At 41.9% G+C, this 57,671-nt stretch carries 54 protein-coding genes and 1 pseudogene (2 of these 55 only partly in view); 21 read left to right on the forward strand and 34 right to left on the reverse strand.

What is annotated here, in order from left to right; all coding sequences use genetic code 11:
- The 10 genes from NQ488_01355 to NQ488_01400 form a co-directional block, all read right to left on the reverse strand.
- Positions 1 to 175, reverse strand: partial view of a SpoVG family protein gene (locus NQ488_01355; GenBank protein UWN95986.1) — the 5' portion only. 509 nt of this gene lie to the left of the window's left edge; only the first 175 of its 684 coding nucleotides appear in the window; the start codon lies at positions 173 to 175; the stop codon falls past the left edge of the window.
- An 18-nt stretch (positions 176 to 193) separates the two neighbouring features.
- Positions 194 to 583 carry a hypothetical protein gene (locus NQ488_01360; GenBank protein ID UWN95987.1) on the reverse strand — a complete coding sequence of 130 codons (390 nt, stop codon included), beginning with the start codon at positions 581 to 583 and terminating at the stop codon, positions 194 to 196.
- A gap of 11 nt (positions 584 to 594) precedes the next feature.
- The gene (locus NQ488_01365; protein UWN95988.1) at positions 595 to 936 is read right to left on the reverse strand and encodes a sortase; all 342 of its coding nucleotides are present in this window, start codon (positions 934 to 936) and stop codon (positions 595 to 597) included.
- Positions 937 to 948: 12 nt separating this feature from the next.
- The gene (locus NQ488_01370; protein UWN95989.1) at positions 949 to 7,326 is read right to left on the reverse strand and encodes a helicase-related protein; all 6,378 of its coding nucleotides are present in this window, start codon (positions 7,324 to 7,326) and stop codon (positions 949 to 951) included.
- Positions 7,251 to 7,610, reverse strand: a complete 360-nt coding sequence (locus NQ488_01375; protein ID UWN95990.1) for a TnpV protein — start codon at positions 7,608 to 7,610, stop codon at positions 7,251 to 7,253. The genes NQ488_01370 and NQ488_01375 overlap by 76 nt, the downstream gene beginning before the upstream one ends.
- A 798-nt stretch (positions 7,611 to 8,408) precedes the next feature.
- The gene (locus NQ488_01380; protein ID UWN95991.1) at positions 8,409 to 8,777 is read right to left on the reverse strand and encodes a hypothetical protein; all 369 of its coding nucleotides are present in this window, start codon (positions 8,775 to 8,777) and stop codon (positions 8,409 to 8,411) included.
- Complete coding sequence (locus NQ488_01385; protein UWN95992.1) at positions 8,774 to 8,992, reverse strand: DpnD/PcfM family protein; 219 nt, start codon at positions 8,990 to 8,992, stop codon at positions 8,774 to 8,776. Before NQ488_01385 ends, NQ488_01380 begins: the two co-directional genes overlap by 4 nt.
- Before the next feature lie 29 nt (positions 8,993 to 9,021).
- A complete protein-coding gene (locus NQ488_01390) occupies positions 9,022 to 9,912 on the reverse strand; it encodes a hypothetical protein (protein UWN95993.1) in 891 nt (296 codons plus the stop codon).
- A gap of 47 nt (positions 9,913 to 9,959) precedes the next feature.
- Complete coding sequence (locus NQ488_01395) at positions 9,960 to 11,867, reverse strand: C40 family peptidase (protein ID UWN97076.1); 1,908 nt, start codon at positions 11,865 to 11,867, stop codon at positions 9,960 to 9,962.
- Positions 11,868 to 11,981: 114 nt separating this feature from the next.
- Positions 11,982 to 14,360, reverse strand: coding sequence for a DUF87 domain-containing protein (locus NQ488_01400; protein UWN95994.1), 2,379 nt, complete (start codon positions 14,358 to 14,360; stop codon positions 11,982 to 11,984).
- A gap of 185 nt (positions 14,361 to 14,545) precedes the next feature.
- Here NQ488_01400 and NQ488_01405 point away from each other — a divergent pair, with 185 nt between their 5' ends.
- Entirely contained in the window at positions 14,546 to 14,809 is a 264-nt protein-coding gene (locus NQ488_01405) for a type II toxin-antitoxin system Phd/YefM family antitoxin (GenBank protein UWN95995.1), read from the forward strand.
- Positions 14,806 to 15,138 carry a type II toxin-antitoxin system RelE/ParE family toxin gene (locus NQ488_01410; protein UWN95996.1) on the forward strand — a complete coding sequence of 111 codons (333 nt, stop codon included), beginning with the start codon at positions 14,806 to 14,808 and terminating at the stop codon, positions 15,136 to 15,138. Before NQ488_01405 ends, NQ488_01410 begins: the two co-directional genes overlap by 4 nt.
- Before the next feature lie 27 nt (positions 15,139 to 15,165).
- Here the strand turns inward: NQ488_01410 and NQ488_01415 are convergent, their stop codons facing one another.
- The 20 genes and pseudogenes from NQ488_01415 to NQ488_01510 form a co-directional block, all read right to left on the reverse strand.
- Positions 15,166 to 15,678, reverse strand: a complete 513-nt coding sequence (locus tag NQ488_01415) for a PrgI family protein (protein UWN95997.1) — start codon at positions 15,676 to 15,678, stop codon at positions 15,166 to 15,168.
- Between the two features lie 13 nt (positions 15,679 to 15,691).
- Positions 15,692 to 16,102, reverse strand: coding sequence for a DUF4313 domain-containing protein (locus NQ488_01420; protein ID UWN95998.1), 411 nt, complete (start codon positions 16,100 to 16,102; stop codon positions 15,692 to 15,694).
- A 12-nt stretch (positions 16,103 to 16,114) separates the two neighbouring features.
- Entirely contained in the window at positions 16,115 to 16,957 is an 843-nt protein-coding gene (locus NQ488_01425) for a hypothetical protein (protein ID UWN95999.1), read from the reverse strand.
- Positions 16,958 to 17,010: 53 nt separating this feature from the next.
- Positions 17,011 to 17,388, reverse strand: a complete 378-nt coding sequence (locus NQ488_01430) for an electron transporter RnfA (GenBank protein UWN96000.1) — start codon at positions 17,386 to 17,388, stop codon at positions 17,011 to 17,013.
- Between the two features lie 241 nt (positions 17,389 to 17,629).
- Positions 17,630 to 18,151, reverse strand: a complete 522-nt coding sequence (locus NQ488_01435; GenBank protein ID UWN96001.1) for a hypothetical protein — start codon at positions 18,149 to 18,151, stop codon at positions 17,630 to 17,632.
- A 90-nt stretch (positions 18,152 to 18,241) separates the two neighbouring features.
- A complete protein-coding gene (locus tag NQ488_01440; GenBank protein ID UWN96002.1) occupies positions 18,242 to 20,419 on the reverse strand; it encodes a type IV secretory system conjugative DNA transfer family protein in 2,178 nt (725 codons plus the stop codon).
- Between the two features lie 6 nt (positions 20,420 to 20,425).
- Entirely contained in the window at positions 20,426 to 21,544 is a 1,119-nt protein-coding gene (locus NQ488_01445) for a PcfB family protein (GenBank protein ID UWN96003.1), read from the reverse strand.
- The gene (locus NQ488_01450; protein ID UWN96004.1) at positions 21,544 to 21,948 is read right to left on the reverse strand and encodes a hypothetical protein; all 405 of its coding nucleotides are present in this window, start codon (positions 21,946 to 21,948) and stop codon (positions 21,544 to 21,546) included. Before NQ488_01450 ends, NQ488_01445 begins: the two co-directional genes overlap by 1 nt.
- Before the next feature lie 9 nt (positions 21,949 to 21,957).
- Entirely contained in the window at positions 21,958 to 23,151 is a 1,194-nt protein-coding gene (locus NQ488_01455) for a hypothetical protein (protein ID UWN96005.1), read from the reverse strand.
- Positions 23,152 to 23,181: 30 nt separating this feature from the next.
- On the reverse strand, positions 23,182 to 24,630 hold the full coding sequence (locus NQ488_01460) for a relaxase/mobilization nuclease domain-containing protein (protein ID UWN96006.1): 1,449 nt from the start codon (positions 24,628 to 24,630) through the stop codon (positions 23,182 to 23,184).
- On the reverse strand, positions 24,617 to 24,949 hold the full coding sequence (locus NQ488_01465; protein ID UWN96007.1) for a MobC family plasmid mobilization relaxosome protein: 333 nt from the start codon (positions 24,947 to 24,949) through the stop codon (positions 24,617 to 24,619). Before NQ488_01465 ends, NQ488_01460 begins: the two co-directional genes overlap by 14 nt.
- A 4-nt stretch (positions 24,950 to 24,953) precedes the next feature.
- Complete coding sequence (locus NQ488_01470; GenBank protein ID UWN96008.1) at positions 24,954 to 25,484, reverse strand: multidrug transporter; 531 nt, start codon at positions 25,482 to 25,484, stop codon at positions 24,954 to 24,956.
- Positions 25,485 to 25,854: 370 nt separating this feature from the next.
- On the reverse strand, positions 25,855 to 26,838 hold the full coding sequence (locus NQ488_01475; GenBank protein ID UWN96009.1) for a DUF3991 and toprim domain-containing protein: 984 nt from the start codon (positions 26,836 to 26,838) through the stop codon (positions 25,855 to 25,857).
- Positions 26,839 to 26,842: 4 nt separating this feature from the next.
- Positions 26,843 to 27,382, reverse strand: a complete 540-nt coding sequence (locus NQ488_01480; GenBank protein ID UWN96010.1) for a JAB domain-containing protein — start codon at positions 27,380 to 27,382, stop codon at positions 26,843 to 26,845.
- Positions 27,354 to 27,482: a hypothetical protein gene (locus NQ488_01485; GenBank protein UWN96011.1), complete on the reverse strand. Its 129-nt coding sequence runs from the start codon at positions 27,480 to 27,482 to the stop codon at positions 27,354 to 27,356. Before NQ488_01485 ends, NQ488_01480 begins: the two co-directional genes overlap by 29 nt.
- A gap of 9 nt (positions 27,483 to 27,491) precedes the next feature.
- Positions 27,492 to 28,490 carry a DUF5688 family protein gene (locus NQ488_01490; GenBank protein ID UWN96012.1) on the reverse strand — a complete coding sequence of 333 codons (999 nt, stop codon included), beginning with the start codon at positions 28,488 to 28,490 and terminating at the stop codon, positions 27,492 to 27,494.
- A gap of 247 nt (positions 28,491 to 28,737) precedes the next feature.
- A complete protein-coding gene (locus NQ488_01495) occupies positions 28,738 to 28,911 on the reverse strand; it encodes a hypothetical protein (GenBank protein ID UWN96013.1) in 174 nt (57 codons plus the stop codon).
- 5 nt (positions 28,912 to 28,916) lie between these two features.
- Positions 28,917 to 29,357 carry an ATP-binding protein gene (locus NQ488_01500; GenBank protein UWN96014.1) on the reverse strand — a complete coding sequence of 147 codons (441 nt, stop codon included), beginning with the start codon at positions 29,355 to 29,357 and terminating at the stop codon, positions 28,917 to 28,919.
- A gap of 11 nt (positions 29,358 to 29,368) precedes the next feature.
- Positions 29,369 to 30,289 (reverse strand): ParM/StbA family protein, encoded by a 921-nt coding sequence (locus tag NQ488_01505; GenBank protein UWN96015.1) that lies wholly within the window; start codon positions 30,287 to 30,289, stop codon positions 29,369 to 29,371.
- A 515-nt stretch (positions 30,290 to 30,804) separates the two neighbouring features.
- Positions 30,805 to 31,050: pseudogene (locus NQ488_01510) on the reverse strand (flavodoxin).
- 273 nt (positions 31,051 to 31,323) lie between these two features.
- On the opposite strand from NQ488_01510, the gene NQ488_01515 reads away from it, so the two are divergent.
- The 14 genes from NQ488_01515 to NQ488_01580 all read left to right on the forward strand — a co-directional run bounded on the left by NQ488_01515 (position 31,324) and on the right by NQ488_01580 (position 45,256).
- Entirely contained in the window at positions 31,324 to 31,803 is a 480-nt protein-coding gene (locus NQ488_01515; protein ID UWN96016.1) for a hypothetical protein, read from the forward strand.
- Between the two features lie 116 nt (positions 31,804 to 31,919).
- Positions 31,920 to 32,408 (forward strand): hypothetical protein, encoded by a 489-nt coding sequence (locus NQ488_01520; protein UWN96017.1) that lies wholly within the window; start codon positions 31,920 to 31,922, stop codon positions 32,406 to 32,408.
- 28 nt (positions 32,409 to 32,436) lie between these two features.
- The gene (locus NQ488_01525; protein UWN96018.1) at positions 32,437 to 32,931 is read left to right on the forward strand and encodes a hypothetical protein; all 495 of its coding nucleotides are present in this window, start codon (positions 32,437 to 32,439) and stop codon (positions 32,929 to 32,931) included.
- 69 nt (positions 32,932 to 33,000) lie between these two features.
- Positions 33,001 to 33,165, forward strand: a complete 165-nt coding sequence (locus NQ488_01530; GenBank protein UWN96019.1) for a hypothetical protein — start codon at positions 33,001 to 33,003, stop codon at positions 33,163 to 33,165.
- 18 nt (positions 33,166 to 33,183) lie between these two features.
- A complete protein-coding gene (locus tag NQ488_01535; GenBank protein ID UWN96020.1) occupies positions 33,184 to 33,894 on the forward strand; it encodes a LytTR family DNA-binding domain-containing protein in 711 nt (236 codons plus the stop codon).
- Positions 33,895 to 33,920: 26 nt separating this feature from the next.
- The gene (locus tag NQ488_01540; GenBank protein UWN96021.1) at positions 33,921 to 35,213 is read left to right on the forward strand and encodes a GHKL domain-containing protein; all 1,293 of its coding nucleotides are present in this window, start codon (positions 33,921 to 33,923) and stop codon (positions 35,211 to 35,213) included.
- Positions 35,214 to 35,405: 192 nt separating this feature from the next.
- A complete protein-coding gene (locus tag NQ488_01545; protein ID UWN96022.1) occupies positions 35,406 to 36,119 on the forward strand; it encodes a GntR family transcriptional regulator in 714 nt (237 codons plus the stop codon).
- A 33-nt stretch (positions 36,120 to 36,152) separates the two neighbouring features.
- Positions 36,153 to 37,217: an ABC transporter substrate-binding protein gene (locus NQ488_01550; GenBank protein ID UWN96023.1), complete on the forward strand. Its 1,065-nt coding sequence runs from the start codon at positions 36,153 to 36,155 to the stop codon at positions 37,215 to 37,217.
- 27 nt (positions 37,218 to 37,244) lie between these two features.
- Positions 37,245 to 38,894, forward strand: a complete 1,650-nt coding sequence (locus tag NQ488_01555) for an iron ABC transporter permease (GenBank protein UWN96024.1) — start codon at positions 37,245 to 37,247, stop codon at positions 38,892 to 38,894.
- Positions 38,895 to 38,901: 7 nt separating this feature from the next.
- Positions 38,902 to 39,954 (forward strand): ABC transporter ATP-binding protein, encoded by a 1,053-nt coding sequence (locus NQ488_01560; protein UWN96025.1) that lies wholly within the window; start codon positions 38,902 to 38,904, stop codon positions 39,952 to 39,954.
- Positions 39,914 to 40,612 carry a PHP domain-containing protein gene (locus tag NQ488_01565; protein UWN96026.1) on the forward strand — a complete coding sequence of 233 codons (699 nt, stop codon included), beginning with the start codon at positions 39,914 to 39,916 and terminating at the stop codon, positions 40,610 to 40,612. Before NQ488_01560 ends, NQ488_01565 begins: the two co-directional genes overlap by 41 nt.
- Complete coding sequence (locus NQ488_01570) at positions 40,609 to 41,439, forward strand: MBL fold metallo-hydrolase (protein UWN96027.1); 831 nt, start codon at positions 40,609 to 40,611, stop codon at positions 41,437 to 41,439. Before NQ488_01565 ends, NQ488_01570 begins: the two co-directional genes overlap by 4 nt.
- A 139-nt stretch (positions 41,440 to 41,578) precedes the next feature.
- Positions 41,579 to 42,295, forward strand: coding sequence for an ABC transporter ATP-binding protein (locus NQ488_01575; protein UWN96028.1), 717 nt, complete (start codon positions 41,579 to 41,581; stop codon positions 42,293 to 42,295).
- Between the two features lie 12 nt (positions 42,296 to 42,307).
- Complete coding sequence (locus tag NQ488_01580; protein UWN96029.1) at positions 42,308 to 45,256, forward strand: ABC transporter permease; 2,949 nt, start codon at positions 42,308 to 42,310, stop codon at positions 45,254 to 45,256.
- Positions 45,257 to 45,258: 2 nt separating this feature from the next.
- Here the strand turns inward: NQ488_01580 and NQ488_01585 are convergent, their stop codons facing one another.
- Entirely contained in the window at positions 45,259 to 45,783 is a 525-nt protein-coding gene (locus NQ488_01585; protein UWN96030.1) for a cysteine hydrolase, read from the reverse strand.
- A gap of 42 nt (positions 45,784 to 45,825) precedes the next feature.
- The gene (locus NQ488_01590; GenBank protein UWN96031.1) at positions 45,826 to 46,794 is read right to left on the reverse strand and encodes a phospho-N-acetylmuramoyl-pentapeptide-transferase; all 969 of its coding nucleotides are present in this window, start codon (positions 46,792 to 46,794) and stop codon (positions 45,826 to 45,828) included.
- Between the two features lie 341 nt (positions 46,795 to 47,135).
- Between NQ488_01590 and glgB the strand changes: the two genes are divergently transcribed.
- The 4 genes from glgB (at position 47,136) to NQ488_01610 (ending at position 54,516) form a co-directional block, all read left to right on the forward strand.
- Positions 47,136 to 49,040, forward strand: a complete 1,905-nt coding sequence (gene glgB, locus NQ488_01595) for a 1,4-alpha-glucan branching protein GlgB (protein UWN97077.1) — start codon at positions 47,136 to 47,138, stop codon at positions 49,038 to 49,040.
- A 154-nt stretch (positions 49,041 to 49,194) separates the two neighbouring features.
- Positions 49,195 to 52,305, forward strand: coding sequence for a DUF6240 domain-containing protein (locus NQ488_01600; protein UWN96032.1), 3,111 nt, complete (start codon positions 49,195 to 49,197; stop codon positions 52,303 to 52,305).
- A 127-nt stretch (positions 52,306 to 52,432) separates the two neighbouring features.
- Entirely contained in the window at positions 52,433 to 54,007 is a 1,575-nt protein-coding gene (locus tag NQ488_01605; protein ID UWN96033.1) for a flagellin, read from the forward strand.
- 26 nt (positions 54,008 to 54,033) lie between these two features.
- Positions 54,034 to 54,516: a flagellar protein FliS gene (locus NQ488_01610; protein UWN96034.1), complete on the forward strand. Its 483-nt coding sequence runs from the start codon at positions 54,034 to 54,036 to the stop codon at positions 54,514 to 54,516.
- A gap of 127 nt (positions 54,517 to 54,643) precedes the next feature.
- Here NQ488_01610 and NQ488_01615 read toward each other — a convergent pair whose 3' ends face one another.
- Both NQ488_01615 and NQ488_01620 read right to left on the reverse strand, forming a co-directional pair.
- Positions 54,644 to 55,732 (reverse strand): hypothetical protein, encoded by a 1,089-nt coding sequence (locus NQ488_01615; GenBank protein ID UWN96035.1) that lies wholly within the window; start codon positions 55,730 to 55,732, stop codon positions 54,644 to 54,646.
- Between the two features lie 58 nt (positions 55,733 to 55,790).
- Entirely contained in the window at positions 55,791 to 56,165 is a 375-nt protein-coding gene (locus NQ488_01620) for a metal-dependent transcriptional regulator (protein ID UWN96036.1), read from the reverse strand.
- Between the two features lie 214 nt (positions 56,166 to 56,379).
- Between NQ488_01620 and NQ488_01625 the strand changes: the two genes are divergently transcribed.
- Positions 56,380 to 57,671, forward strand: the 5' portion of a protein-coding gene (locus NQ488_01625; protein UWN96037.1) for a YhgE/Pip domain-containing protein. 850 nt of this gene lie beyond the right edge of the window; the window shows 1,292 of its 2,142 coding nt (coding positions 1-1,292); its start codon is at positions 56,380 to 56,382; its stop codon lies beyond the right edge, outside the window.

Raw genomic sequence — 57,671 nt, forward strand, 5'->3', positions numbered from 1 at the left:
CACGCTCATTTGAACGGTATCTTGGCATTGATACAAAAAGCTCTCCCTTTTCCTTATTTTCAAGGATTGCGATATTGGTAATCTTGAATGAATCACCAAATACCACGGTCGCAAAACCCTTGATATTGCTGCCATCTTTTGCTCTTACCTCGTTTACCTTAATTGAATACTTCATACGCTGTTCCTCTCTTTCTTATACTTCTGAATTATCATTGTTTTCTGGTATGATAAGCTCACACCAAAGCTGTTCTATCTGTTCACAAGACAATCTGCCATTTAACCAGTTGCCAAGTGTAACAACCATTCCGTCCTGCTCATAGTAGAGCCATTCCTGTGTTTCGATGTTTCCCTCATACACGATAGTCACATCAAAATCAGGCATAAATAATCCTGCCTCCGTATCCCAGATACAGGCAACTCCCTGTCTGAGTGTCAGATTCAGCCTTTCGACATACACAGACCAGCCGCTTACGACAATCTGAAAGTCATCATCAATCTCTGCAATATCATCCTGAGTGTCGATCAGCTCCTCCATTTCCGATACTGCTTCTTCTATCTCCCCCAGTCGGTATCTCTTATTCATCTGCCGCCTCCTTATATCTGCACCTGACAATAAAACGCATTGTTCCCTGTCCCGGCATTCAGCATTTCACTTCCGGTTTCTTCCATTACCGGGTATCTGATATCTATTCCCGGTATCTCAATAATGCCGATGATACTGCCTTCTTTAAGAATGGCTTTCTCCTCTTTACTAACGGTGGTTTGCTCTTTCTCAACCTCTGACCTTTCATCCTGCTTCTCCTCCAATGTCTGCTCAAATTCATTTATGAGCTGGTTCGTGTTTCTCTCTCCGGTTGTACACCAGAAAAAAGAGACTGCCATAATGGCAATCCCTGCTGTAATCAGTAGTCCTGCGACCACTTTCCTTATGCTCATAGAGTTTCACTCCTATCTTTTCCTGTTTCTGTCTGGCATATAGATTCCCTTATCCTCTGCAACAATACCCGCATTTTCTATTCTGTCCTCAGACTTTTCTTCGTCCGGTCCGCCAAGATCTGCATCCATAGCCTTTGCGTTCTCAAGGTCAAGCTGGGCATTTAATTCATACTGCCTTGCAAGTTTTTCTTCCAGTTCTGCACTATATGCAAACGGCTTATCATACTCCGCCTTTGAAGCCTCAAGGTCATTCTGGTACTGTTCAATCTTCTTTTCCAGAAAATCAACATTTTCATGAAGTCCGTTGAACAGGTTCTCCAGCTTTACCATACTTCCCACCGGACTTGTGGAAAGTTCTGCCTTGTATTCCGTCTTTCCACGAAGCACCATATAGTTGATACTGAGGAAATTCTTTTCCACCAAAAGCTCAAAGCCGTGGAACTTACCGACTGGAGTGGTTTCGCCTGTCTTACATTTGCTGATTGCTTCAAGCATTACGGTTCCACCATCCACTCGCTCTGTATAAGTTGCATTGCCTATGGTAATGGCAAAGTCCGGGTTATCAATCAATTCCTTATCCCTTGCCTTTATATCCTCCCTTACATTGGCAAGTTTTTCTGTCGCAGTTTTGATGAGTTTTGGATATTTGATCATAAAATTATCCTGCAATCCGTATCTCTGATTATCATACGACGCTTTTAAGAGCTTTAATCTCTGGACATCATTGTCAACCTCCATCTTTTCCCTGATTAAAGGGTTGCCTGTCGCAACCGCCTTAATCTCCGCATAAGAAAGTGTTGCCTCATCAATGTCCTCACAGCTTCGGCTCACTGCCTTGCTTGTCATAACCTGACTGATGAAACGCTGCTTGTTTTCCACAAGTGACCAGTTGTATGCATCAAAGGTTTGTTTTGTAACATATCGGTAGATTGCCACCTCATCGTTTTTATTTCCCTGTCGGATACCTCTGCCTTCCCTCTGTTCAATGGAAGAAGGCTTCCACGGGCAATCGACATGGTGCATTGCAACAAGGTGTGTCTGTACATTAACTCCGGTTCCGCACTTATCTGTCGAACCGATAAGGACTTTTTTCTTACCTGTCCTCATTTCCTTAAAGAGTGCATCCCTCTGTGCGTCTGTTTTTGCATCGTGAATAAATGCTATCTCCTCCGCAGGGATACCATATTGGATAAGTGACTCCTTCAGATAATCATAAATCGTAAAGTCCTTGTCCGGTCCCGGTGTTCCAATATCCGAAAAAATAAGCTGACAGCCTATATGACCATCAGCATTTCCTTTTACATATTCTTTCCAGACATTTTCCGCTACCTTATTGAGCTTTCCGTCCGGGTTGTTCGGTGCGTCCTTATCAATCAGTCTTGCGTCTGTTCCAAGAAGTCTTGCTTCGTGCGTAATCTTTAAGAAGTTGTCAACACTTGGATCAACACCCCCGCCCCTTATCCTTTCTGCCCTTACAACAAATTCTTCCATTACCTGCTTCACATACCAGTCCGGCTCCGACTCCACGATGATAGGCTTGCCGCCACGCAGAGCTGGCACATCAAGGTCAAGCATATCCGCTGTCTGCACATCGGCAACCTCACGGAAGATGTTCATAAGCTCCGGCAGATTGGTAAACTTATTGAACCTGCTCTTGAAACGGAAACCACTGCCCTCAACCGTAAGCTCCAGTGCCGTTGTTACTTCTCCAAAGTTAGCCGCCCACGAGTCGAAATGATGAATTCCCATCTCCTCAAGTGCCGATTTCTGCAAATAAAGCTGCATAACATACATCTCACACATTGTGTTGCTTATCGGTGTACCTGTTGCAAATACAATTCCCCTGCCATCATTTATCTCTGATAAATACTGGCATTTAAGCTGCATATCCGTTGACTTTTTAGCCCCACTACTGCTGATTCCCGACACATTATTCATCTTTGAAAATGTGGCGAGGTTCTTAAAATTGTGTGCTTCGTCTACCATAATAGAGTCAACACCCAGCTCCTCAAAGGTAATGAGGTCATCTTTCCTGCTCTCATCGGTCAGGGATTTAAGCTGTTCCTCCAGCTTTTTCTTCTGGCTTTCCATCTGCTTTACGGTCCAGCGTTCCCCGTTCCGCTCCTTCATATCATCAATCGCATAGGTGATCTCATTTATCTGTTCATTAAGCATTCGCTCCTTTCTCTCTGCCGAAATTGGAATTTTTTCAAATTGCGAGTGCGACATAATGATGCAGTCATAATCGCCTGTCGCAATCCTTGACACAAACTGCTTTCTTCGGCTCTTTTCAAAATCACGCTCCGTTGCAACCAAGATGTTTGCTGACGGGTAAAGCCTTAAAAATTCACTTGCCGTCTGCCCGATAAGCGGCTTTGGCACTACCATAATTGTCTTATTGGAAAGTCCGAGTCTTTTCTGTTCCATACACGCAGCCATCATTTCAAACGACTTTCCGGCTCCGACGCAGTGGGCAAGCAGGGTATTTCCTCCCATAAGGATTCGTGCCACCGCATTTTTCTGGTGCGGTTTTAATTCAATCTCAGGGTTCATTCCTGGAAATTGCAAATGGCTTCCGTCATACTCACGCAGGCGGATATTATTGAAGGTTTCATTATAATATTCCACATACTTCTGTCGGCGTTCCGGTTCTGCAAACAGCCATTCCTTGAACTTCTCCTTGATCATATTCTGCTTTTCCCTTGCAAGCATTGTCTCATTCTTATTGACTTCATAATGGTACTTGCCATCACCGTCATCAATCCTGTCCCTGACAGTGACTGTTTTTAAGTTCAGGGTATCCTCAAAAATAGAATAAGCGTCCATTCTGCTTGTACCATAAGTTTTCGTTGCAGCCACGGAATGTTTATCCATACTTTTATTTTCAATGAACCATTCCATACTCATTTTATTCAAGTGTACCTGAATACCGGAATTATAATACTCTGTTCTGATTGCCCTTGCCCTCTTTGGTGTATTAAGCAGCTCATAGATAAACTGCTCATAATCAAGCGGCTCAATCCAAGTTGTACCAATCTTTACATCAATATCCGAGGCTTCAATCCATTCCGGCTGAACTTCCTCTAGGGCTGCGGCATTGGCGGCAAATCTTTCTGCCTGCGGATTATCGGTATCCGCCGCCATTGCCTTTGCAACACGCAGCTTATCCCTTACATTTCCCGACAGATATTCGTCTGCTGTCTCCCAGCCTGCGTCCGGGTTATTTTCATTGTAACGGTCAGGATTAAGAAATATAATTCCATCAAGTTCCTTTATGAGAGTATCCCTGTCTGCTTCATAAATGGAGAGCATATAAGGGATATTTACATATCCAAACTCATTGACCGATACATTAAGAGCCTCTACCGCAGTTTCTACCCTGTCCACCACGGACTTTGCCTTAATCGTCTGCTTATAAAACATATCAGCCTTCTTCACCTCCCCGTCCTCATTTACTTCTTCAAGACTGCAAAGAAGCGGATAATCGCTGTCATCCCTGAACGCTGTACGGTTTGCTTTGGAAGTGATTGCTCCATACTTTCCAACGAATTTATCATATTTTACATTCAAAAGCTGCTGTTTGTCTGCAAGCTCCTCATCACTACAGCCCTCCATCTGGATATCAATCAGCTCTCTTGTTATCTGTCTGATTTCATCAAGGCTCTTGATACGCTCCTCTGCTGTCGGTGATACTTTCTGCCTTACCATCTCTGAATTTTCCCTGTAATAAAGTTTTCCTTCAAAGAATGTGTAAGTATAATTTCTGACATCCGGATCAGCGGGAATGACTTCCTCTGTCTGTTCCTCATTATCTGCCAGTCTCTCAAAATCTGTCATCTGTGCTCTGATGTTACAGATTGCCTTATTGAGTGCTTCATACAGATTGAAGTTCTCATCATTATTCACACAGACGGTATATCTGCTGTCCTGTCCGAACATCCTTGTGTCATACTGCATTGTACCAAGCATCATCTCCGGGTGCTCTGCAAAATAGGAATTGACTGCTATGCCATCACCTGTGACACCAAGATGTACCCAGTCAGGCTCTATATCAATTTTTCGCTCTCTTTTCTGTAAAAAAAGAATGTCCGCAGTCACCTCAGTTCCTGCATTATCCTTAAATGCAGTATTCGGAAGTCGGATTGCTCCCACAAGTTCTGCCCTCTCAGCCAGATACTTTCGTATAGTCGGATTGCTCTTATCCAGTGTTCCCTTTGTGGTAATCACTGCAACCATGCCGCCCGGTCTTGCCTGATCGAGTGCTTTTGCCAGAAAATAATCGTGAATACGGAAGTTATACTTGTTGTACTTTGGATCGAATATCTTATAATCTCCAAATGGCACATTTCCCATAACAACATCAAAAAAGTTATCCGGATATGTGGTGTTTTCAAATCCCGTAATACTGATATTGGCATTCTGGTAAAGCTGTTTTGCAATCCTTCCTGATATGCTGTCCAGCTCCACTCCATACAGCTTACTTTGCTGCATTGGTGCTGGCATACTTCCGAAGAAATTGCCGATACCCATAGAAGGCTCCAAGACATTGCCGCCTTTAAAGCCAAACTGCACAAGTGCTGAGTTAATACACATTGCAATCTCAGGTGAAGTATAAAAGGCATTATTTACGGTTGCTCTTGCGGCACTGTATTCCTCATCGGAAAGAAGTTCTTTCAGTTCTGCATATTCTCTGGTCCACCCTGCATTATTCTCATCAAATGCCTGTGACAACCCGCCCCAGCCGACAAACTTTGATAAAACCGTCTGCTCCTCCTGTGTTGCAAGTCTGTTTTCTGCTTCAATCTGCTTTAGTGTACAGATTGCATCAATGTTCCACTGGTATCTGGTCTTTACACCGCCCTTTTCTGTTTCCCACAGGTTATAATGGAAATTGAGTTTTGTCTGGTCTTGTGTTTTTTCTTTTCCACGCAGACCTTCCGCTGGCGGTAATACTTCCTGTGCAGGTGTTTCAGGGGCAGCCTCCTGTGGTTCGGTATCATTCTGCGAAATATCTGCCGATACATTCTTATCCTCATCAGAAATTATACGACCATCCGTGTCAATCTTGGTATTCAAGCCATATGCAATCGCCCGTTCTCTGGTTTTAAGACGGCTTTCTCTCACACTGTCCTCAATATCAAAGAACTTGCGGTAAACAGGATTCATCTTTTCCCTGTCAATCTTATTTTTTATGGTCTGATAGATTGCCTTCTGGTCCTCTCCACAGTAAAATGGCTGTTTTACCATATAGGATAAGATTTCATATACCTCACGCCATGATACGGTATCCCCTGCCCTCTCTCCATTTCTGTTTTTGTAGCTTACTTTCACATCTGCACTGCTTAAAGTGTATTCTGTGAGTCCATACTGATTATTGCAATATGCCTTTCTCTCACCCTGAACATTTCCCATCGCTATCTCACAGATCAGTTCCAGCTTATTCGGCATAAATGCAAAATCCGACTGCACCACATCCATAAGGAAAGCACGGAATGGTGTGTAACAGCTACATTCTGACACAAGTATCTCAATGGCATCTCTTAAATCTTCATCCATTGCAGCTACACGGTCAGCATAATCAATCGGTTTGATATACCGTAACTCAGCCGCCTTTCTGTTTACAGCATAACTGTCAGGCTCATCAGGAATAGCATAATCATCAATTTCTGATTTCTCCTCCTGCGTATCAACTTCACGGTACTCTGCGTCAATGACTTCATCATCTTCACGAAGTCCGTCCATTGCAAGCTCATCAATACGAGGTGTCTCCGACTGGTATTCTCCGGTAAGGATAAGTACACCGATTTCCTTTTCGACATTCTTCCACGAAACGTATCCTTCTACTTCTCCATCTTCATCTTTCCATTGGATACGAAGTCCCGAACCGTGAAATGTATCATACCCGTGCAAGCCCAGACCGTCAAGCGGCCAGCTTGCACCACCCTGACCATATTCTGCCTTGATACGCTTTGCTCTGGTTCCTGCGTCTATCTCTGTCTGATAGATTTCACACACCCTGCCTTTTCCACCGACAAAGCCAGTTCCTTTCATAAGTATCTCTTTTACATACTCACTTGGTACACTCTCTGCTTTCTTTGGATTAAGGTAATTATATTTTCCGGCAAGGGCAGCCTTTTTATCCTCCTCGAACTGACGCATAAATTCATTGTGTCTGGTTTCCTCCGGCTGCTTCACACCAAAACTTGCCTGCCCGTTTTGGTCGAAAAAAAAGGAAGCCTGTGTATATTCGGCTTCCTTACTGACACCCAATGAGTTAATCTCATCAAGCTCTCTATTTAATTCTTCCTGTGTTTCTAATGAAACTTCATCACAATCTGGTGGAGCACTACTTCCTCTGCCTGCATCTTCGCCTGCTCTCTTATCTTCCACATCTCCATTGTCGATGACGGATTCTGTGGCTTGTGCTTCATTAGATACTGTTCCTCCAACTGATCGTAAAGCTGGTTTGCTTCCTCCTCTACTGCCGACATCTTCTCGTACATCTTCCCAAATCTCATCAGTGTCTTGTACCTTGCCGGTTCGTTCTCCAGAAGATACTTCATTGCCATTCTCCCGTATCTGCCCAGCTTCGTTAAATCCTCTGTCTCGTCCGGCATTGTCAGCTCCGGATACAGCAGTCCGTCCACTTCCTTGTAAGTCATTGCTTCTAACATATGATATTCTCCTTTCGCTCTCAATCGTTTGTAAATTCCTACTAAATTCTCTAAGAACACTACAGGAGACATCGCATACAAGGGAACCAAGACGGTAAACTATCTCATCATCTTTGATGTTTACAATCTGACTGAAATCCTGTTCTTGCACAGATAAGTCAAATCCACATCTCGTCCCTACAGCATACATAACACTGGAATATACTAACTGCTCCATATCGCTATCCTGCTGTAAGCCCTTGCGTTTTTCGTTGAATTCCTTTATCACACTACCTGATAGCTGCATTAGTTCGGACATTCTATCCCCGAACTCCTCTTTTATTATATTCCAAACATTTGTTCCTGTAAACTGTTTTAGCGTATTTTTTAGTGATTCCTTGTCATCGCTTTTATACCGCTCCATCTGTCCTTCCGATACCAGAAAGTCTGCATAACTTTTCAAGTTTTCCCCCTCCAGATTCCAAGTCAGCTTCACATTCTTTCCGCCTGTATCACTGATATCGAAAATATATCTCATACGGGGATTAAGTGCCCTTGAGGGGAAGATAGCACAGCCCTTTGCTCCACGCTTTACATATCTTCCCACTTTCTTCCAAGTGTCATAATCTGCCATAAGGGTACTTTTCTCCGGTGATCTCTGAGCTGTTACCATAACGATATTATCAAATTCATAGCGATATAACTGACCAGCAACTTTTAATACATCTTTCCAGTTCTTTTCAGAACGGGTGATGTTGCTGATTTCTGAATCATATATCGCTTTGACCTTCATATCAACACTCATGTGTCACCCTCCTTTTACTTCAGTAATTCTGCAAACATTTCCTTAAAGAGCTTTGACTCCTCCCCGTCAAGCTCAATCACAAATTCTGCATCAACCGCCTGTCTATCACATTTGCCCTTTCCTTTTACAATCTTTCGCATAATCCTGAGAAGCACATAACACTGCTTTGACTTGGCTATGCTCTGCTTAAAGGCAAGTCCGTCGCTGTCAGCCGACTGCTGTGTCTCATAGACAATCACATTCAGCTTTCTGCTGATTTCCTCAACTTTCTCATATGGAATACTGACAAACGATTTTACCTCTCCCGGTCTTTCCCATTCCTTATGAAGTTCGTTTAATAAAAATTCCATATCCTTAATAACTGCTGTCTGCTCATTTTTCATCGTGTCTTTCCTCCATTTTCCTTTAATGAAGAAGGGAGCTGTTCTTCGCTGTATGGCGAAAAATCAACTCCCTTCATATCCTCCGCATCAAGGACTATCTGTTCTGAATAATACATATCCATTGCCTTGTTTATGGCATCGTCAAGTGACTCTGCCTTTACTGTCTCTACCCTTGAGAGAACTTCTTTTATCTCAATATCAAATTCTTTTTCCATTCGATATCAGCCTCCAATTCCATTTTTCCTCATCGGCTCTTTTTTTCTTTTACCTGTCTTTCCTTAAAACCTTCATCATACTTTCCATCTTCAAGCCTGTCATAAAAATATTCCTCCTCTATCGTTCCAAATTCCTTATACATCTGGTGCAGGAAATCATTCTGCATATTTTTTGGAATATCATCATCCTTTGACAAATCCTGATAAAAATAAAACTTCTGCTTGAGTTTCGCCCTGTAATCATAAACATCTTTTATCTTTTCAGGTGTCCCGTATTCTCTTTTATATGCCTTAAAGTTGGTCTGCGAAAGTGTGGACCCAAGATAAATCCCGTGCTCCCACGATACCCCGATCGTTGTGTTATCCTTTGTTGGCTCCTCGTCTTTCGGATATCGCTTATACTCTGTTGCTCCGAGAGCAATCGTGAGAGAGCCGCTTTTCATATCCATTACCACAAGATTGCGTGGAGATAATGCTTCAAGTACCATATAATCGTGGTCATTAAAATTATGAAATGTCTGCCCTCTTTCAAATGTCCTGTCGCATTTTTCATAATGCAGGATAAAGTCATCTATCCAGCCTCTATCCGTCATTCCAATCTCATCCATCTTTGTAATACATTCTGGGGAACTTGTTGCCTTATCAAAGTAAAATTTCTTTGAATCATTATAATATCCTTGCAAAAAGCGTCCCAGTTCCACATCATCTCTACAGAATTTTGCAAAAACTGTAACATTTGCTGCCCTGTAATACTCTGTAAAACCTTCCGCAAGCGTTCTTCCAAGAAGCAGCATCTGATCTGCAAGCTCTGACATATCATCAATGGCAACGAACTTCTTATAATCTTCCAAAGTCATAAGCATATTTCTTTCTGTTCCCTTATAATTCTCCATTACAAGAATCATATCTTTTAAATCCATTCTTACCTCCTGTTCCAGAGAGGACTTTCGCCCTCTCTGCCAATTTTCTATGGTCTGCCAATTACTACAATTTTTCCGACACTTGCCACATCACGGTAAACTACGCCAACTCTTTCATTCAGGGCTTCTACCACCTTGCCATTGCCGACATATACTGCCACATGGCTGATATTCTTATATCTTCCGTTGTTTGTGAAACTGTAAAAGATAAGATCACCAGGCTGCATTTCATCATAAGATACGGTCTTTCCTGCTTCATCAAGTCCCTGTGCTTCTGCCGCTGCTGTAGTTGCTCCTCCATGACTGATATTCACACCTGCATCCTTCCATGAATAATACGCAAGTGAACTGCAATCATAATAATTGCCACTATCTCTTAATTCCTGACTGTAAGGATAACCCACTCTGTGAAGGGCATAAGAGCAGACTGCTTTCTGCCTGCTATCTGTAATACCACTGAGGATTGCATTTATTTCATCCTCTGTCATGGAACTTACTCCGGGGCTTCCACCGCCTCCACCGCTTCCACTTCCAGCATATCCAAGCTGTCCCATAAACTCAGGACTCATGATCTGCTCAAGCATTTCTACCTGATCAGAATTAAATCCATAAACGGAAATCATATCTCTGTATGATTTGAGCGTAACATTTACATACAGTACCGACTTCGTAACAGTTGTTACATTGCCATCTGCGTCTGTTTCCTCCACATCTTTTGTTCCACTACTTGTAGTATAAGAACACATATCATTTACTACAGTCTGCAACCACCCCTTTGATATATCATTCATAATTGTTGCAGTATCGCCTACACCATACTTAACCATGTAGACCGCCATAATGTCGTAGTAGTTACTTGGATTTTCATCCATTCCCTCATAATCTACATACACCAGTTCGCCAAAGTCATATCCGGTATGTTCATTCACTTTGGTATTCACATCACGGTTAAATTCAGACACATAAGCACTTGTAACTGTCTGCACTGTATCTCCTGACTCCAGCGGCGGTAAAAATAAGGCAAATGGTGAATTATAAAGAATCGCTATCACAGCAATAACCGGAACTGCAACGATTACCACTAAAAGAACCAACAGCAAAAGTACAAGTCCGATAATCGGAGCTGCCGCCTTTATCCAAAGAACTGCCTTTTTTACAATCAGATCTTTTACCAGTTTTATAACACTGTCCGTCTGATTTTCCTGTTCTTTCATCTTATCCAGAAAAAATTTAATCTTTCTGCTACGGTTCGCTGCTTTCACATCCTTCGCCTCAATAGATACACCTGTGGCATAGCCTGCCGCCATGCCGACTGCTGTACCTGCTCCCGGTGCAACCGCTGTACCTGCCGCTGTGGTTGCCACTTTTGCCGTAGTTTTGGCAGTTTCTTTCGCAGTGTTCTTAGCAGTTTCTTTCGCTGCTGTCTTTGTCGTGTCACCGGCAACCTTTTTTGCCGTATCACTGGCAGCTTTCTTTCCCATCTTTTTTGCCAGCTTCTTTCCTGTTTCTACCTTCTTGATACGCCTCTTTGCTTCGGCTGCCGCTTTTTTTCTGAAAAATGACGCTCCCCTTGAAGCAGTTCCCGTAACCGGACGGCTTGCTTCATATGCAAGATAAGCTGCCTGTGACACTTCCTGCCCGCCTTCCACCTGCTCTGTAACTGCTCCAGCCGCAAATGCTCCCGTTCTTCCTGCTATATGAAGATTGTTATTCTTCGTCTTGATAGAAGTATTGGACTCCCGTATATTTCTCTTAAATTTTGAAAGTTCCTTTTCTTTCTTCTCTGCCTGATGAATGGTACTCTTACGATAAGACTTCTTTTTACCTGTATCATTTATCTTTGCACTGGCAATTTTCGGACCACGCTGTACGGTGTAAATGTTACTGCCCTTAATTTTAGCTTTCTTCGGTTCATGCATATGAATCTTAGCTTTTTTCTTAGTGTGAATGACCATAGGCTTGTCATCCACTTTTTTTATCTTCAATGTTCCCACCTTCTTTCTGTATCCTTAAAAAGGGTAAAAAGTAGCCATCCGGAACTTAGTCCAAATGGCTGATACATTGCAATTCTAATCAGCAAATTTTGCCTCCCTTTTCTTCTGCTCCGCAATCTTCTCATGGATATTGGTGTTATACAGTCTGTAAAGGTCAGTGTCCTTGCTGATCTGGTTATCAAACGGAATTACCACGGAACCACACTTGATAAGTCCCATTCCCGATGCAGTATTGGTTACGAAACGAAGCTGTGCCTCTGATACACCGATAACCTCTGCCATCTTGGAACTGTCTGTATTCGCCTGCTTTAAGAGTGCAACAAACTCAGAGTTTGCAAGCATTGTAGTGGCGGTGTAGTTCTGTAAAAGGTCCACGACGTTCTGGGTGATACCCGTGCACAGTCCACCTTGTTTCCTCACCTTCTTCCAGAGCTGCTGTAAATATTTTGCAGAATACTCCGAATTAAGCAGGACATGGAACTCATCAATATAGAGCCAGGTTGCCTTGCCCTTCTGCCCGTTTTCTACAATTCTGTTCTGAATGGACTCCATCATAACAAGCATTGTGATAGGACTAAGCTCCGTGCCTAAGTCCCTGATACCATATACTGTGAATCGGTTATCTACATCAACATTTGTCTGGTGGTTAAAGATATTGAGGGAACCATTTACAAAAAGTTCCAAAGACAATGCGATATCCTTTGCTTCGTCCTCCGGCTGTTCCATAAGGATATCGTAGAAGTCACTCATTACCGGAATATACTTTTCCCTGCCCCTTGCGATGTCGATATACATCTTTCTCACACAGCGGTCAATGATTGATTTCTGTCTGGAATTTAAGCTGTCCCCGATACACTGCTCACAAAGACCAAGCATAAATTCCCCTTTTTCCCTTATCATTCCCTTTGAATCATTCGGATCAAGACTCCACACATCCATCTCAAGCGGATTTACATAGTTGTCCGTGTATGTGGACATATTTACCACGGTTCCACCATAAGTCTGTGCAATATCAAAATATTCGTTCATCGGATCAATGACGATAATCTCATCATCTCCCGACAAGAATACGCTGCCCATTTCCATCTTACAGAAGAATGATTTGCCGGAACCCGGCACTCCGAATACAAAGCCATTTCCGTTGATGAGCTTCTTTCTGTTACCGATATTTACATTCTTACTGATCTGGTTGATACCGTAATAATTACCTGTGCTGTCATTCAGTTCCTGCACATTAAACGGCATAAGCACCGCAAGCGACTGGGTAAGAAGGGTACGCATTGTTTCCACCTGTCTTACACCAATCGGAAGTGCCGTGTTGAGTGCTTCCCTCTGCTTTAAGTAGTGTGTATCAATCGTACAACTGTTACGCTTTCCGATTGTTTCTACTGTTTCGCAGACACTCTCAAGCTCCTTCTTACTTTCTGCCATAAGGATAATGGTAACTCCTACAAAGAAAAGACACTGGTCATTCTCACGGACATCATCCATAATTGCCTCAATCTCTTTTTTCTCCGTTCTCTTTGCATAAGAGATTTCTGTGGAGAAGTCATTGTTCTTATTACGGACTCTCTGCTGCTTGATAATATCCGACTCAATACCAAGATATTTCTTCTGAAGCACCTTTGTGGTCAAATCCTTTGGCACAGGCACTACATCAATACTGGTAATGGAGTGTACCGGAAGGGAAGTAATCTCATTGATAAATCTGTCAGATAAACTGCTGGGATACTTCTTAATGAAAAGTGCCTTGCAGTATTTACTCTCGTCCTCAAAATGGTCTGGGAAATATTTCACCATACCATTACATAAATCATTCTTAAAATCTGCTCCGACCTTCTTTGCCTTTTTGATATCAAAATCAAAACTGCCCTCATCGCCAAGATGGTAATAGTCATAGAGCACTTTCAGCCTTTCATTGCCGTTAAGCGGCACAATCTCTGCACCCAGCTCAATGAAAGCCTTGTGTATCGTTGCCTCAAGTGTGGCAAACTGTGCCTTTGCCTCCTCGAAGTTCTTTCTCTCAATCGTGATTGTCAGGTATCTTTCCTGTTCAATCCCCTGTCTGCCCTCAATAATCTTCTCCTCAATAATGTCATTGTAGATTCTTCGGTAATTATTGAAGCCATCGTTTTTTTCTGTAATAAGAACCTTATCACGGAGATCCTCCATATTTTTGTTCTTATTGTTAATCGTAATCTTATAATTACAGTCCAGCGAATTTAAGAATTTGCAGTATCTTTCAAAAATGCCGATCTGCTCATCCTCCGTTGCCGTTGTGTAATTGATGTCCTGAAAGCGGTAACACTTGGAATACTTATTCCTGCTTACTTCAAAAATACCGTTTTCAGCCACCGCCATAATCTCTATGGTTTCCTGAATGGATTTCGGTGTCTTATACAAAGGCTCACTTGCCTTTTTCAAGAGCTTAAATCCGTCCGTAAATAAACCCATTGTCTCTAACCTCGCTTTCTTATCTGTGAAAGCCCGCCGGGAACATCACCCAACGGGCTTGTTCCCGACCTCACGGTCAGATACATATGAATAGTTGTGTTTATCCTGCTAACACTAATGGTATATCCATTGACTTCATAACAAAATTTGTGTATAATTTTGTTATCAAACAAGGAGGTGTTTTTATGCCAGCAATCAAATCAAGTGCTGATTTAAGGAACAATTACAATGAAATTTCTACATTTTGTCATAATTATCCTGAACCAGTTTTCATTACGAAGAATGGAAAAGGCGATCTTGCTGTTATGAGCATTGAAGCCTACGAAGAACTGACCAGCCGCTTTGAACTTTACAGCCAGATTAAAGAAGGAATGGACGATATTGCCACAGGCAATACAAGACCATTTTCCGAAGCTATGGCTGATATCAGGAGCCGCCGCAGTCGATGAGCTATCAGGTTCATATCACTTCCACCGCAGAACACGATATTATGCGTGCTGCGGATTACATCGAATTTACCCTCAAAAATCCGGATGCCGCAGATAATCTGTTAGATGCTGCGACTGAGCAGATAGGCTCACTAGCCGACCTGCCACAGAAGTTCCGTCTGGTAGATGATCCGGTACTGGCAAGCTGGGGCATTCGTTTTGTGATAATCAATAATTACCTTGCCTTTTATACGATTGATGAAGAAAAGCAGACTGTAATCATAGTCCGATTTCTCTATCAGAAAAGTAACTGGACTTCCATTCTTCGACAGGGATTTTCCCTCATTTAAGGAATCTGTTTTTATGCAGGTTCCTTTTTAGTGCATTGCTTTATAAGCAGCCACACCCGCTACCGCCAGCACAAACACGGCTGCCAGTCCAAACATCATATTTCTTGTCTTTTTCTTCATTTCTTCAAATTCCTCCTGTTTCTTTACTGCCGACTCAGATGTTGTAATCTCTGATTGAGTTTTTTTGCCTTTCTTCTTTACCTGTCCGTTCTGCTCCATTTCAAAAGCCTTGATAATCGGCTCTCCCTCAGTAGATACATAGGTAAGAGCCTTATTTCCAAACATAAAATGCAGTTTCTTTCCCATATACTCGTAAAAATTCATTCCATTAAAAGAATAAAATCCTCCAAGTGCTATCGGAGCTACACACGGAATCGCCACATAAGCAGAACCTGTAAGACCAATATATCTATAAAGAAGTAATACGATACCGCCACCGACTATCACACTGGCAATAGAAAATACAAGCTGTTTTGCTGTAAGTCCCATTGCCACCGATTCCTGATAACGGTCAATGTCTTTGTTTATTTCAATAACCATTGTCCTCTGCCCCCTATCTTGCTAACTCCTTTGTCTCCGGCTTTCTTGCCATACCGATATTTGCCTCATACATATCCATTCCGTCCGGACACAGTTCTCTCAGCTTATCAACATTGAACAGATAAAGAGGATATTCACAATAACCACTCCTCTGTGTAAATCCTGTAAACTCCCCAAGCTCATTTTCTGTGATGAATTTCTCAATATCCGGCATATCATTCACATTCAGATATCCGCAGTAATTCGGTGCAGCAACAGACAAATTTACGGTCACATCACCAAACGGCTCATCGTATCCATCTTCATTACACATAAGCCCGATATACATTGCCTTGTTATTCATATACTGCTGAATATCGAGTGTTACCTGTGTCTCCCCGGAAAAACTGGAATTATAAGTCACCTGTTTCTTTTCATTATCCATAAATGCCTCCTTCTATAATCCGAATGCCTTACTTGTAAGTGTCTGTGCTCCCTTCACACTTCCAACCGTCATTGCTATGGTAAATGTCATTTCACACAGATAAATAAGTGTCTGTGCCCAGTCTGCATAACTTCCCGTAAAGGAAGGCAGCCCTGCATTGATAAATGCATTGCATACCACAATCGCAAGTGCCATTGTTACCGCCTCAAACACACAGGATAAGAAATACTTACAGTAAGTTGACATCGTATGACTTACCATTCTGTTTCCTGCCATTGTAGAGCAGGCGATTGCTCCAAGCGGCACAATGATCAATATTTTTAAGAATCTGAAATACACGGTGTAAATGATAAAGAAACCACAGATAATAATGATGATTGCAAGCAGTGCCGTAAGGATCAGCATTACCAGACTTTCACCAAATCCAAGTCCCTTAATAACATCTGCCTGTGCACTGTCAATGGCAAGCTGTGTTGTTGTTCCTGCCGAAATAAGCCCTACCAGATTTCCGATGGAAGTAAAAAATGCTTTCATAATCGTGACATTATTGGCAACAAACCATTCTGCAAGTCCTAATCGGATAAGCATACGCAGGATTGATTCAAACCTCATTTCATCTTTCACATCTATACTTTCCGAACAGAAACCGATAACAAAGAACAGTACCACAAGGGAAGAACCAACCGCTACAAAGATTGGCTCTATTCCCTCGATGACTGCCCACGGACCACCGCCCTTAAAACTGACGGGCGATTGTCCAAGCATTGCAAAAACCAAAGATATCTGATTATTCCAAAATCCAAACATAGCTTCAAGGAGAGCAAGTATTTTGTCTCCCAGCTTAAAAATATCCATACCTGTTATTCACCTCTTTTCTTCTATTGCAACAGGGATTATTTTTCCCTATCTTAGAAGCCTAAGAAGGTGAGTACAGTAGAAATACCTGCCATGATAATACCTGCCACAACCCCCTTTAAAGCTGAGTTCATAGTAGATGAATCCTGCTGCTGATATGCTTGTGCGAACTCCATGACATTCTTTGCAAGAATGATGACACCGACCGCACCAATGACTGCAATGATAAGTGTCTTTAAATTCTCAAGCGGCTGTGTTACTGCGGAAGTACCTGTACCTGCTGCAAAACAGGTAGTGCTCATAAGCATTACTCCCATAAGTGCTCCGGATAATGCCGGAACGAATCTCTTCTTAAAGTGAATGAATCTGCTCTTCATGCCTTTCTCCTCCATCTGATTGTTGTTAGTTGTAATAATCTGTTCTTTTCTCATGTTGTCTCTCTCCTTTTTGTTAAAAAAATAAGCCCGCAGGGATAATCCCTAACTGGCTGTTAAAAGTTACTCTATATGATCAGGCAATGCCTGTTGTAATGATTAAATCGGGCTTTCCCCGATGTGTTTAGCTGTAACCACCTCCTTTCAAGGCGCAAAAAAAGCACCTTAACCATAATTGGCTAAAGTGCTGTGTGAATTAAATATTAAGTCATTTACAAGAATGACAAAGCTATAATTATCATATATTGCTTTTTCTTAATAATGATTCAAGTTGACTATTAATGGCATTTTTTAATAATTTCGAGAACTCTTGTCCACTTGCAAAATATTTTTCTCTTATGATTGGAAAATCCTTTGTATGTGTACCATCTGGTGCCTCAGCTTCAACTAAATTATTTAGTAAATTTTCACATTCTATTTTTTTGTTTTCCAATTCTTCAGTATAGCCCGCATCGAGTAACGGTTTTGCAATTTCATAACGCCCCAAATCGTCCATAAATTGATTAAGCAATCTATAAAATGCTATTTCACTGTCTGTTTCTCCTTTGATTTCAGAATCATATTTATGCCAATTTATTAGTATTTCATGCAACCTACTATATCGATATTTATCAATTTCATTTAACTTTTTTTGTTCTTCAATATGTTTTAATCTATAACTATTTATCAAAGAAATTATTATATTCGCTATCGATGTTATAAGAGCTGCAAATACTGTTGTTGTTAGAATCACTGTATACAAAAAATCTTTCTTTTCCATTAAAGTACCACCATACAATTCCCAATTTACGAAACTCTTTCATTCCGCATAGGCACATTATACCACAGTTCCTGTGCCTATGCGACGCCTTTACTGATTCTTCCGATATGAACTCATCTTCTCCACTGTCACTTCTGGATAGAAATAAGTAAGAATCGTTGCTTTCGGAACACCTGCCGCAAGTGCTTTCTTCACTTCCTCTTTCTGCTCTGCGGTGTATGACCAGTGCATCATTCGGTTTGTGATCGTATCCTCCCACTTCGGCTTCTCCCTCTCAGGATTTCTTACCGGCTGTTCTCCTCCACTGTTGTCTGAGTCCTCCTCTTTCTGCGATTCATCGGCATATTCAAGCTCATTTGCCTGCTCCCTGTCAATTTTTGCTTTTTGCTCTGCCTCATCCTGCATTGAAAATCTTCTGTTCAGTTCCGCATCTCCAAGCATCATAAACTGCTCATAGGTCAGTGTATCAATATACACATTCTCTCCCTTATCCTTCATTTTTTCATAATGCTTAACGGCTTTTTCCGATAAAATCTCAAATGGTGGTCCGATGATACGGTCTGCTCCCTGTGTATTATGAACATACGCTTTTCCTTTTCCGTCCGCTGTCTGATTAAACATCGGGTGTCGGAATGGAATATACTTATTGTCCATTATCGGATCAAAACCACGGATAAAAATAATACATTTCTTATTATCCAGCTTTCTGACCTCATCGGGTGTAAACAGTTCCCTGCCTAAAACATCATAATTTCTTGATGAGCTTCCCTGTCTGCCCTTTGTCTCACCGCTTGATTTTTTATCAATTGTCCCCTTGCCCAAAAGCTCCGAGACATACTTGTGTGTACTCTGCTCATTGCCTCCAAGATAGATGAAAGTATCGCAGTTGCCGGGGATTGTTTCCCAAGTATCTTTGAAAAGTGCCTTTAGCTGGGCGAAATTCTGAATGATGATAATACTTGAAATCTCCCTGCTTCGCATTGTCGATAACAACGAACAGAAGTCATCTGGCAATGCGACATTCGCAAATTCGTCTAACATAAAGGTTACATGGATCGGCAGTCTGCCACCACAGTTAAAGTCTGCCTGATAGTACAATTCCTGAAATATCTGTGTGTATAACATACCGATAATGAAGTTATAGGATTTATCACTATCCGGGATTACACAAAACAGTGCTGTCTTTGTCTCCCCATCTCCATTTACTCCAATACCGATATCAGACAAATTTAACTCATCTTTGGAGAGCAGTCGTAAAACCTGCTTATTTTCAAGAAATGCAAGTCTTGAGTTTGCACTGATAATAATAGAACGAACTGTATCGCCCGCACCTCTCATACATTTGTTGTACTGTTTGACCGCAGGGTGATTTGCTCCAAGCGGCGAACTCTCCTCCAGAAACTTCATACGGACATCCAGCTTTGAAGCCTTTCCCGGTTCCTTAACCTCTGCTTCTCCAAGCAGCTTCAAAACTGTCTCAAAGTTTCGCTTTGCAGGCTGCACCTCCAGCCACACATAATAGAAAATTGCCTGTAAAAACAAGCCTTCTGCTTTCTCCCAGAACGGATCACTCGGCGTTGAGCCTTTTGGTGTGGTATTACTGATAAGATTGGTAATCAGCTTCACCACATCAGTTTCCTCTCTGATATAGGAAAATGGATTGTAACAGTCTGATTTATCCATCTCCAAAAGATTGATGACTTTTACATTGTACCCATTATCCTTTAACATCTGCCCGCAGCTTCTTAATATCTCTCCTTTCGGATCAGTACAGATAAACGAACAGCTATGTGGCATCTGCATAAGATTCGGTTTTACTTCATAAAATGTCTTTCCTGCACCGGAACCTCCACAGATAAGAATATTTCCATTGAGCTTCAGCCTTCGGAAATCCAGCGACATTTTCACATTCTGGCTGAGTATCCGGTTGAAATTCTCATCTTTATCCGCCAGTATCTTATTGACCTGCTTCGGATTTTCAAATCTTGCTGTACCATATTCTTTGCCGGGCATATAGTTTCTCTGGCTGGTGTAATACATAATAATAGCCATTGCATAGATACATAATGCAATGGCTACTGCGTTTACTGTATTTGAATTGTAATAATTGGCAAAAGGAACTGCACACACTTCATTGAACCTGTTCATAAAGTCATTAAAGGCAATCCCTTCTGTCCATGCACCATTTATCAGATAACCAAGATACCCGGATAACACTGCACCCACTAAAATAAATATCAGTGACGGTTTTTTCTTCGTTGTCTGCATAGGCTCCTACCTCTCTTTTCTGGTAGTAACCGTTTTCTTCTTTGTGGTCTTTTTCTGCTCTTTCTGAACCTTTTCATATCGCTCCCTGACAGATGATTCTACCTTATCATAATGCGTATAAAGTTCGTCTCCCTTTTTCGTAGTTACCACACGGTTCTGCTCATCATAGAGTTTGTAATCTTTTCTGGTATCAAGGAATGTGAGCATTGTCTTTCCATTATGGATATCCATAACGTTATCCTTATGCAGCCACACATATCTGACATCTTTTCCCCATGTTCCCGGAACTCTGGTCTTTACTGCATGGTCGTTTTCTTCTGCAATAAGTTTCTTACTGATCGTAACATCTGACAGGTTCGTATTTTTTGAGGCAGATATTGCCCTCATTCTGTCCGCAAGGCTCTGATACCATCTGATCCTGTTAGTGAAAGCCTCCTTATCCATCATTACCTTGTGTGTACCATCCTCACTCCTGCCGCCAAGCACCCCGATTGTCTCAAGCTGTTTTATTACATTTTCTGCCTGCTCCCCATTGATGCTGAAATTCTCCTTGACCTGATCCACACTGATAGCCTGTTTTTCCATAGCAAACATTCCCACTTTTTCAATGAGTCCGTCTATGGCAGAATTTACCTTATCCCCTTCTACCGTGTGGCTTTTCTCGTTTCCCTGCTGTTTTCTCAAAAAATCCATCAGCTTGCCGAGGGACTTTTCATCTCCATTCTTCAGATAGTCATCAAAGGTGGCAATCCTGCCAAATTTCAGCTTCTGTATCATCATATTCACACGGGGAACTGCCTCTGTATGAAAGATGACCTCACTCATACCGTCTGTCTTGTTACAGTCTGGAAGAACCGAATACAGGATTCCGTATTTCTTTGCCATTCTCTCAACCTTTCTCATATCTTCCGTTTTAAACTGCAATACCTGCAAATCCCCGCCCTTTAAGAGCAGCTTTCTCATAGATGTTTTTCCCAACGACTTTTCATAATCAAGCATCCCCTTTAAAAAGTCGATTGCCTTCTGCATGGCGGCAATACCGCCACTGCCTACTTTCATAGCAATCTCTATCCCGTCATATGCGACACGGATAATCTGTACCGCTTCCTGAATTTCCTCTGCCATTATCGCACCTCCGCTTTCTCTCTTATTGTTGTCCTTATTTCTTCCGCCTTTGTACTGCGGATTTCCTCTGCTGAAACATCAATGCCATATGCTGTTAAAATATCAGACAGATGACTGATTGCTTTTTCCTCCTCTATCCGGTACATCTCAAGTGCCACAAGCAGGTTTTCGACCTGTTCCACCCACGCAGGCTTTATATCGTACTTTGACCTGTATGTGACCATAATCTCCTCGGACTGTACCTTATCCGTGGAATGTGCCAGAGCTTCGATCAGGGAAATCGTATCTTCCTTACTGCCGCTTCGGAAAGCAAACTGCACCACAAAGTTTTTTTCTTCTTCCGTGAACTCGTGTTCCACACCGTTCATCCCTGTTACCGCCTCATTGACTACTGCTAAATTCATAAGTACCTCCTAACCTGCCATACTGTTTTCAAGCACGGCAATCTCAATAATCTCTTTCATCTTTTCCGCTGAGACATTATTATTGATAAGTTCCACAAGCTGCCCTTCTGTCAGTCCCTTTTCTATGGCACTTTTTATCTGGACAAGCTGTGCAGGCACAAGATCACCGCTTGCAACCAGCTTTACAATGTCAGCTCTTGACTTCTTTTTGAATGAAAATCTGGCAAAAAGTGCCGCAATGCCGCCATTTGATTTTCTTTCTGTACGCTCAACTGGAAGATGCTGGATTACACGCCCGGCAGAGTCCGTAACAGGTATCTGATAATACACGGGTATTCCATTGTACATAGGTGGCACTGCCTGTGAATCTGCAAGTGTTTTCACTGTTTCCTTATTATCAGTAGCTGCCAAAACCTCTGACGGTCCAGCCTTTTCCTCTTTTTCCGCAACCTTCTGATCATCAGATGCCGCACTCATAATCTTATCCTCAAGAGATTCTATCCTGTCTCTCATACGCTCCATCTCCTTGTCCTTATGCTCAATGCTATCTCTTAATCTTGCAATCGTGCTGCTTGCCTTATTAAGTTCATCCTGCTGATGGCTGATAATTCCATCCTTATCCTCATTTTCCTTTACAAGCCTTTCCGTGACTTCCTTATCTTCCTTTAATACTTCAACATCGGATAGTTTTTTATTAAGGGCATCGTATCTTTTCTCCTGATAGTCGATTTTCTCCACTACCATTTCCATCTGTGCAATCAGTTCTTTCACATACTCTGAGTCCTGCGTATACTGCTCCGCAGCCTTTGAAAGCTGTGCCAGAACTTCTTCATATAATCTTCTCATCACAACGGGCTTCTCTCCCCTTGCCACAGCTTCCTGTATGGTTTCAACCGGAACTCCCTTTTCATAAAATTCCAGTGATACCTTCATCTGATTGCCGGAGAGCTTATTATTGTGAAGGATATTAAAAAGTTCCTCCGGAATCTCCTTATGCAGACCTTCCGATAACACTCTCATCTGTCCGATGTTAAAATTCTTATCCAGATACTTTTCCGTCTGCTCCTGCGTAAGTCCATCCTCAAGATCACTTTTTACAAGCCCGTACACCTCATCATCGAAATTCATTTCTTTTCTCAATGACTCAATATATCTGGCAATCTGCATATTGCTTAACGGCTTGTCATTCAGATTTTGTTCCATATGCTCCTCCTAACTGCGTAAAAAAACAGCCTATCTTACTGGCTGCTCTTTTCTGTCTCTTATAATCTCCCTGTTGTATTCTGTCTTTCTTCCATCTGAAATACTGTCCGGAATCATGCTGTTTAATATTGCCTTACCCGTATTCAGTTCCCTGAATACAACCTTTTCTTTCGCACACACTTCTGAATACTCCTCTTTGTAATGTCTTCTTAAAGCCTGCACTTCCTCAAGCGAATATCCCTGTGCCTGTAATTCCTGCTCCAGTGCCACCCACTTCCTATGCTCATCTTCAAAGAAGGTATCCCCAAGCCTGTATGACTGCTCTGCTGGCTTTAAGTTTTCCATCTCATCAGCCGCAGTAAAAAGTTCCCTGCTCCTTTCCCTTGCTTTATAAATCCGGCTCTTTTCTGCCGAAGTCTCTTTTTTCTTATCCGTAAGAGAAGCTATCGTCCCCACAAGTTCTTCTGCTGAATGGATATTATGCCTTGCAAGGAACAAATACTGTTCCTGCAGCTTGTGCATTTTACGGATATCCTCCCTGTACTTCCATACCTGACTGTATGGTCTTTTTTTGAGTTTTACCACCCGGTACAGCTTCGCATAATGCTTTTTCTGAAGTCCTGACAAGCCTGCCCTGCGGTATCTTTTAACTCTGCACTTTACAATGGAAACTTTCGGTATATCCTGTTTACTCTTATAAAACGCAATATCCTCTTTTACAATCCTGTCCCGGATTGCTTCCTCACAATACATATCCCCAAGAGATTTGCACCTTCTGAACCTTGTCATACCCTGTGGCTTGATTGCCAGATGTTTTCCCTGCTTTATCTGGTATCCCTTTTCAGACAGCAGTTCGAGAAATTCCTCATAGTCCTTCGCCTGCAAAATACAGGCATCCAAGTCTCTTTTTATCATATCGGACCATACAAAATTCCCCTCCCTGTACTCACTCCATTCCTTATAGCTTTCGTGCTGCCTCTCCTTTTTCTCATCATCCACATCAATAATGGAGAGTCCATATTCCTGACACAGCCTGTTCGTGATAGGCTGGATATACTTTGCCCAGTCCCCTTTTTCGTAACGGTACTTTTTACCGTCCACAAAACTCACGCTGTTAAATACGATATGGGAATGAACATGGGCTGTATTATCGTGTACCACAAACACCGCTTCGTATGACTTACCAAGATATTCCTCCACAAATTTCTGTGTAATTTCAAATGCCGTATCCGGATTTACCTCATTTTCCTTAAAGGAAAGTATGATATGATACCCCTGACGCTTATCAATCTTTCCAAAATTACGCTTGGTTTCCTTCATCTGCTCAAATGCGGTATCGACCTGACAGTTTATTGCCCCCACCAGTCTGCCATCCTGTGTTTTGTCCGGGTTCATCACATAATCAAGTGCCCGCTTTAAATGTTTTCCGTGAAAATGCCCGCCACAGTCTTTCATATTAAGGATTTTACTGATTGCCAATCTGCACCACCGCCTCATTTACTTTCTTGTTCAGTTTACGCATATAAGCAACAAGCTGTGTTTTATCCTCTTTGGAATAAAGTCCTGCATTGTTATTGAATACGATCTGATTGATATTGATTCCAATACGGTTCACCTCATTGATAAGCTCTTTTAAGAGTTTCCTGACTTCCGGGTAATCATTCGGTTTCTGGCTGATGAGCAGTCTTAAATAATCTGCTTCACACATTCCGCTCTCCCCTGCCTTTTTTGCAAGCAGTTCTGCCTCCTGCGGCATAAGACGGAGCGTTTTCCTGATACAGTGGATTTTATCTGCCATACGCTCACCTTCCCCTCTTATCTGTACTGTAATCCTTTATTCCTTGTGCTATCGTGGCTGCCGCCTTTTCCAAATCACCCTTGCCCTCCAGATTACTGATAAACGCTTCCACCAGTGCCGTTGCAACAGCATCAATCTCCTTTGCATGACTGGTTTTATCAAATAATCGGTCTAACACTCTCTCATCTGCCTTTAAACTGTCATACTTTTCCTGAAATTCGCAATATTCCTGAAAATCTTTCGGATCATCTTTCTTTGCCTCTGCGTGAAGTATCAGATCATAATTCCACTCACACACCTTATCAATCACATCATCTATCGGAAATGGCTCTATCTCACCGTTTTCCTCTGCCATATCCTGTCTGTACATCTTCCCCTCTGCATCCGTTCCGATTGCATAATCATGTCCTTCCATATAATTAAGAAGAAGTGCAGCATCTTCTATCGAAGGGTTGATTTGCTTATCATATACCTCTGCCCAGGCAATCAGTTCCTCTGGTTCTGAAAAAAGTGTTATTTCCCTGTTCTCTGCCACCTTGCACCTCCTTATCCGTGTTTCGTAGATATTCACTATGGCTCCAGTCACCGGTAAGTCCCCGGCGACTGCTAGATACGCATTAGAGACATCTCTGTCCTAATGCCATCTAGTTAGGGGAACATTCCCCTAATACCCCTGCAAAATATAGAGTGGTGGCACTTTGTTCCACCACTTTTGAATAAAACCACCGCTTTTTACCACCATTTCCGGTAAAAACCACCGCTTTATGCCACCACTTTTTATAATTTATATTCATAGGAAAAAACAGCATCGGAAAGTGGTGGTACTTTGTTCTATCACTTTTTGAAAAAACCACCGCATTGTTCCACCATTTTCCGTAAAAACCACTGCTTTTTACCACCACTTTTTAATGGCACTGTCCGGCTATGGTCATCTGCTCCTTTTTCTCATCTGCAAGATTAAGTTTTGTTGCAACAAGCCATTCATTGTAATCCTTATAGCCTGCTGGTGGCGGACAGTCCTTAATCTCATAGCCCAGTCCATAGTATTTTTCCATAAGTTCTGCGGCTGCTTTTCTGCCCGGTGAATCCCCATCAAGGCAGAAACGGATAAAAGAAATCTGTGGGTGTTCCCTAAGAAAAGTTTCAAGCGGGGCATCTGCAAGCATTCCAAGAGCCAGCTTATTTGATTCATGGTCGGCAAATATATCCACATAGCTCATAAGGTCGATTGCTGCCTCGAATACAACAAGCTCTGTACTGTTTACATTCACCACATTAAATCCATAGTTCTTATCATTCCCCTCCACATCACACTTGAATGGTTTTCCCTGTTTATCAAATACACCACGCATACTTGCAAATCTGGTTACTCCATTCTTGTCATTTCCTTTAAAGACAATGTTGTGATAATGCCTGCTCTCATATATGAGATTTTCCTTTAAAAACAGTTCTATCACTGCCTTACTGATTCCACGCTCATTGTTAAGATAGGATATCAGGTAGGAATTATCCCCTGCTGGCTGCGGAAGCACAAAAGGCCTTCTTTCCTCTTGCTGTTTCTTTGTGACCTGATGAACAAGCGGCTGCTTTGCAGTGCTTTCAATTCTTCGGTATCCAGCAAAATCCAAGAGCCAGAATACAGCTTCTTTTACACTCATTCCGCCAAATACACGCAGGAAGTCTATCTGTGAGCCGCCATTGTTTCCCTTATCAAACTGCCTTGACCATCTGTACCAGTGGCTTCTGTCATAGATACGGATTGAGTCCATTTCCTTTAAGGTGTGATATTTTCCAATCTTCTTTACAGTATAACCGAGGCTTTCTGCAACAGCACAGAGGTCTACGCTCTTTGCTATGGCAAGTTCCTCCTCTGTAAATCTTCCTTCCATACTCTCACCTTGCCTTTCCCTGCTCTGCCACAAGCGGTGACTTAATATCAAGGTTCCTGTAATCCGTACTGAGTGTAATTCTTGGATTATCAATCATTCCCTTTTCCTTGAAACTAAAGAAGGCACGATTATCTCCTCCCACGATGATATGATCCAAAAGAGGAATTCCAATAAGCTCACACAGCTTATTCATACGGTCTGTCATCATCGTGTCTGCCTTACTGGGAAATATATTTCCTGACGGGTGGCAGTGGATTAACATCATACTGGCAGCATTACTTAAAATACTTGCCTTGAATAATTCTCTTGGGTGTGCCATCGCTTCATTCAGCGAACCGACACTTGCAAAATGCACATTGATAGGCTTTAAGTCGGAGCTGAGATTTACAACACACACCACTTCCCTGTCGAACTGGCACATACAATCCCCCATTACAGCAGCTACTTCTTCCGGCTTGTTAAAGGACTGCTCCGAATAAATCGGAGCCTCCTTTACAAGCCTTATGGATACAACATCAAGTTTGAAGTCGTTCTTCTCTGTCACAGGAATCCGCCTCCTCTCCAAACTCAATACGGATAATAAAGTCACCTTTCTGGCTGTTTATAAGAGCAATCAGTTCTTCTACGGTAAGTTCCTGCTCCATAACTGCCTCCTATCTCGCTTTTTCCTTTGCGTCATATACAAGCTGCGGCTCTGCCACGATACCGTCCAGTCTCTTGTTCGGTGTATCCGTTGCAAGCGTGAGTTTCCTTAAATCTTTATCATAGTGATATACCTGATTGGAAAGTCTTTCTTCCAATGCCACCTCCTGCGTATTCACCTCTGCCACCATCTGTGCAAGCTCCTCCGGTTCGGTCAGCTCAGTAGACACCGCAAGAACTTCGTGCACACTTGAAGGCAGGATATACAGATCACTTTCAAGGTTTTCTGCCAGTTCGTGAAGCTCATTCTCATAAAGCATTGATACTGCACCGTCAATTCCCCTGTTATTGGAGATTATCCACAGAGTCTGCTCCGGTGGAACTTCCCTGATCATCATCTCTGCTATCTCCTCCGGCATCCCGTCACTTAAAAACATCTCTTTCATAACATCATTCATATTTCTTATTCTTGGCGGTAAGATTCTTCTTGTGTTTTCAGCCGCATATTTAAAAAGCTGCTCCTCATTCATTCCAAGTCTTTCCGCAAGGCTGTTCGTAACCTTTATACTCTGAATACTTTCAGCATCCGCATTTATCACAAGTTTATAGATAATGGAAAGATCCTGAAATTCTCTGTGTGGCACCTGCTCCAGAAATGACCTGTTCTGTTCCGTATTGATAAGCTGGAATACTACCTTTTCATTGGCATCTTTGTATAAGCTGTCAACATCAACAACTTGTGGTGTCTTTGCAAACTCCATTGCCATAAGGTCACATGCCGCCATCAGTGTTTCCTCCAGATCACCACAGTTCTGATATTTCTCATACATATCGTTGATATAAATAGTAGGAGAAATATTAGTATCTTTGCCTCTGATACTGATACCGTCATAGGTCATATTTACCTTTTCCACAGGCATAACTACAAGCTCCATACCTTTGAAGTTATCCGGCATATAGTCCATAAACTTCTCTTTTACTACTTCCTTAAAAATCTCATAATTCATCATATCTGCTTATCCTCCAAACAAAAAAAGCGGGGGAACATAAGTCATTGGCTTACATTCCCCCGCAAGGTTGATTGTTTTTATTTTCTCTTTGATATACCCGTCAGCTCATTCCGGACAATCCCGTATTCTGTGCATTTTAACCTCCTTGATTATAACAATTTCTTAAATTTAAAGAAATACTTCACAAGTCTTCTGTTTTTCCTGTAAGCAGGAAAGAAGCCTTTTACCTCCATAGTCTCACCTCCCCTCAAAATGTTCCCATTCTTACGAATGAAAGAAATACTCTTGCTACCAGACAGAATAGAAGAAGAACTAACCTGACAAGTCCCAAGAACAGCTTGAATGCTCCAAGAACAATTTTCAGCATCCACTTGAGTACCTGTAAAACAGCGGTTCCTACGGCTCCTGCAATTCTTCTCATAATAATCAATCTCCTTTCAACATCCATCCCATTGCCAATCCTGCAACATCTGAATCATTCATAACATCTTCTTCCGGCTGTTCTTCCATATCTTCCTGTGGGTTTGCAATCACTACCGGCTGGCTGTTCTTCACTCCCGCCAAAGCTCCCCCAAGTAAAGAAATGACCTCTTTTCTTGCCTCACTCATTGCAGAATACTCAATTTCCTTTTTTATCTTTTCTATCTCGTCCCTCGTTACAAACTGTTCATATCTCTTTTCCTCTTTGGAGGGAATATCATCCTCTCCATAGTGGTCAATATAAAACTCACAGGCTTCAATCAGGAACTGATTCTTTGACTTATATATCTTTGGATTAAGCCCCTTTATGACCTCATTGATTTTAGCGTGTTGAGGATTGAGCAGATTCAGTCGGAATGTGCTCTCCATAATATGCCTTCGTGCCATATGACTACCCCCTATGCAAGTCTCTTAGCAGTTTTCAATCCCATAATGGCAAGCTGTTCATATCCTCTGGCATTTGCCTTTACATCAAGGATATAAGAGATATTCTTTGCTTCGTGATTGCTGAAATTCTTCATTACCACTGCCCCGCCACCTACAAATACAATCGGTGTAGTTTTAAGGTTATAACCAAACTCACGGATTGAGTTATATACCTTTTCAACAAAATCCTCTATCTCAGCCTTGATAATCGCAAGGTATTCATCATCTATATCAGACCTGCCATATCGCATAATATTCTGGATTTCTGTTTCATCAACTTCCCCATTGAGCTGTCTTACACACTGCTCATTGATAGAACGCATACAGGTAATAAGTCCTCTTGGCACAGTAACACACTTTGATTCGTCCGGTGACTTGTTAATCACGGGCATAATATCTATTGTCCAGCTACCGATATCAACAACCAGCGTTTTCTTTGCCATAGTCGGTATCTTGTCAACCACAGCCGCATAGCACTGTGGGAATACCGCCACATCGTCAATCTCAATATGGTATGCTTCATTTTCATATCTGAAATCAACACGCTTATTCTTGGTCAGGTATTTAATAAAGTTATTTCTCTCTGCTCCAAATCGGGTAAGTGGAAGTCCTACTGCAAGAAATACCTTTGCATCTGACAATCCTCTTTTCTTCAATTCCTTTGCGACTGCTGCCAGTGTCAAAAGATAAAAGCTGTCATCTTCAACCTTTGTATCTTTCACTTCCTGCCTTACTGTTCCAATCTTGTAATACTTACCGTCGTACTCAAGAACATCTCCAAAAAGTGCCGGAGTAGTTGTAATCTCCTTTACCCCTGTGACAAATACCTGAGTTACGGTTTTCATCATTGACCAGCCGTGATCAATTCCTATTACCTCTAACTTGTTATTCATTTTTCTGTTCCTCCAAATCTTACTAATTTTGTTCATACAGCTACCCGTACCTTTCGGTTTGTGTTTCTATCCTATTTTCCTTGTCTCTGAAAGATCTGCCAACGATTTATATTCGATCACACTCTGCTCTTGCTTTCATAAGACAATACTTCCATATACAGCCACCTCTCTTTTTGCGAGATGACTTACATTCAGACCAAATCAGCTTCTTTTCTGCCATCTCCTGCTCATTTCCAATAAAAAAGGCAGGACAAACAGCCAGATACACTTTTCAGTGCAAAGCTAATTTAGTCCTACCTAAAATTATTACTATTTAATTTTCACCTCTCTTGGGTACATAAAGCACACTCAGCCCATGAATCTGAACTGCTCTATGTAATGGTCATATTTCGGATTGATATGTCAGCGCTGCCCTATCCTGTACCGATTTAAAGGTATAAAAATAAGGACTAAATTAGTTCCAACCCCTTGATTTTACTGGGTTTCTTCTAACTTGTCCCAATTATAACTCAAGCACCGACAAATACAGTATCGTACTGCTCAATATTATCTACATGGCTTGCGATTGCAGGGCGTGAGCTCTGGTCAGCCATCTCTACAGAGCTTCGGCTCTGCTTATCCATCCAATTAAGGTCTGCCTTTGTATAAGGAGTCTCAGGCACAATCTCAAATAAATCAGCACCGGATGCGCTTGCAAGAGCCTTGGCTGCTTTGGCGGTTACTCCGCTTGCAGAAAAATATGCAACTAAAATCTTACTCATATCCATTTGCCTCCTGATTTTAAATTTTACTATATATAGAATAGCACTTGGAGTGCGCTCAAGGTCAATAAAAATGTGGAAAAAATTACCACTTGGGAAGAAAAACGACCACTTGCGCAAAGTGTATTGTAAAAAAATGTAAGTTAGTATATGGTGTGGTGTGTTGGGATGCCTGAAAAACAGGCGGGAAAGGAGAGTATAATGAGATTATATAAGGTATAATACAAAGAAATCAACGATAGAGTTAATGGATTGAGGTGATACAAGCATATTATGAAGAAACAACGAATATTAAAAGTGTTTATTATTATAATTGTCTTGCTTCTTATGTTTGTGTATTGGCTAATGTATTGGAAAATAGGATTTACGGCAGCAGAGCAGTATTATGAAAATAAGTCTGGACAAATAGTGACGCTGTCGATAATACAAGATGATTATTTCCCAAGTTTAGTAGACTATGATAAGCTGTCAAGGGTGTACAAGCGCTCAATCAGTGAAGAAGAGCTGAATGAAGCCAATACGGATGCCAAACGGCTTGCACTTTACAGAAAAGTGCAAAGCTTGACAAAAAAACCTGAAAAGCATTCTTATCTGTCTAATGCTAGTTTTAGAGAAGGAAATTATTATGAAGTATTGGAGGTTGATGGTGTTAGGTACAGGGCAAATCATGTTTTAAGCATAGAAGTAAATTATTTCACCTTCAAACCATACATAAAAAAGTGGAGCATAGATATATTAGAACTTGATTCATAATTGTAACCGCAAGATGAATGTGCCGGCAGAACGTATAGAAAGTGCATAGTATCACAGTAACTTTATGTCTTGCCGGCACTTCAATAAAGAGTACTCATAATTATGGAGAGAATATCATGAGTAAAAAAAGAAGCATTCAACACATAATAATAGCAGTATTAATACTTATATTTATGCTTGGAGTCTATCATATTTATTTTGTATGTGTTGTCGAGGCTAATGTGATGGACAACTACTTTGAGAAGAAGCTGGGTCAAATAGTGACGCTGTCAGTAACACATGATGATTATTTTCCAAGTGTAGTGGATTATGATAAGTTAGCAAGAGTATATAAGCGCTCAATCAGTGAAGAGGAGTTTAATGATGCCAATACAGATGCCAAACGTCTTGCACTTTACAGGAAAGTTCAACGGTTAACCAAAAATCCTAAACAGCATTCGTATATGTCTAACGCTAGTTTTGGAATAGGAGAATATTACGAGACATTGGAAGTTGATGGTGTGAAGTATGATGTTAATCATATTTTAAGCATAGAAGTAAATCACATTACCTTTAGACCGTACATAAAAAAATGGAGCATAGAGATAAGAATGCTTTATTCATAACTGCGTAGCTGTAAGATTGAGAGGGAATATGGAAGAGAAGATAAAGAGAAAGAAGAAAATAGCAATATTCAGTGTAATTGTATTAATATTGTTTCTTATGTTTGTGTACTGGCTAATGTATTGGAAAATAGGATTTACGGCAGCAGAGCAGTATTTTGACAACAAGCTGGAACAAATAGTGGCGTTGTCAATAACGCAAGACGATTATTTCCCAAGTTTAGTGGACTATGATAAGTTGTCAAGGGTATATAAGCGTTCAATCAGTGAAGAAGAGTTTAATGATGCCAATACAGACTCCAAACGGCTTGCACTTTATAGAAAAGTGCAGAGCTTGACAAAAAAACCTGAAAAGCATTCATATCTGTCTAATGCTAGTTTTCGAAAGGGGAATTATCATGAGACATTAGAGGTGGATGGCGTTAAATATGATGTAAAACATGTTTTAAGCATAGAAGTAAATTATCTTACTTTCAAACCTTACATAAAGAAGTGGAGCATATATATAAGAATGCTTGATTCATAATTGTAATAGCAAGATGAATGTGCCGGCAGAACGTATATGCAGACATACTAACAGTGAAAGAGGTAAAATATGTCATCAACAGCACTCAAATTACTCGCGGCATTTTTAATGCTTATTGGTGTGGCGTGTGGTACAGAAAAAGGCTGCTTCTGGCATATCACCGACTGCCGCTGGCGGGTAATATTTGCAGTTATATTTATGTTAATGTACAATGGTAAAAAGAACGCAAGATGATTATTGGGGAAGAGCATTATGATAAAGATTGCGATAATAGATGATGATAAGGGATTTTTAATAAAATATAAGAGCATGACTGAGGAATTCATGAATGGGACTGACATGGATTATACTGTTGATACATATGACAGTGCAGAGGCGGTTCTTGAGAGTGCAATGGATTATGAATTGTACTGCCTTGATGTAGAGATGCCGGGAATTGATGGATTCCAGCTTGCTGAAAAAATACGCAGGATGCGTGGCAGAACACCGGACATACTTTTTGTGTCGGTCAGTGAGAGAGCGGTTTTTGATGTGTTCAGATATCATGTGCTTGGTTTTGTCAGGAAGACGCATATCGAAAATGATATGCAGGAGGCAATGCAGCGTTTTGTAAAGGCTTGGGAAGATAAGAAGAAGGAATTTGAGTTTGTTACCAAAGACGGCAGATGCTTCCGCAAAATGGTCACCGACCTGATATATGCGGAAGTCAGAGGTCACACGCTTGAGCTGTACTGCAATGACGGAGTGTATAATGTTAAGGGAACTCTGAGTGAACTTGAACAGAGACTGCATCAGTATGATTTTGTACAACCGTATAAAGGATTTCTTGTTAATTGCGGTTATATAGATATGCTGGGACAGCGGGAACTGCATCTGAAGACAGAGGACAGAAAAGTAATTCCGTTAAGCAGATACAAAGCAACAGAGATAAGAAGCATGTTTATAAAATATATTAACAGTTAATAAGGGATGAGGAGCCTGACGGCAGAATGAATTACGGATTTGAGATATTTGCCAATGTTATCGAAGCAGTTATTATAATACAGTTTCTGGTGCGCTATTTTGGCGTAAGAGCCAGAAAAGCCGGACTTCCGGTTATTATTCTGATGATAGCGGTGCTTGCGACAACAGTGTCCGCGTTTAATTTTATTGAATATATAAGCGTTGCCCAGGAATTTGTTATTGATGCTGTTATATTTGCAATGACATTAATTTTCCTTAGAGGAAGGGCACTTGAAAAATTACTTATTGTGCAGATGACATCTATTGTGTCGGCGGTCTCGAGCATAATGCTTACAGGACTGTTTGCCGGATGGATTAAGTACGATGACAATGGATATGCGAGCTTTGGCGTGAGCAGGGTTGTGCTTGTTGCGCTTGCACAGATTATATATCTGATATTTACGGAATATCTGCTTCATAATCGGATTGAGGACAGGCAGTATGTAAGAAACAGTACATATCTGAAGCTTAATGTTATCATAGCTGCAACGCTTGCGGGACATAATTTTCTTACAAGATACATATATGTAAATGCCGTCAGCGGAGGGATTAACCGGGAGATGTATGTGCTGATGATTGCACTGGCGGCAGTTGATATTATTATATATCAGTTATTTGTTGAGATTATAAATAATGGAATTGCGCTTCTGAAAGAACAGATGAAGAGTTCTGCGTATGAGAGTGAAAGCAGGGAAGTGGAGAATATACAGAACATTTACGATAAGACAATGAAGGCGCGCCATGAGATGAAGAGTGTGCTGTTGAATATACGGCTGATGCTTAAGTCAGGGGAACTTAAGGAGCTGGAGCAATTTCTTGATGAGGAACTTGATGTAAGACTTGCTGCTGTTAAGGCTGTCGCGACAGGAAGCAGGCTGGTGGATGCGGTATTGAACCGCTGCGTGGAACGGGCTGAAGAGACAGGTATGCCGCTTGATGTCAGGGTGGACTGTGTGCTTGACGGAGTTAATGAGATGGATATGGCTATAGTCCTGTCCAATCTTATTGATAATGCATTTGAGGCGGCAGAGCAGGCCGCGGATGCTCATATATCGGTTAAGATTAACCGCAAAGACAATTATATTAATATTCTTATTTCTAACACATGCAGTCCTGACATGGGGAATTTCGGCGGCAGATTAATGACAACCAAGAAGGACGCGGACCTGCATGGTTATGGCATTGCGAATGTAAAAGACATTATTAACAGGAATTACGGGCTTTATGAATATACGGTCAAAGACGGCATGTTTACAACGAATGTGCTGATGCATGTATAAGAGATTATCGGTGTAGACATTGTCTGTATTAATGGATAACAGGGCTTATGGAAAATGAGAAAATTTTTCCATAAGCTCATTTTTTTTACTCTTAGTTTACAAAAGAAACAGATGAATTTGATAGCGGGAAACGGCGTCATAATCTATTCTTAGCTGGTAGCTGTCAGACAGCTATGAGGAAAGGGTACGACAATGAAAAAGTATTTGTATGAAACTATGGCTGACTGTATTACACAGAAAATTAATGAAGACATCTGGCCGGTTGGGATGAAACTGCCGGGAGAAAAAGAGCTTACTGCGCTGCTTGGTGGCGGCCGCTCCACAGTACGCGAAGCCCTTGATCTGTGTGTAGAGAGAGGCCTGCTTCAGAAGAAAAATGGTGTTGGAACATTTGTTGTTTCCAAATCAGTAACGCTTAATAATCCTCTGGAACAGCTGAATTCTGTTGGAGATATGATAAAAGCAGCGGGATGTGAGCCTGAAAGCGTACATTACAGTATAAGACATTGTCTGCCTGACCAGAGCATCCGCGATGAATTCGGACTTGGCAAAGATGAACTGATTGTAGTGATGAGCAGAGGAAGAGTGGCAAACCGCATGCCGGTGGCATTTTCGGTAAATATATTCCCGGAAAAGTACGTCGGAGATATTTTTGACGAGGGTATCAGAGGAAAGATATTTGATAACCTGAAGGGTTATGCAGATATTGATATCAGGTATTCAGATACAAAAATAAGAGGAATCAATCCGGAACACAGATGGGACCGGATGGCATGTGATTTTCTGAAAAGTCCGGCTGTATTGCTGCAGCAGCTGCATTTTGACAAAAACGGAGAGAAGATATTTTATTCCTATGATTACTTCAACACGGATGTCATGGATCTGAATATGAGAAGAAAAATATAGTATCGGAAAAGAGAGAAAAGAGAGGAATCAGTAATGAAGAAGAGATTTTTAGGCATGGTAAGTGCACTTATGGCAACTGTAATGCTTGCAGGCTGTGGCGCAAAGGCAGATGTACAGAACAATGTACAGTCAGGCGGACAGTCAGGGGCTGCTCAGACACAGGCAGTCAATAAAAATGTTAAAGGAAGTGTTATGTTATACACATCTTCGGGAGATGACTATGTGACAGATATTATAGATCTGTTTGCAAAAGAATATCCTAACATCAAGCTGAATTATTACAGAAGCGGTACAGAGGAGGTTGTAAGCAAGATTCAGACAGAGAAGAAGTCAGGCGGCGTACAGTGTGACGTCGTGATGCTTGCCGATACACCTACATTCGAGATGTTTAAGGCAGATGATATGCTTTTGAAATATGATTATCCTGAAGTTGATAAGATGTATTCTGACTTTGTAGATCCGGAGCATATGTATTACGGAACTGCCGTAGCATCAACAGGTATAATCTACAATACTAATATGGTTAAGCAGGCACCTTCATCACTGAGTATATTTACAGATCCACAGACTAAGGGTAAGTGTGTAATGCCTAGTCCGTTATATTCAGGTACGGCAGCATATAATCTTGGCGTATATACATCCATGAATAATCTCGGATGGAAATTCTATCAGGCAATGAAGGATAATGATATTCAGGTCGTTAATGGTAACGGAGGTGTTATCACTGCTGTATCTAACGGAGAGAAGGCATACGGAATGGTACTTGATACAGATTCTTATAAGGCTATAGATAACGGTTCTCCTATTGCATTTGCATATGCTGATGAAGGCTGTGCATCTATCTGTGACCCGATAGCGATTATGAAGGGAACTAAGAATGAAGAAGCTGCCAGGATATTTGTGAACTTTATGCTGTCAAAGGATGTCCGTGAATTTGCAGCAAAGAATTACTATAAGACAGCTCCGAGAAAAGATGTTGAGCCTGTAAGCGGAATGAAGAGCATCTCTGACAGAAAGATTATATCAGCAGATCCAAAGAAGCTTTACTCAACTAAGGAAGATGATAAGAAGAAGTTCGATGAGATGTTCAACAAGTAATTGAGTGTCTGCGGAATGGAGATTAGTATGAAAAATAAAATACGCAGGTATATAAAATATGCCGTCGGAATAGTGTTGGTATTTTTATTGTTTCTCTGGCCGCTTCTTAATATGTTCAGCGAAGCCTTCATTGCAAAAGATGAGGGCTTCACATTTGCATATTTTGCAAATGTGCTGTCGGATGCGGGGTTTGCCAAAGTTATTAGCAATACATTGCTGATTAATATATGTTCTATGGTGTCGGCAGGCATAGTGGGTGTATTGCTTGCATATGTGATGGCTTATACGGATATTGCATTTAAGAATATATTGCATAAGCTGTTGCTGATACCGCTGTTTATTCCGTCTTATATCGTGACACTGGCGTGGATGCAGATGTGCATGAAAAATGGGTTATTGTATCAGCTGACGCATTTTGAACTGTATTCATATAAAGGAATCATTCTCATGTTTACAGTGTGCCAGTATCCGATAGTCTACCTGATGTGTCTGAGCCATTTCAGAAGGATTCCCAGAGAACTGGAACAGGCAGCGGTAGTATCGGGATGCGGACGCGTAAAGGCATTCTTTAAGGTAGTGCTGCCAATTACAAAAATAACTATTGTGAATGCAATGCTGCTTGTATTCCTGTCGTGTCTGGACAACTTTGGAATAGTTGCATTCATTGGAATACCGGCTAATATAAATGTGCTCAGTACGGATATTTATAAGACAATCGTATCATCAACAAAAGACAGCTATAACATTGCCGCTGTCAAGGGCATAGTGCTTTCGGTACTTGCAGTTATCATGATGCTGGCAACGCAGTGGCTGTCCGGCAATAATAAGGCCGGGAACTGTGAAAAAGAGGATATGGAACCAAGAATAATGCTTGGAAAATGGAAGTTTGTCCTTGCAGGCATAATGAGCTGTTTTATCGGTCTGTTTAACATTGTTCCATTAATTAAATTAGTGTCTTCGGCATTAACCAAAGGACAGGGCGTTAAGCTGTCTTTAAAAACAATGTGCTTTGATAATTTTTTTAAGGTATTAAGAAATGTAAAGTCCATGAACGGAATAAAGAACAGTATTTTCCTGGCATTAGCGGCGGTTCTTCTGTGTACGGTAATCGGTATTACAATATCATATCTGTCGGAGTATAAAAAAGACAGAATAGCATCAGGTATCCAGGCTGTAGTTACATTTCCATATTCAATTCCGGGAATTATATTGGGACTTGCAATTATACTGACGTATGCAGGCTCATTCCACGGATTTACGATATACGGGACAATATGGATTCTGCTGCTGTCATATGTAACACGTTTTACTGCGGTATCGCTGAGATACGCTAATTCAGCTTTCGCACAGCTTGATTCGTCAATGGATGAAGCTGCACAGATATCCGGAGCCAATAATTATGTAAAATGGAAAAAGGTAATCATTCCTCTCAGCATGGGAACTATATCTGCCGGAATGGGACTCGTTATGATATACAGTATGATGGAGCTGACAACATCGAGTCTGTTGTGGTCGGGCGGCACAGAGACAATTGGCGTTGTAATCTTTAACTTTACATCGGCAGGACTAAGCAACATGGCATCGGCTTATTCATCAATTATCATGATTGGTGTATGTGCGGCAGCTTTGCTTTTGAAAGTTATTGATAAATCCGTCAGAATTATAAGGAGAAGGTGATAAAGATATGGCAACGGTAATTAAAAATCTGAATATGAATTTTGATGGCTATCAGGCATTGAAAAATATTAATCTTACAATCAGCGATGGAGAGTTTGTCGCAATCCTCGGACCGTCAGGCTGTGGCAAAACAACGCTGTTAAGACTGCTGGCAGGTTTTCTGAAGCCGACAGACGGCGTTATTAAGATAGATAACAGTGTAGTGGCTGACAGTAAAAAGATTACAAGTCCCAATAAGAGAAATATCGGAATGGTGTTCCAGTCGTATGCCTTATGGCCTCATATGACGGTAAAGCAGCAGGTTACATTCCCGATGCAGCACAGTATTTTCTCAAAATATAAGACGCAGAAGAACCGCGAAGAAAGAACGGATGCCGTGTTAAAGCTTGTAAATATGCAGACTATGGGAGACAGGTATCCATCTGAATTATCCGGCGGACAGAAACAGAGAGTAGCGATTGCACGTGCACTTGCCAATGAACCTGACCTTCTGCTTATGGATGAGCCTCTTTCCAATCTGGATGCACAGCTTAAGATAGAGATGCGCCGTGAGATAAGCAATCTACATAAGAGCGTGGGCGGAACCGTGTTGTATGTTACGCATGACCAGTCTGAGGCGCTTGGAATGGCTGATAAGATAGTTGTTATGAGCCAGGGAGAGATTCAGCAGATAGGAACACCTAAGGAAATATTTTACAATCCGGTTAATCCGTTCGTTGCGCAGTTTGTCGGACAGAGCAATCTGATAAGGGGCAGCTGGGACGGCGATGAATTCACATACGGAGAGGGTGAAAAGATTACAGATTATGAGGTGAATGATTCCTTCAAAGCCGAAAACCTGTATCCGGTCAAGGCCGACGGACTTGAGATAGTAGGCCGGGATGAGTCACATTTCAGAGGGATTGTAAAAGAGGTTGAATTTCAGGGATTTCAGAATAAAATAATATTGGAAATGCAGGATAATAATCATCTGCAGGTATTTGCCTGCGCAGATGAAGAAGTCAGACAGGGGGAAATGTATGGAGTCAGAATTAAAAAAAGAAAAAATGTGGAAATATGATATGCACGTTCACACCAGGGAGGTAAGTCCCTGTGGCAGGATGAGCGTTGAAGAAGTTGTTAATGCTTATATGGAAAGCGGTTATGACGGTATCTGGATTACTAACCATTTTCATAGGGAATTTCTTGAATTAACAGAGGGAATGGACTGGAATAAAAAGATAGATTTTTATCTGAAGCCAATCCGTGATGCAGTAAAAAATCTTAAGGACGCAGGAAAGGATTTTCATATCGGACTTGGAATGGAACTCAGATTCCTGACGGATCCGAATGATTATCTGATATATGGATTATCAGAGAAGCTTTTGTACAATGAAGCTGACAGATGGTTATACATGGATCTGCAGTCGTTCTATGAAAAGTATAAGGACAGGCTGCTTATAATCCAGGCTCATCCGAACCGCGCGGACAGTTCATATCCTGCCGATATAGATTATCTTCACGGAATGGAGGCGGTTAACACATCACCGCGCCATGACAGCGGTAATGAAAAGACGCAGAAGATACTTATTATGCATCCGTGGATGATTCCTACTGCAGGAAGTGACAGCCACAGACCGGAAGACATAGGAAGAACCGGAATTATGGCAGGAGAGAGTATAGACACGGAGGAACGTCTGGTGGCAGTATTAAAGAGCAGGGAGTACGCACTGATATGAGCTGTATATATGCAATTCCGTTTGGGCAGGCTGACTGCTTTGTTGTGGCGCTTGATACCGGCAACGGCAGAAGGTATGTGCTGATAGATGGTGGGACAAGAAAGCATGGGCGCAATGAATTAAGGCTTTTTCTGGAAGATAACAATATCAGCAGCATAAGCCTGTTAGCCGTAACACATATGCATCAGGATCACATAGGCTATATCCCGGAGATGACCGGGAGACTGCATACAGAGACGGCGCTATTACCATTCCGCGCGAAGCTTATGCGTGGGATGATGATTGACAATTCTGAGATGAGAGAGGATTATTTTGACCTTCTCAGGATAGCAATGAATCTTGAAAATCAGCACACAAAGATTTATTACAACAACAGCATTCAGAAGTATCAGTCATTTGTAATTGGGGATTACATGCTGACTGTAATATATCCGAACAGGGACAGCGCACTGACATTGACAAAGGACAGCAGCCTTATTAATGGTGACAGCTCAGTTATGTTACTGACAAAAGGTAAAAGACAGCTTGCCCTGTTCTGCGGCGATTGTTTTGAGGAGAATTTTTCTGGTTTGTATTTTCAATATGTGGAAGATAATTGTCTGGAAAAAGGCGTGGAAGTCCTGAAGCTGTCACATCATGGGAGAAATGATAAAGGACACGTTTATTATACGGAAGATTTTTTGAAGAAAATCAGTCCACGGAAGACTGTTATTACAAGTGACACGGGCAATATAAAAAAATATTCCGCTGAGTGGAAGCGGATACTGACCGGAACTGATACTTATGTTATCGAAGATAAAATAATGGAGATTGTGATAGAAGAATAGGAAAATAGTGAAAAATTCTCAACAAGCGCTTATGTAATTGTAATTACAATCGCCTGTGTTATAATTTTAGCGGGTTAGCAATAACTAACCCGCTAAAATTATATATGCGGCATTATAAGGATGCCTGGAAAGGGGCGCTATGTCAGAGGGAGATAGAAAGTTTCTTGAAATAGTTGATTTGAAAAAAGGCTTTGGAAGCGGCGATACAAGACAGGAGGTACTGCGCGGGATGAATTTCTCGGTATCTAAGGGAGAGTTCTGCGTACTGCTCGGACCGTCAGGTTCAGGCAAGTCAACACTGCTTAATATTATCGGAGGAATTGACAATGCCGATTCCGGATACATTTCCATTAACGGTGATAAGCTGGAGGAGATGAATGAGAAAAAGCTGACGATGTATAGAAGAAAGCATCTCGGATATGTATTCCAGATGTATAACCTGATTGGTAATCTTAATGTAAAGGAGAATATCGAGGTTGGAGCATATCTGTCAGATAATCCGCTTGATATTGATGACCTGCTTAACACACTTGGGCTTTATGAGCACAGACACAAGCTGCCGAACCAGTTGTCGGGCGGGCAGCAGCAGAGAGTTTCGATAGGACGTGCAATCGTTAAAAATCCCGACATACTGTTGTGTGATGAGCCTACGGGAGCACTTGATTACAATACATCCAAGGAGATTCTCAAATTGATTGAGGATGTTAATAAAAAATACGGCAATACGGTAATTATGGTTACTCATAATGAAGCAATCCGGAACATGGCTGACCATGTTGTCAGGCTTCGTGACGGGGCAGTGCGTAACAATGAGATTAATACAGATAAGATATCAGCAGCAGATCTTGAGTGGTAAGGGGTGAGGGCTATGAAGAAAAAAGTAAGAAACCCGCTTATCAGACGAATACCGAGAGAGCTGCGCGGAGACTGGAAGAAATATCTGGTTGTATTTTTATTCCTTGTGCTCACAATCGGTTTTGTCTCAGGAATGTACGTTGCCAACGAGAGCATGATGACGGCAGCGAAGACCGGCGTTGACCAATATAAGCGCGAGGACGGACATTTTGAGCTTAACAAAAAAGCGGATGCGTCCCTGATAAATGCGATAGAGTCCGGAAAAAAGGCAGATGTAAAGGCGTACTATACTGACAAGGCACAAAAGGAGCTTGATGACAAATTCGATTCCGAATTTAATAAGGAATTCAGCGATAAGTTCAATGATGAATTTGAAAAGGAATTCAGTGACCAATTCGATTCTGAGTTCAAAGCAAAGTTCGATGAACAGTTTGACATCATGGTAAAGGCTCAGTTTGATGCCCGGTTCCCGGATATATTTGCTGAACAGTTCAGAGCACAGTTTGGTGCGGAATTTGACAAACAGTTTACGGATATGACGGGAGTGCAGCCGGACAGCCAGTCACCATTGTACCAGTCAATGTACAATCAGGCTTATGAACAGGCATATGATGAGGCTTATGAGCAGGCATATGCTACAGCTTATGAGGAGGCATATCAGACAGCAAAGCAGTCACAGTATGCTGAGGCTTATAAGACTGCATATGATGAAGCATACAGCACGGCTCATGATGAAGCCTATGACACCGCATACAGCGAAGCCTATGAAAAGGCTTATCCTGAGGCATATGATGAAGCACTTAATAAGATAAAGGACGAGATTGATGACAAATATGCCGATGCCGAAGAAAAATATAAGCTTGATGACCCTGATTTTAAGGAAGTCCGGGTGAATGTATATGAGAATTTCTTCCGTAATGAGGAAGAAGATTACAATAATGACGGCACCACGGACGGAACAATCCGTATATATGTGCGCAATGATAATGTAAATGAAGCATGCCTGCTTGAGGGTGCATTTCCTCAGGCTTCCGATGAGATAGCGATTGACCGTATGCATGCGGATAATGTGGGTGTTAAGGTCGGTGATACGGTGACGGTAAGCGGGGAGACCTACAGGATAACCGGACTTATTGCATATGTTAATTATTCGACACTGCATGAAAAGACAACTGATATTATGTTTGATGCAATCAAGTTTGATGTTGCAATGGTAACAGATGGCGGATTTGCAAGACTTCATAAGACAATTCATTATGCATATGCATGGCGTTACGTCAATAAGCCGGCAGATGATATAGAAGAAAAGCAGCAGTCGGATAACTTCATGCGCGCACTGCTTACACAGGCGGTTACGTCAGATAATGAAATTGAGGATTACACTCCTGCATATGCCAATCCGGCAATCAACTTTGCACCGGATGACATGGGATCGGATGAGGCAATGGGCGGAGTGCTTCTTGATATACTTACAGTGATTATCGCATTTATATTTGCAATCACAATAAGCAACACGATTACCAAAGAGGCTTCAACGATAGGAACGCTCCGCGCATCAGGTTATACAAGAGGCGAGCTTGTAAGGCACTATCTCTCAATGCCTGTCATTGTTACGCTTTTTGCAGCAATTACAGGTAATATTCTGGGATATACGGTATTCAAAAATGTAGTGGTTTCGATGTATTATAACAGCTACAGCCTTCCGACATATGTAACGATATGGAATTCACAGGCATTTGTTAAGACAACGGTTATTCCGGTCATAATTATGCTTGTCGTTAATCTTATTATAATAATGAGAATGATGAGACATACGCCGCTTCAGTTCCTGCGTCATGATATGAAGAAATCAAAAAAAGGCAAGGCAGTGCGCCTTCCGGACTGGAGCTTCTTAAACCGTTTCAGAATCAGAATAATGATTCAGAACAGGGCGAACTACATAGTTCTTTTTGTCGGAATATTCTTTATCGCAGTTATGCTGGCGATGGCGGTAGGAATGCCTGATACACTTGCCTACTACAAGAAAAATGCGGCAGACATGATGTTTACAAAATATCAGTATGTCCTCAAATCGTATGAAGATGATGATAACAATGTAATATCAACGGAGAATGCTGATGCGGAGAAGTTCAGTATGACATCGCTGCTTCGCAAGGGTGACCAGCTTGATGAGGAAGTATCCGTATACGGTGTCGCAGATAACAGCCGCTATGTTAAGATAGACGGACTTGGCAGACTTAATGGGAATGAAGTATATATTTCGGATTCATTTGCAGATAAATACAGTATTAAAGCCGGTGATGACATTCTGCTTGACGAAAAATACGAGAATAAGCAGTACACCTTCAAGGTCGTGGGAATATATGACAAGAGTCAGAGTATTGCAGTGTTTATACCGATAGGTCAGTACCGCAGCGTGTTTGGCCTTGATAATGAAGAATTCACGGGATACATGTCGGATTCGGAGATTACTGACATAGCAGAGGACTATATTGCAACAGTCATTACAGAACGCGATATCACTAAGATGTGCGACCAGCTCGACCATTCAATGGGCTCGTACATGACGTATTTCCAGTACCTGTGCATACTTCTGTCAGCGGTAATGATATATCTTCTGACAAAGCTTATTATCGAGAAAAACGAAAATGCTATCTCAATGACCAAGATTCTCGGCTATGAAAACAAAGAGATTGCCGGGCTGTACATGCTTTCGACAACAATAGTGCTTGTCATTGCAGATATATTCAGCGTAATTCTCGGTGTTATCGTAATGAATACTGTATGGCGCGTAATGCTGTTCTCATACAGCGGATGGTATGCATTCCACTTCTATCCGAGCGGCTATGCCAAGATGTTTGTGTTTATACTGATGGGATATCTGATAGTCATGGTGCTTGACTTCAACAGAATCAGAAAGATTCCTATGGATAAGGCGCTTAAGGAGGCGAATCAGGAGTAGCATTACTCCTGATTCACAACCTGAATCTGGCAGACCTTCATGGCTTCAAGTGCATTATTATGGCTTGCAGGTGTTACGCCTGCACAGCATGATGCATCAACAATGACAGGAACCTCAGGCAGATAAGCCTTGGCAATCATGGCATTAGAGATTACACATATGTCAGTGCAGAGACCGATAAGTGTTATATCTTCAACAGGTGCCTTGCGGCTGAGCGCTGCAAGCACCTCGCCAAGTCTTACGCTGCCGAAGGTAGGCTTCTCAATCGCAGGCTCATCAATCAGCTCTGCAACAGAAGGGTTAAGCTCCCAGCCTTCTGTTCCCTTAACACAGTGAACAACAGGAAGATTCTTACCTTCCTGTGTGGAAAGATAATCTTCTCCGTGAGTGTCCTTAGTAGCAAGGACTATTCCGTCAAAATCACGAATCTTCTTAACTACATTAGGAACAATCGCAACGGCCTCAGCGGTTCCGAGTGCTCCGTCAATAAAATCATTCTGCATGTCAACAACGATAAGTACGTGCATATCTGCCTCCTTTGCATGTGCATCTGTCTTAGTATTAATATCTTAGCTTATTATAAGAAAATACGCCACCGCAATCGCAATAACCATCTGGATTATCGAGAATCTGAATACCGTCTGAGCATCAGACCAGCCGAGGTTCTTGCGCACATGGTCATGGAGCGGCGTGCGGACATTCTTGAGAATCTTAATCTTAAGGAAACGCATGAGTGATACCTTAAGAAGTCCGAGTCCTCCGTCAAGAATCAGTACGATTGCAAGAGGCAGGAACAGCAGAGGACGCTCAAGCTTAAGAAATGTAAGTGCAATAAATACGCCGATTGCCCTTGAACCGGCATCGCCCATCAGAAGCTTGCTCGGCGAAGCGTTGAACCACAGGTACGCAAGTATCGCAACTATCATTATAAGAATAGTATCCCTGAAATAAGTGTCGCATACATAGTGGGTAAACAGCACATATGCCGCGAATAAAGTTATGCATGAAAGCATTCCGCAAAGACCGTCTACACCGTCTGAACAGTTGGTTACATTAATGCTTGCCCATACAAGAATTACAATCAGGATTCCGAATACAACCTTAGGGATAGTTACTTCTGCATTCGCAAATGCAATCCATATGCTGTTAGAATTGTAATTAAGATAAGTAACGGCAGCCATTATGGCAATCGCAAAGTCAATAAGCCCTTTCTTGAGCTCTCCCCATGGCGATGCAGAACTGTCATCGAGGTAGCCGCTTATCATTGCAGCAAGTACGAGAATCAGGTATATGAGCAGTTCATTATTAAGCGGAATAAAGAGGACACATGACAGTATGAATGTCAGTATAAATATTATTCCGGCTCCACGCGGCTTACCGGCCGACTTCGCACCATTAACGGCAAACTTACGTCCCTGGTCTCTTGGAAGAGCGTTCTGCCCCCAGTATATACTAAGGCAGGTAATGAAAAATGCAAAAAGTATGCTTGCAAATGTTACCTCCCGCATATAAGCTGTATCAACTATGTAATAAATCATGACTTCATGCTCCTTTACATACACATTATATGGTAGGTTTAAAAACCTATGATAGTATAACACATTTCTTTTATTAAAAACAGTAAGACGTATGGAAAAAAATAATAATTTATGATATAATTTTAACATGCATAAAAAGGGGAGACAGCGCATGTATACGCTGTTTTACATTTAAGTTTGGAGAGGTAATCGATATGGCAGGTAAGACAGGAGCTAAAAGAGGGGGCAAGAGAGGAAAGTCAGGCAATAAGGCTGTTGCACAGAGTGTTTCACACAAGTCCCGGAATACGCAGCATGCTGAGCCATTCCGCGTAAAAGAACTCAGACCGGATGAAGTTTTTATGACTGAACTTGATACATATCTGTTCGGACAGGGAACTCATTATGAGATTTATAATAAGATGGGCGCACATCCTGCGGTTAAGGATGGTGTAAGCGGTGTCAATTTTGTAGTATGGGCACCGGCAGCCAAGGAGATATATGTTGTAGGAGATTTTAACGGCTGGCATGCATTTGGTTATGATATGAAGCCGGTATCATCAGGCGGAATATATGAGCTTTTTATTCCTGAAGCACGTGTAGGGCAGCTTTACAAGTATTTGATTGTTACACAGAAAGGTGATGTGCTCTATAAGGCGGATCCTTATGCTAACGAGGCTCAGGTAAGACCTGATACGGCATCAAGAATTACAGACCTTAACGGCTTTGAGTGGAGCGACGACAGATGGATAGAGGAGAAGACTGTAGAAGACCATTACAGGTCTGCCATGTCGATATATGAAGTGCATCTTGGCTCATGGAAGAAAAAGGATGACGGTACTGAGGATGGTTTCTACAATTACAGGGAAGTTGCTCCCGAACTGGCATCATACGTCAAGGAGATGGGCTATACACATGTAGAACTTATGGGAATTGCTGAATATCCTTTTGATGGTTCATGGGGATATCAGGTTACGGGATATTATGCACCGACATCAAGATACGGAAGTCCTAAGGACTTTATGTACTTTGTGGATTATCTTCATAACGAAGGAATAGGTGTAATACTTGACTGGGTACCTGCACATTTCCCTAAGGACGCACACGGACTGGCTAATTTTGACGGAAGCTGCGTATATGAGTATGCAGATCCGCGCAAGGGAGAACATCCTGACTGGGGTACGAAGGTATTTGATTACGAGAAGAATGAGGTCTGCAACTTCCTTATAGCTAATGCGCTTTTCTGGGTAGACAGATTTCATGTTGACGGACTCAGATTTGATGCTGTTGCATCTATGCTTTATCTTGATTATGGACGCACGGAGGGCAACTGGGTTCCTAATAAGTATGGCAAGAACGGTAACCTCGAGGCAATGTCATTCATTAAGCATTGCAACAGTATATTGCGCAAGAGATTCCCGAGAGCCGTAACGATAGCCGAGGAGTCAACAGCATGGCCGCATATCACAGGTAATCCCGATGATGGAGAGAGCCTTGGATTTACATATAAGTGGAATATGGGATGGATGCATGATTTCCTTGAATATATGAAGCTTGATCCGTATTTCCGTAAGTTCAACCACAGTAAGCTTACATTCAGTCTTATGTATGCATACAGTGAGAAGTTCGTGCTTGTTCTTTCTCATGATGAGGTTGTTCATCTTAAGTGTTCTATGCTTGGCAAGATGCCGGGAGACCTTACAGACAAGTTTGCCAACCTTAAGCTTGCATATGCTTACATGATGGGACATCCGGGCAAGAAGCTTATGTTCATGGGACAGGATTTTGGACAGTGGAATGAATGGAGCGAGAAGAAAGCGCTTGACTGGTATCTGCTGGGAGAAGGATATCATAAGGATATGCAGCAGTTTACGAAGAAGTGTCTGCATCTGTATGAGGAGTATCCTGCGATGTATGCAACGGATTACGACGGAGACGGCTTCAGATGGATTAATGCCAACGACAAGGACAACAGCACATATTCATTTATGAGATTAAGTCCTGACGGCAGGAAGAATCTTCTGTTTGTGCTCAACTTCACGCCTGTTGCAAGGGATAATTTCAGAGTTGGAGTTCCTGTATCCTGTAAGTATAAGCTTGTCCTGGGAAGCGACGAGAATAATCAGGCAAAAGAGCTTATTGCACAGGAAGGTGACTGTGACGGATATGAGAATTCGATTCTTATTGATATGCCACGATACGGAGTTGCTGTATACGAATTCGATGGTGATGTAAGGAATGTTAATGCCACAAAGCTTGGCGGCTGATAACTGAACATAACAGAATTAATGGAATTAGTATTACCGGGCTGTGTGCCGAACACGGAATATCGCATGATTACGTGGCGGCACGCAGCTTTTTTGTTAAGGGTTAATTTTTGGCGGATAACTGACGAAATATATAAAATCAGGAGGAAGATTCATGAACATTAATTCAGTTAATTATGTTAACCGGTCCGATAATATGAGGACTGCTTCTATTAATATAAAGAGTAATCAGGCAGCCGATACGGCAGATACTGCGAAGGCATTGTTTGCAAATGGTGCAGTGGAAGGAATCGGCAGAACTACAAGCACTGACAGTATGGTACAGAGTGCCAGGGCGCTTATGCAGGAGGCGGATGATGTAATAGAACAGCTTAAGCAGAGTGCGTCAGATGCACAGGGGAGTCTTAAGGCACTTGTCAGGAAGCTTTCGGGAATGGACTGTGTTAAGCTTGATGAGGACGGATACGGACTTAATGATACAGAGCCGGACAAGATAGTTACTGTGGTAGAGCGCATCAAGATTATGCTTGCAACATATTGTGACAGTTACGAGCCTGCAGGTCAGGACATTGATATGGATGATGTTAAGGCGGTTGTTGGTAATACGGCTGCGGCAGGAGCGATTGCGGACAAGTTTTCACAGTATGATGTGCCGCTTACGGACGAGAACCTTGAAGATACTAAGAATGCGATAAATGAATTCACGAACACAGGCAGCCTTACTGAGGATGCAAAGTACTATCTCGTTAAGAATGAGATGAATCCGACAATCGATAACATTTACAATGCCGTTAATAAGGCGGGAAGTTCCGAAGGGGCAGCCGCACAGCTTAAGGATTCAACGTGGCAGCAGTTAGTTCCGCAGGTCGAAGATATTATAATAAGAGCAGGGCTTGATCTTAATGAACGCAATATGAGCGTGGCAAAAGGATTCCTTGCCCAGGACATTCCGGTTACAGATGACAATCTTGTATATATGTCGCAGCTTGACGAGCTGGCTTCTGTGTATGAGGCGCTTGCAGGCGGTGATGAGCAGGAAGCTGCCGATGCGGTTGAAAAGGCGGTTGACGCTATCGCCAGAAGCCTGTCGGAAGGCGGTAAGGCGTGTGACGCATCAATGGCTGATACGCAGACGGCATGGGAACAGACTGCACAGGCAATGGCTGCCGCACGCAATGCCGATGAGATAGATGTCAGAGAACTTTTAAGAAGCGGCAATGATTACACACTTGGGAATCTTGCACTTATAATAGAAAAAAGCAGAATTGATAATCAGGATGGCAATACACAGGGGACAGCGGCAGATTCACAGAATGGTGAGCATGCAGGACAGGGAAGACACAGCGCACAGCAGATTGCACAGTGTATTAATGCCATGAATGCTGATGAGATTAAGGCTTACCGCCAGCTCGAGGAGGTAAGGATACTTATGACGGCTGATGCAGGACTGTCTCTTGCAAAGCAGGGATTTAACCTTAATACCGCGCCTATTGCAGAACTTGTCGAAGAGCTTAAGAAAGCAGAGCTTGCGCTTGCGGGCATAGATGATGAGACCGAGGCTTATAATGTATACAGGACATGTGAGGCTGTATATAATGTGGCACAGGCTCCGGCAGATACTATTGGCATGGCTGTTGCGGAGCTTGCAGCCTGGGGAGGTTCCGGTGCAGTTATTACACTTGGAGAGCTTGCGCAGCAGGGCTCATCGGGAAAGGAACGCTACAGGCGGGCAGGACAGACGTATGAGGCTGTAGGTACGCAGATAAGAAGTGATCTTGGAGATTCGCTCAGTAAGGCGGTGGCTGCAAGCGCAGATGATATGCTTGATAATCTGGGTTATGAACATAGCCGCAATAATCGTGAGGCAGTGAACATACTTGCAGCTAATGGCATGGAGATTACTGCTGAGAATATTGATAAGGTAAAGGAAGCATCTGAATCAGTTAAGAATCTTGTTAATAATGCCAAGCCTGAAGCTGTCCTTAAGATGATAAGGGACGGAATTAACCCTATGGATACTGATATTAATGAACTTTCGCGGTATCTTAACAATATTGTGGGACAGAATGCGGAAGATGAGAAATACAGCACGTTTTTGTATAAGCTCGACAGAACACATGGTATAACAGAGGAAGAGCGGAGACAGTTCATCGGAATATATAAGATGATGAATATATTTACAAAGGATGCCGGCAAGGCTGCGGGAGCACTTGTGCAGCAGGGCTCTGATATGACAATGTCTAATCTTATGGCTATGTACAACAGCCGCAGGGCAGCAGGAATCGACAGCACTATTGATGATAACTCAGGTTTTGCTGAGATTGAAGGAAATGTCAATTATTACAACACATTGTTTACACAGCATGGATACCGGATTACGCCTGCAACTCTTAAGAGCGTCAATGACGAGAAGCCAATCGATTCGAGAATGGTTGAAGAATTTATCGATGCAGTTGATGATAATTATGATGTTAACCGTGAGGCGGAGTATTATCAGGATTATCTTAATGCGGCAGCGCAGGCAGCAGAAGCTGATGAGAGTATTATTGCGGAGCTTGGCAGATTTGACATGAACGCTTCGGTTGGAATGATTAATGCAATGCAGCAGATAATGCAGTACGGCTGGAATTCACCGGCATTGTCAGGAAGCAGCAGGATGAATGGTGAGAAATCCTCAGATGTGTTAAAGGATGCCGGCAGGCTTCTGGATGCAGCCGGCGATAAGAAGGCAGCAGAGGAGATTATCGACAGAATGCAGGCTGATGCCCGTGAGGCACTTGCAGAAGCTGTTGATAATGTCACGGAATATCAGGACCTTGAAGATATAAGAATGAGATGCAGACAGATTGGAATAATTGCCGGGATGGCAAGAAAACATGAGTATGTTATTCCATTTGACAATGACGGTCAGACAGGTACTATAAGACTTCAGCTTGTTCAGGATGAATCGGATGCAGGAAGAATATCTGTTGAGACAGATACTGCTGCATATGGGCATGTGTCTGTGCAGGCCAGAATGGGCAAAGACAGTATAAGCATATTTGCAATTACTGATGGAGATGCCAATAAGCTTACGGATGCCATGGAAAGGCTCAAAGACAGCTTCAATGGTGATAATTCCGGTGAACACAACATGGGTGTTACATATACCTGTGTAAGTTCAGATACACATGCTGATGTGAAGCTTCCGGTAAGTTCAGACAATATACCTACAGAAGAGCTGTACACATTTGCCAAGAAGATAGTAGTGGCTCTTACAGCATAAAAACTATTGATATTGGCTGAGGCAAGGGTTAAGCCGCACGGCAAATGTGCCGATATAACAATAAACGCATGGATGCGCGTAATTCCTACATGGATGTCAGGCAGTTATTAATATAAGGAGAACACGCATGAGGATTAATACTAATATTTCAGCAGTTGTTACTAATAATCAGTTACAGAAGGCACAGACCAATCTTGAGAGATCTCTTGAAAGACTGTCTTCAGGATATAAGATAAATCATGCATCGGATGATGCGGCAGGCATGGCTATTTCACTTAAAATGAAGCTTCAGATCAGAGGCCTTGACCAGTCTGATAATAATGCGGCAGACGGAGTATCAGTTCTTCAGACGGCTGAGGGTGCAATAGCGGAGATTCAGTCAATGCTCACAAGAATGAAGGAGCTTTCGGTCCAGGCAGCCAATGATACTAATGCAGACGGAGAGCGTGAGGCGATACAGAAGGAGCTTCAGTCTCTTAACAAGGAGATAGACAGAATTGCCAATGATACAGAGTTCAACTCACAGAGCCTTATTAATGGCAACCTTGAGCGGAGAGTATATACACGCAACAACGTACATGGTGTGGAGCAGTTTGAGTGTTCATCTAATATTGCGGCAGGTGATTACGGAATAACGGTAGCTCAGGATGCAAGGCAGGCTGTTGTTAAGTCAGGAGCTGTTACACTTAATGGTAAAGTAACTGCGGCTATGGAAGGAACTGTCAAGATTAATGGATATGATATAGATATTAATGAGGGCGATGACATGGATAAGATTATGACTAAGCTCTCAAGTGCAATGGGTCTGCTTGGCGGTAAGGTATTTGCAACAACTGATTCTGCATCCGGAGCAGGTGAGGCAGATAATGCGGGATATGTGCCTGTAGTAAGCGGAACAGCGGGTTCTTCGCTTGTAATTATGACTAATGAGTATGGTTCAGATGTTAAGCTTAATATCACATGTGATAATACACTTCTTGCATCAGCACTCGGCCTTGACGGTGCAGCTGATGATGATGGAATTGTGGCACAGGGTGTAGATGCCAAGGCTGAATTTACAAAAGATGCCAACGGTAACAGAATAGGATTTGCAGATACTGCAACTATATCTGCCAATGGTAAGATGATTACAGTTAAGGATGTTGATAATAAGACATTCAAGGTAGATGTTCCGGGTGACATAGCGAAGACTAAGTTCACTGATGTTGACGGAACAGCAGTTGGCGAGGCAGGTGTTGCGACAGATACTTCTGCACAGGCGGGCGCGTCGACGCCAGCAGATATTGTACAGCAGGTTACTGATTTTGGCGGAATGAAGGTCCATGTAGGCGCTAATGAAGACCAGTATATTGCAGTAGAGATTGAGCAGATTTCAACATATAAGCTGGGATTAGACCAGATTAATGTTATGTCGCATTATAATGCGGGACGTTCAATAGATAAGATTGATGAAGCAGTATCTAAGGTTTCATCTATAAGATCAACGCTCGGTTCATATGAGAACAGAATTGAGCACACACAGAACAACATAGATACATCTACTGAGAATATGACCGCAGCACTTTCAAGAATGATTGATACAGATATGGCTGAAGAGATGACAGAATATACATCGCAGAATGTTCTTGTACAGGCTGCAACTTCAATCCTTTCACAGGCTAATGCAAGACCTGAGACAGTATTGCAGCTTCTTCAGAGATAATTATTGGTTAATTGGTGGTGACACGTATGAAAGAGGAAGATATAAGCGCATTTTCTTACAGAATATCACAGGCAACAGGTACAGAACTTGTAGTGATTCTGTATGAGATGGCGCAGCAGTACATTGATGACGCACAGGATATGTATTCACAGGGCAGCTGTGAAGAGTTCAGAAGATATGTTAAGCTTGCAAAGAGAGTTACGGATGAACTTAAGGTGTCGCTTGAGATGAAGTATCCTATATCAGCCCAGCTCTTTAACATATATTCATATGCGTCATCGACACTTCAGACGGCAATGAACAGATATGACAATGCCAATCTTGATGTGGTTAAGAGGATTTATGGCCGCCTTGCACAGGCATTCTCAGACATTGCAGATCAGGATAAGGGCGGACCGCTTATGGAGAATACACAGAAAGTGTATGCGGGTCTTACATACTCTAATGGTAAGCTTAATGAGATTGCATATGATGTGTCAGGCGCACAGAGCCGTGGATTCACAGTCTGATTCCCGGTATCAAAGCCGGGAGAATTTTGACCCTGGTATCATAGTATTTAATAATTACAGATTACAGATATAAAACAGCCGGTTTGGATTAATCCGAACCGGCTGCTGTGTTATTGAGATATTGTAACTATTCTCTTGCCTTTTTATGTCTGTTGCGATATGAGTTCTTATATAATTCATCAAATGAATCATAGAGGTATTTGCCTGTATCAAGCTCTCCATCCTTACGGTCATTAAGAAATGTTCCGAGTACGGCTGAATACTTCTCGGCAAGTTCTCCACCCATATGTCCTTCCATATCTCCGTAATCAACATCATCTCTTGGCAGTATGTTCATGCTGAGACGGTTGAAGTTGTAGTATGGTACATCGTGCTTTGCAAAGAATTCAGAAAATGTCTTGTCAACCTTGCTGAGACCGAGCTTGCGGACAGCTGTAGGAGTAACAGGTGAGGTTATGCAGATTAATTCAATAGCATTATTCTTACAGTAGTTGGCAATCTGAAGAAAATAATTGACAACCCAGCCTTCAAGCTCACCATTCTCACGTCCGTACCAGAGTTTAATATAATCAAAGCCACCCGGCTCCAGTCCGCTCGTTTTTCTGTAAAAAAAGCCTTTGCCTACATATGGACCATCAGCATCCTTTACAAGAGCACCATTAATTGAATAATTGCGGTAATCATCTGTGAGCTTAAGTGATACATTCTGGGCAATTGCAGTTCTTGAGATATCATAGCTCAATCTGTCCGTGAATGTATTACGGAAATCAAGAGTATTCATATTATCAATCAAATACTCATACTTGGTCTTGGACAGCCAGCTCATCTTGTTAAATATAAATGAAGATGAAAATTCATCCTCAATCTGTACAGAATACCAGTACTGATAGTCAACATCGAGTATTACTGTCTTAATATCATTGGTACGGCAGCTCTCCTTAAGAACATAGTAGGAATCTTTGATTGTCTCTCCCGGAATTGCAACATTAAGGGTATTGGTACCCAGCTTTTCATCAATCTTGGCAGGGTCAATCGCACTTCGTGCATGAGAAGCTCCAAGGATTATACAATCGTAATTCTCGGCAGGAGAATTAAGCTCATGAAGAATGTAGCGTATATATCCCGACGGTGCAAACAGAAAGTTACACAGAGCTATACAACCGGCCAACACACATAAAAAAGCCATGCATCTGATGTATGGCGCTAATTTTTTCATAGAGTTTCCTCATTTCTATTGGTCATAAATATAAGATTATAGTTAATGAATATATTTGTCAACTGTTACGGACAAAATTCTTAATCGCTTCAAAACTGTCTTTGCTTATTACATGTTCAATCTTACATGCATCTTCGGTTGCAGTCTCTTCATCAACTCCAAGACTTACAAGCCATGCTGAAAGAAATTCATGTCTCTCATAAATCATCTCGGCAATCCTGCGGCCTGCATCAGTAAGATAGATAAAACCGGCATCAGTGACGGTTATGTAATCCTTCTCGCGCAGATTCTTCATTGCTATGCTGACGCTTGACTTCTTGAAATCCAGTTCGTTGGCAATATCAACAGAGCGGACAACCGGAAGACGCTTACTGAGCATAAGTATAGTCTCAAGATAGTTCTCGGATGATTCGGTTGTTGAATTATTATTCATGTTATACAAATCCCCCTTGCTAAAAGGCCTGAATTGGCATTTACATTATTGTATCATAGTTTCATACCTAAGTAAACGGCGACTTTATCTCATTAATATAGGAAAATTTTCGATTGTTTAGCATAATTTAATCATTATAGATTTGCTTTTATATTTTTGTAATAGTATAATTACCCTCAGTTAACAGATATAGAATATAAAGGAATCAGATAAAATGAATAGAATATTTAAAATATTTGTGCATGATATAGTGGGTTTATCGCGGAATATATTTGCTTTGATAATTGCAGGAGGCCTGTGTATTATTCCTTCGCTTTACGCGTGGTTCAACATTTACTCTAACTGGGATCCTTATGCCAATACATCTGCCGTTAAAGTAGCAGTTGTGTCGGAAGATGCAGGGTATACGGGTGAGGATGGCGAATATTCCAATATGGGAGACAGCGTATTGGAGTCACTCAGAACCAATACGGGACTTGGCTGGCAGATTCTCGACAAAAAGGATGATGCGATAGAAGGCGTTAAGAGCGGTGAATATTATGCTGCCATTGTTATCGGGGATGATTTCAGTGAGAGCATGTTTGATTTTATTGACAAGGGACTTGTACATCCTTCAGTGACATATTATGAGAATGAGAAAAAGAATGCAGTAGCAAGTAAGATAACTGATACCGGAAAATCAACACTCCAGAGCAATATTAATACGGAGTTTGTCAACACCGTAATTCAGACGGCAATGAGCAGTACGGATGGAATGCTCGCTGACAGGGATATCATAGGCGGAGTGCTTGATAATCTTAACAGACTTGGAGATAACCTTGACGGATATAAGGGAACGATTGCTTCGTTTGTAAGCAGTAATGCCGCACTCAGCGGATCACTTCATGATCTCAGGGTGCAGATTCCGGATTCGCTTCCTGACAACAGTGCAACTATGGAAGCTTTGCAGAACCAGACTTCAAAAGCAGCAGATGAGTACATAGCAAAGCTCGACCGTATTACGGCAGCAACACGTGCAACGTCACAGGCGTTGTCGGCTCAGCTGCAGTGGGTCCTTACGGCAATTGAGAATAACCTGCCTACGGATGAGATACTTGCAGGGATAGATAATGCACAGGATCTTCTGGATTCGATGAATGACCAGAGCGATACGCTTACTGAGCAGTTACAGAATATATCAGACCAGCTTGGCGGTGTTATCGACGATGATAGCATTAAGCTTGCGGTAGATTCCCTCGTTCAGATAAGAATTGCTGCCAAGGGGCTGCTTGAGCAGTCTAAGATACTTGTAAAGGCGGGAGCGCTTAAGTCGCAGGTTAAGTTGGAACTTGTCAGGACGGCACTTGTGCAGTGCAGCCAGAAGATAGATGAGATGGACGGCATCCTTGATGGATCGGTACAGAAAGCAGTGGATGCGATGAAGGGTGTAATAAGTACATCTATAGATTCGATAGGTGAATCGCTTACACAGGTTTCAGAGCAGCTCGGCAGCCTGTCGGCAATGCT

It is taken from the genome of [Bacteroides] pectinophilus (assembly GCA_025146925.1).
Classification (GTDB): domain Bacteria; phylum Bacillota; class Clostridia; order Lachnospirales; family Lachnospiraceae; genus Bacteroides_F; species Bacteroides_F pectinophilus.

What these genes read in the sequence shown, in the direction of transcription:
- NQ488_01405 (UWN95995.1), top strand. Translation starts at nt 14,546, where the DNA reads ATGCCAGCAATCAAATCAAGTGCTGATTTAAGGAACAATTACAATGAA.
- NQ488_01535 (UWN96020.1), top strand. Translation starts at nt 33,184, where the DNA reads ATGATAAAGATTGCGATAATAGATGATGATAAGGGATTTTTAATAAAA.
- NQ488_01565 (UWN96026.1), top strand. Translation starts at nt 39,914, where the DNA reads ATGGAGTCAGAATTAAAAAAAGAAAAAATGTGGAAATATGATATGCAC.
- NQ488_01475 (UWN96009.1), bottom strand. Translation starts at nt 26,838, where the DNA reads ATGGAAGGAAGATTTACAGAGGAGGAACTTGCCATAGCAAAGAGCGTA.
- NQ488_01600 (UWN96032.1), top strand. Translation starts at nt 49,195, where the DNA reads ATGAACATTAATTCAGTTAATTATGTTAACCGGTCCGATAATATGAGG.
- NQ488_01455 (UWN96005.1), bottom strand. Translation starts at nt 23,151, where the DNA reads ATGGAACAAAATCTGAATGACAAGCCGTTAAGCAATATGCAGATTGCC.
- NQ488_01520 (UWN96017.1), top strand. Translation starts at nt 31,920, where the DNA reads ATGAGTAAAAAAAGAAGCATTCAACACATAATAATAGCAGTATTAATA.
- NQ488_01550 (UWN96023.1), top strand. Translation starts at nt 36,153, where the DNA reads ATGAAGAAGAGATTTTTAGGCATGGTAAGTGCACTTATGGCAACTGTA.
- NQ488_01560 (UWN96025.1), top strand. Translation starts at nt 38,902, where the DNA reads ATGGCAACGGTAATTAAAAATCTGAATATGAATTTTGATGGCTATCAG.
- NQ488_01605 (UWN96033.1), top strand. Translation starts at nt 52,433, where the DNA reads ATGAGGATTAATACTAATATTTCAGCAGTTGTTACTAATAATCAGTTA.
- NQ488_01435 (UWN96001.1), bottom strand. Translation starts at nt 18,151, where the DNA reads ATGGAAAAGAAAGATTTTTTGTATACAGTGATTCTAACAACAACAGTA.
- NQ488_01540 (UWN96021.1), top strand. Translation starts at nt 33,921, where the DNA reads ATGAATTACGGATTTGAGATATTTGCCAATGTTATCGAAGCAGTTATT.
- glgB (UWN97077.1), top strand. Translation starts at nt 47,136, where the DNA reads ATGACTGAACTTGATACATATCTGTTCGGACAGGGAACTCATTATGAG.
- NQ488_01495 (UWN96013.1), bottom strand. Translation starts at nt 28,911, where the DNA reads ATGAGAAGAATTGCAGGAGCCGTAGGAACCGCTGTTTTACAGGTACTC.
- NQ488_01415 (UWN95997.1), bottom strand. Translation starts at nt 15,678, where the DNA reads ATGGTTATTGAAATAAACAAAGACATTGACCGTTATCAGGAATCGGTG.
- NQ488_01410 (UWN95996.1), top strand. Translation starts at nt 14,806, where the DNA reads ATGAGCTATCAGGTTCATATCACTTCCACCGCAGAACACGATATTATG.
- NQ488_01420 (UWN95998.1), bottom strand. Translation starts at nt 16,102, where the DNA reads ATGGATAATGAAAAGAAACAGGTGACTTATAATTCCAGTTTTTCCGGG.
- NQ488_01610 (UWN96034.1), top strand. Translation starts at nt 54,034, where the DNA reads ATGAAAGAGGAAGATATAAGCGCATTTTCTTACAGAATATCACAGGCA.
- NQ488_01500 (UWN96014.1), bottom strand. Translation starts at nt 29,357, where the DNA reads ATGGCACGAAGGCATATTATGGAGAGCACATTCCGACTGAATCTGCTC.
- NQ488_01365 (UWN95988.1), bottom strand. Translation starts at nt 936, where the DNA reads ATGAGCATAAGGAAAGTGGTCGCAGGACTACTGATTACAGCAGGGATT.
- NQ488_01525 (UWN96018.1), top strand. Translation starts at nt 32,437, where the DNA reads ATGGAAGAGAAGATAAAGAGAAAGAAGAAAATAGCAATATTCAGTGTA.
- NQ488_01505 (UWN96015.1), bottom strand. Translation starts at nt 30,289, where the DNA reads ATGAATAACAAGTTAGAGGTAATAGGAATTGATCACGGCTGGTCAATG.
- NQ488_01385 (UWN95992.1), bottom strand. Translation starts at nt 8,992, where the DNA reads ATGGAAAAAGAATTTGATATTGAGATAAAAGAAGTTCTCTCAAGGGTA.
- NQ488_01450 (UWN96004.1), bottom strand. Translation starts at nt 21,948, where the DNA reads ATGAATTTAGCAGTAGTCAATGAGGCGGTAACAGGGATGAACGGTGTG.
- NQ488_01465 (UWN96007.1), bottom strand. Translation starts at nt 24,949, where the DNA reads ATGGCAGATAAAATCCACTGTATCAGGAAAACGCTCCGTCTTATGCCG.
- NQ488_01615 (UWN96035.1), bottom strand. Translation starts at nt 55,732, where the DNA reads ATGAAAAAATTAGCGCCATACATCAGATGCATGGCTTTTTTATGTGTG.
- NQ488_01485 (UWN96011.1), bottom strand. Translation starts at nt 27,482, where the DNA reads ATGGAGCAGGAACTTACCGTAGAAGAACTGATTGCTCTTATAAACAGC.
- NQ488_01580 (UWN96029.1), top strand. Translation starts at nt 42,308, where the DNA reads ATGAAGAAAAAAGTAAGAAACCCGCTTATCAGACGAATACCGAGAGAG.
- NQ488_01515 (UWN96016.1), top strand. Translation starts at nt 31,324, where the DNA reads ATGAAGAAACAACGAATATTAAAAGTGTTTATTATTATAATTGTCTTG.
- NQ488_01545 (UWN96022.1), top strand. Translation starts at nt 35,406, where the DNA reads ATGAAAAAGTATTTGTATGAAACTATGGCTGACTGTATTACACAGAAA.
- NQ488_01555 (UWN96024.1), top strand. Translation starts at nt 37,245, where the DNA reads ATGAAAAATAAAATACGCAGGTATATAAAATATGCCGTCGGAATAGTG.
- NQ488_01570 (UWN96027.1), top strand. Translation starts at nt 40,609, where the DNA reads ATGAGCTGTATATATGCAATTCCGTTTGGGCAGGCTGACTGCTTTGTT.
- NQ488_01395 (UWN97076.1), bottom strand. Translation starts at nt 11,867, where the DNA reads ATGGTCATTCACACTAAGAAAAAAGCTAAGATTCATATGCATGAACCG.
- NQ488_01490 (UWN96012.1), bottom strand. Translation starts at nt 28,490, where the DNA reads ATGATGAATTATGAGATTTTTAAGGAAGTAGTAAAAGAGAAGTTTATG.
- NQ488_01585 (UWN96030.1), bottom strand. Translation starts at nt 45,783, where the DNA reads ATGCACGTACTTATCGTTGTTGACATGCAGAATGATTTTATTGACGGA.
- NQ488_01430 (UWN96000.1), bottom strand. Translation starts at nt 17,388, where the DNA reads ATGAGAAAAGAACAGATTATTACAACTAACAACAATCAGATGGAGGAG.
- NQ488_01400 (UWN95994.1), bottom strand. Translation starts at nt 14,360, where the DNA reads ATGGGTTTATTTACGGACGGATTTAAGCTCTTGAAAAAGGCAAGTGAG.
- NQ488_01445 (UWN96003.1), bottom strand. Translation starts at nt 21,544, where the DNA reads ATGGCAGAGGAAATTCAGGAAGCGGTACAGATTATCCGTGTCGCATAT.
- NQ488_01380 (UWN95991.1), bottom strand. Translation starts at nt 8,777, where the DNA reads ATGAAAAATGAGCAGACAGCAGTTATTAAGGATATGGAATTTTTATTA.
- NQ488_01590 (UWN96031.1), bottom strand. Translation starts at nt 46,794, where the DNA reads ATGATTTATTACATAGTTGATACAGCTTATATGCGGGAGGTAACATTT.
- NQ488_01390 (UWN95993.1), bottom strand. Translation starts at nt 9,912, where the DNA reads ATGGATTTAAAAGATATGATTCTTGTAATGGAGAATTATAAGGGAACA.
- NQ488_01575 (UWN96028.1), top strand. Translation starts at nt 41,579, where the DNA reads ATGTCAGAGGGAGATAGAAAGTTTCTTGAAATAGTTGATTTGAAAAAA.
- NQ488_01530 (UWN96019.1), top strand. Translation starts at nt 33,001, where the DNA reads ATGTCATCAACAGCACTCAAATTACTCGCGGCATTTTTAATGCTTATT.
- NQ488_01360 (UWN95987.1), bottom strand. Translation starts at nt 583, where the DNA reads ATGAATAAGAGATACCGACTGGGGGAGATAGAAGAAGCAGTATCGGAA.
- NQ488_01440 (UWN96002.1), bottom strand. Translation starts at nt 20,419, where the DNA reads ATGCAGACAACGAAGAAAAAACCGTCACTGATATTTATTTTAGTGGGT.
- NQ488_01375 (UWN95990.1), bottom strand. Translation starts at nt 7,610, where the DNA reads ATGTTAGAAGCAATGACTTACAAGGAAGTGGACGGACTGCTGTATCCG.
- NQ488_01425 (UWN95999.1), bottom strand. Translation starts at nt 16,957, where the DNA reads ATGGATATTTTTAAGCTGGGAGACAAAATACTTGCTCTCCTTGAAGCT.
- NQ488_01620 (UWN96036.1), bottom strand. Translation starts at nt 56,165, where the DNA reads ATGAATAATAATTCAACAACCGAATCATCCGAGAACTATCTTGAGACT.